This window comes from Streptomyces sp. NPDC028722 (assembly GCF_040637655.1).
Classification (GTDB): domain Bacteria; phylum Actinomycetota; class Actinomycetes; order Streptomycetales; family Streptomycetaceae; genus Streptomyces.
The window spans coordinates 1-55,855 of sequence record NZ_JBEZWU010000025.1 but is presented as its reverse complement, the minus strand read 5'-3'; the positions used below and the strand labels follow the sequence as shown (position 1 = coordinate 55,855).

Below are 55,855 nucleotides of genomic sequence, written 5' to 3'. Positions count from 1 at the left end.
TGTTCCGCGCGCTGTCCGGGGTACTGGCCGGACACCCGTACCTCAAGGTCGTCGTGGACCGTGCCGAGAACACCTGGCACCTGCTCGACACCCGGGTGCATCCCTTCCACGTCGACTACATCGCGACCCGTGTCCTCGGCATGTCGCTGGACGAACTCGACGCGGAACTCGACGCGTTCAACGCGTCGGTGTACATGGACCCCGAACGCCGGTTCCTGCTCGGGGTGGTGTCCCTGCACACCGAGGAGGAGGCCGACGGCTCGGAGCGGCCCTTCCTCGTGCTGGAGACGACCGAGGCGGACACGATGCCGGGGCCCTTGCTGGAGGAGTTCTACCACTACGTGCGCGGACGGGTGGACGGCCGTCTGCCGCTGCTGCTGAAGCCCGCCAACCACGGTCAGGAGCACGAGCTGGCCGCGGTCGGGGAGGCGCGCGTGCCGCGGGTCCTCAGTCACGAACTGTTCGGCAATCGCACCCGCACCTGCCTCAACCCGGGTGAGGCCGAGGGGCGGTTGCGCTACTTCCGCACCACGGCGGAGTACGAGAGCGCGGCCGGGGAGCTGGGCTGGTCGGACATCGTGGCGATGCCCCGGCTGCCCGACGACGTGCCCCGGACCGCAGGCTTCATCAACACGGTCCCCACGACGCCGCTGTCGCACACCAACGTCCTCGCGGCGGGCTGGGGGATCCCGAACGCGATCGTCCGCGACCTGGACGCCGTCGTCCGGCAGGACGGCCTCGACGGCGCCTGGGTGCGCTACCGCGTGCGTGAGGACGCCGTCACGCTGGAGCGGCTGTCCCACGCACCGGCCCTGGAGCGGCCCGCCTGGCACCAGCAGCGCATCCGCATCGAGACACCGCTGCTGGAGGAGGCGCCGATCCTGGAGCTGCACCGGCTGCGGTGCGCCGACCGGGACAGTTACGGCACCAAGGCGGCCAACCTCGGGGAAGTGCATCACGTCCTGGACAGCCGCACGGCGGACCTGACGACGTTCTACGCGCGCCCGCGCCCGCCACGGCCCGATCTGCTCGGCCACCTCGCCGCCCGGCTGGGCGAGCCGGGAGCGTCGCCGCGGCGGCTGCGCGCCGCGGCGGCCGAACGCGTGGCGGGGACGGTCCGCGCCCCCCGGGGCGTGGCGCTGCCGTTCCGGCTGCACCATCTGTTCCTCACCTCCTCCCCCGCCCTGCAGCAGGGCATCGGCAAGCTGAAGATGGCGCTCGAACTCGAGGCCCTCGACGTGATCGACCCGCTGTCACTTCACCTTCAGCACCTGACGTGCAGTACGCCGATGCCCGAGGAAGTGACGCGGGCGATCACCTCCTCCGTGGCGGCGCTCACGGCCGACGGGCGCCGTCTGGTCGTGCGCTCCTCCTCCAACGCCGAGGACCTGCCCGGTTTCTCGGCCGCCGGGATCTACGACTCGGTGACCACCGTGCACGGCACGGACCAGCTCATGGACGCCGTACGGCAGGTGTGGGCGTCGCTGCTGTCGCCGCGCAGCGTGCGCCTGCGGCACCAGGTCGGCATCCCCCTGGACGACACCTACATGGGGGTGATCGTCCAGGAGTACGTGCCCGCCGGCCTGGGGGGCGTGCTCGTGACCTGCGATCCCACCCGCCCCGAGGACTTCCGCAACGTCTACCTGAACTGCACGCCCGGCTCGCCGGAGCAGGTGGTCGACGGGACGGTGCTGCCGCAGCAGTACCTCTACAACACCGTCGAGGGCGGCGGGCGTACGGTCGACATCGGCTCGTCGGGCGCGGACCTTCCGGCGGCGACACGCGCCTCACTGGCCGAACTCGCCCTCGCGGGGCGCCTGTTGCAGTCCCACTTCAGCGAGGACGATCCCGACGGCGCCCTGGACATCGAGTGGCTCATGACCGCGGAGGGGGCCTTCCACCTGGTCCAGGTCCGCCCCTACGCCCGGTGAGGCGCCGTATGTCCCTCCTGCGGTCCTCGCCACCCGTACCGGCGCCGCCCCCGGCCGCGCGCCGCGTCATCCGCCTCAACAACGGGTTCCAGCTGCTGTTCAACCTGCTGTGGTGGATGCCCGTGTTCTACGCCTACCAGCGGGACGCGGGCCTGTCCGACGGGCAGATCTTCGGCATCCAGAGCATCTACTACATCGCCTTCTGCCTGTTCGAGATACCGACCGGGATCGTCGCCGACCGCATCGGCGCCCGCAACTGCCTGCGCGCCGGAGCGGTGGTCATGACGGCGGCGAACCTGGCGCCGGTGCTGGCCCCGACCTACACCGGTTTCCTCGCGCACTTCCTCGCCATCGCGGCCGGACGTTCCCTGGCGTCGGGCGCGGCGAGCGCCTATCTGTACGACGGACTGCGCGCCGAGCGGGCGGAGGGCCACTATCTCAAGGCGGAGGGCACGGCGCGTGCCCTCGGGCTCGCCGCCAAGGTCGTGTGCTGGCCGCTCGTCGGGCCGCTGATGACCCTGGCCCCGCAGACACCGTACGTGCTCAGCGCGGTGTGCGCGGCCGGTTCCCTCGGCTGCGCCCTCGCCCTGCCGCGGCTCGCCACGCCCGGCACGGACACCCGCCGGCGCGACCGGGCGCGGCGCGGCGGCGGACCGCTGCGTGACACGGGCGCCGCTCTGCGTGTCCTGTGGTCGTCACCGTGGCTGGCGCTGCTCATGGTGCAGGGCGTCGCCGTGTTCACGTTGTCGCGGATCTGCCAGGTCAACCTGTTCCAGCCGGTGCTGCTGGAGCACGGCATCGGGGAGAGCACGCACGGCAGTGTGCTCGCGGCGATGACGGTCGCCGAGGCGGTGGCGTCGGCCCGTCCCCAGTGGCTGAGCCGCCGGCTGCCGCCGGCCGGCTGGGTGTCCCTGCTGAGCGTGGCCCTGGCCCTCGTGCTGGCGGGCACCGCCGTGGGCGGCCCCTGGACCGTGGTCGCGCTGTTGTGCGCGTTCGCCGCGATCACCGGGTTCGTCTATCCCGTGCAGCGCAAGCTCGTCAACGACGCCATCCCGGTGGACGCGCCGCGGGCCACGCTGCTGTCGGTGGAGAGCATCGTGGACCGCGGTGTGTGCGCGGCGGCCGCGGTGGCCGCGGGCGCCTGTCTGGCGGCGGGCCGGCTGGACGCGCTGCTCTGGTACAGCGCCGCGATCACCTGCGCCCTGATGCCGGCGCTCCACCTGGCCCTGCGCCGCACCGGCCCCCGTGGTGCCCCGGCCGGGAAGGACCACGCCGGGCCCGACACCGGCGGGCCGGACACCCCGGCACCGGACGAGCCCGTCTCCCTGCCCGTCGACGAGGGAGCGGCGCCACGCGCGTGAGCGGAGCGCCGCCGGGCTACGCGGTCGCGTGCCGAGGGGGTCCTTCTCGGACACCGAGGAGGACCCTCCCCCGCCGGTCCGGTCCGGGGCCGGAGCCCGGACGGCTCGCCCGGACCAAGCGGGCTTCCCTGAGCGGCGGGCTCCCCGAACCGCGGGTTCTCCCCGGGCCGGGGGGCTCCCCGCGTCCGGGTGGCTTCCCCCGGCCGGCGGCCTCTTCCCAGGCCGGGGGGCTTCCCTGGCCCAGCGGCCTCCCTGGAACCGGCGGCTTCCCCCCTGGCCAGGCCGGATCGCGCCTGATGGGGCGAACGTTCACCGGATCTGACCAACTGGGCGAAGGTCAGACCGGCCGGACGGGCTTCGAAGAGCACGAAACTCGGCGTCGGCATGTCGCCGGCCGCGGGTGATCCGCGCTCCCAAGCGCGAGGCAGCGACGCTCCCCCCGAACCGGCGGGGCTCCTCCCGGCCAGCGGCCTCCGCCGAAACCGGCGGGGCTCCCCCAGGCCGGCGGGTTCCTCCCTACCCAGCGGCCTCTCCCCGAACCAGCGGGCTCCTCCGCACCGGCGCGGCTCCCCCGGGCCGGCGGGGCTTCGTCCGCCGGTGGCCGCGGGGGGCCGGAGCGGCGGTGCGGCACCATGGGTGAATGCGGACACAACCTGTACTGGTCTACGACGGCGACTGCGGCTTCTGCACGGCCTCTCTTGCCTTCGCCCAGAAGTGGATCAAGCCTCGCTGCGAGGTGGTGGCCCAGCAGCGCGCACCGCTGGACGAACTGGGCGTCACCCCTGGACGAGCCGCTTACGAGGCACTGTGGGTCGCCCCGGACGGGACGGTGTACGGGGGCGCCCAGGCAGTCGCCCGGCTGCTGTCGAACGCGGGTGGCGCCTGGCGCGTTCTCGGCGCCCTGCTGCGGCTCCCCCCGGTCCGCTGGATCGCCCACGGCGTGTACCGCCTCGTCGCCCACAACCGGCACCGGCTGCCCGGTGGTACGGCGGCCTGCGCCTTGCCGACCGGCCCCGGCCGCAGGTAGCCGGTAGCCGGTAGCCGGTAGCCGGAACAAATCGGCCGGAGCCGACACCGACGCCGACGCCGGTGGTCGTCCAGGTGGCCCGGTGACGGGACGGCCGCCGGTGCCCCCGGGGCCCCGGGGCCGGCCGGTCACCGCAGCGGGACGGTGACCTCGCCCGTGCCCTCGCCCTGTGCGCCGCCGGCGACGCGCACGGTGAAGGGCCGGCCGGAACCCTCCGCGGTGACGCGCAGGAGGTCGCCCTCGCGCCGGACGCGGAACCGCGCGGCCGGCGCGCCGGTCAGGTCGGGGACGCTGACCTGGTGGGTGTACTCGGCGGTGGCCTGCGGGTGGACCAGCAGCGTGGGGTTGTCCAGCCAGTCGCCGTCGGGCCGCTGGTCGTCGGTGGCCAGCGGCAGGACGGCGCCCTCGCGGACGTACAGCGGAAGACTGTCGTAGCCGTGCCGTTCGGTGCGCCACACCGGGCCGGTGACCCGTTCGCCGCTGAGCAGGTGGGTCCAGGTGCCCTCGGGGAGATAGACCTCGACCCGGCCGTCCTCGGCGAACACCGGGGCGACCAGGAGGTCCGCGCCGAGCATGTACTGGCGGTCGAGCGGGCGGCACGCCGGGTCGTGCGGGAACTCCAGGACCATGGGCCGCATCACGGGTACGCCGGTGTGGTGGGCCTCGGCGGCAGCACCGTACAGGTAGGGCATGAGGCGGTGCTTGAGCAGCGTGAACCGCCGGGCGACGTCGACGGCTTCGGCGCCGAACTCCCACGGCACCCGGTACGACGACGAGCCGTGCAGGCGGCTGTGGGAGGACAGCAGCCCGAAGGCCAGCCAGCGTTTGAAGACCGCCGGGTCGGGGGTGCCCTCGAAGCCTCCGATGTCGTGGCTCCAGAAACCGAAGCCGCTCAGGGAGAGGGACAGACCGCCTCTGAGTGACTCGGCCATGGCCTCGAAGGACGCCCAGCAGTCGCCGCCCCAGTGCACGGGATACTGCTGGCCGCCGGCGGTCGCGGAGCGGGCGAAGAGCACGGCGTCGCCCTGTCCGCGCTCCTTCTCGAGGAGTTCGAACACGGTCCGGTTGTACAGGTGGGTGTAGTAGTTGTGCATCCGCTCCGGATCGGAGCCGTCGTGCCAGACCACGTCGGTCGGAACGCGCTCGCCGAAGTCGGTCTTGAAACAGTCCACGCCCTGGTCCAGCAGCGGCTTCAGCTTCGACCGGAACCAGGCGCGGGCGTCGGGGCTGGTGAAGTCGACCAGTGCCATGCCGGCCTGCCACAGGTCCCACTGCCACACGTCGCCGCCGGGCCGGCGTACCAGGTGGCCGAGCGCGGCGGCCTCCTCGAACAGGGGGGACTTCTGGGCGATGTACGGGTTGATCCAGGCGCTGACCCGCAGCCCCCTGGCCTTCAGCCGGGCGAGCATTCCCTCCGGGTCCGGGAAGACCTCGGGGTCCCACGCGAAGTCGCACCACTGGTACTCGCGCATCCAGAAGCAGTCGAAGTGGAAGACGGACAGCGGGATGCCGCGCTCGGCCATGCCGTCGACGAACGACATCACCGTCGGCTCGTCGTAGTCCGTGGTGAAGGAGGTGGTCAGCCACAGGCCGAAGGACCAGGCGGGCGGCAGGGCCGGGCGGCCCGTGAGGGCGGTATAGCGGGTGAGGACGTCCTTCGGGGTGGGACCGGCCACGATGTGGTACTCCACCGTCTGGTCCTCGACGCTGAACTGCACCTGCCCCACGGATTCGGAGCCGACCTCGAAGGAGACCCTGCCGGGGTGGTTGACGAAGACGCCGTAGCCGCGTGAGGACAGGTAGAACGGGATGTTCTTGTAGGCCTGCTCGCTGCTGGTGCCGCCGTCGGCCTGCCAGATGTCCACACTCTGGCCGTTCTTGACGAACGGGGTGAATCGCTCGCCGAGGCCGTAGACCTGCTCGCCGACGCCGAGCGCGAGCTGGGCGAGGACGTGGTGGGAGCCGTCGTCGGTGGTGGCGAACGCGGTGCCCTTGCGGCCGGCGCGGGTCAGCTCCCGTCCGTCCGCGTCGTGGAAGGTCAGGGCCCAGGGGGCGGCCCGGTCCAGGCGCAGGGTCAGCGGGCCGCTGGTCAGCTCGGTGACGGTGCCGTCCTGCCGGACCTCGCCCGGGTCCGTGCCGCCGGGGCCGGCCGCGAGGTCGAAGTCGGGGCCCGGGCGCGTCCGGCCGGCGTGGTGGGTGACGCGCACCCCGATGACACCCTCGGCGGGCGAGAAGCAGTCGACGGTGAGGAGCGGCGCGTTGAGCGTGTCCCCCCTGCGCGTCACCTTCTGCGTGGCGGCGTAGGCGGTGAAGCGCTTCGATGCGACGCGCACGTCGCGTGCCTCGGTGGCGTAGGCGATCTGAACGCCATCGCGGACGCGCCAGAACCCGTTGGTGAACTTCATGGTCTTCCTCGGGGGAGCAGGGCTGTTCGGCGGGGACTGCGGAGGCTGTCGCCCCGGCGTGGGGATCGTACACAGGGCGGACGGACGCTGTCGGCGTGCGACACCTCGCACACCCGGCGTGAACTGGTCTTATGCGGACTTGCCCGGGAGGCGTCGCCGCGGGGGCCAGGAAAAGGGATCCGTGCACGGGGCTAGCGGGACGGCCGGGTTCTGACGTATTAGTCATCGCAGCAAACAAAATCACCGGCGAGGACGCCGACGACACGACAGCAAGGGCCGCGACATGTCGAAGCGCTTCACCAGAGTCCGTCGTCACCCGTGCGGCGCCCGCTGACACCGGTCCTCCTTCTTCCACGCAAGGGCACCCACCGTGACAGCACCCACTCCGGCTGCCGCGCGCCGCGGACGCTCCCGCAGGGCGGTGACACCACTCGCCGCCGTCTGCGTCCTGGTCGCCGGGGCGGCCCTGACCGGATGCGGCTCGCAGCGCGACAGCGACGTCTACACCGTGATGAACTCCTCGACCGACGAGTCCTACCACCGCTGGGACGCCCAGGCGATGGCCCGCTGCGGCCGTCGGCTGGGCGTCAGCCTCGAACAGCAGAGCGTCCCGGCCGCGCAGGTGATGACGAAGGCGCTGCGCATGGCGTCCGCCAGGTCGCTGCCCGACATCGTCCAGTTCGACGCCTCCGAGATGCCGACGTTCGCCGAGGCCGGCGGGCTGACCGACCTCAGGACCCTGGGCCTGCGCACCGACGGCGTCCCCCGGGGTATCGTCGACTTCGGCTCCTACCGAGGCACGTACTACGGCGCGGCCCGCTCGGTGAACACGCTCGCGCTGTTCTACGACAAGGACGCCCTCGCCAGGGCAGGCCTGAAGGTCCCGGGTACCTGGGCCGAGCTGCGTGCGACGGCGAAGAAGCTGACCCACGGCAGGCGGTACGGCTTGGCCCTCAGCGCGGGGGGCGCCGAGGACGGCGTCTTCCAGTTCACGCCGTTCATGTGGTCCAACGGCGGTGACGAGAGACACCTCGACGGGCCGCGGGTCGTGGAGGCGCTGGACTTCTGGAAAGACCTACTGAACGACGGTTCGCTGTCGAGGTCGACGGTCGGCTGGACGCAGGCGGACGTCAACGACCAGTTCATGGCGGGCAACGCGGCTATGATGATCAACGGCCCGTGGCAGGTGGAGACGCTGAACACCGACAAGTCGCTGCACTGGGGCATCGCGCGGATCCCCGTGCCGAAGACCGGGGAGAGGTCGGTGGGACCCCTCGGCGGTGCGGTTCTCACGGTCCCGAACACCGGGGACGGGGCGAGGGAGAGGATGGCCGGGCGGATCGTGGCCTGTCTGTCCGGCGAGAAGGAGCAGCTGACGTACGCGCTCAACAGCAGGATGGTGCCGGCCGCCGAGAAGGCCGCCGCCGTGTGGCGCGGGCGGGTGCCCGAGCTGGACGCCCTCGCCGACCAGGTGGCCACGGCCCGTTCCCGCACGGCCCGGCTGGGCGCCGGCTGGCCGGGCGTGTCGCTCGCCCTCCAGAGCGCCTTCCAGTCCGCACTGACCGGCGAGTCCAGCAAGGCCGCCCTGACACGCGCCCAGCAGCGGGCCACGAGCGGGAACTGAGGTACGCGCACATGACCACGTCCACCGTCACCGTCCCGGCGCCCTCCACGGCGAGCCGGGCGGCCGGCGCCCCCGATCCGGGACGGCTGCGCCTGCGCCGCCGCCTGGCCCAGTGGGGGTTCGTCGCCCCCGCGGTCGTCTTCATGCTGCTGTTCTTCGGCTACCCGCTGGTCCGCAACGTCGTGATGAGCTTCCAGCACTACACGCCGCAGACGTTCTTCACCGGCAAGGCTCCCTTCAACGGCGTGGACAACTGGTCGCACGTCCTGCGGGACGCCCTCTTCGGCGAGGCACTGTGGCACACGCTCCTGTTCACCGCCGGATCGTTGCTCGGGCAGTTCTGCGCCGGTCTCGCGCTCGCGGTGTTCTTCAGCCGCAGGTTCCCGCTCAACGGCGTCCTGCGGTCGCTGATCCTGCTGCCCTGGCTGGTGCCCATGGTGGTGTCCGGCATCGTGTGGCGGCGGATCCTCGACCAGGACACGGGCGTACTGAACTCGTTCCTGGACACGCTCGGCCTCGGCGGCCACACCCCGTGGCTGACCAGCCCCCACCTGGCCCTGCTGTCGGTGATCCTGGTCAACATCTGGATCGGCGTCCCGTTCAACATGGTCATCCTCTACGGCGGGCTCCAGGAGATCCCCGCGGAGCTGTACGAGGCGGCCTCGCTGGACGGCGCCTCGGCCTGGCGGACGTTCCGTTCCGTCACCCTGCCGATGCTCAGGCCGGTGATCACCGTCGTCCTGGTCCTGGGCTTCATGTCGACGGTGAAGATCCTGGACCTGATCCTCGCGCTCACCGACGGCGGACCGGCCGACGCCACCCAGACCCTGGGCACGCTGACCTACCAGAGCTCGTTCGTGCAACTCGACTTCGGGGCGGGCGCGGTCGTCGGCAACGTCCTCATACTCGTCTCCGCGGTGTTCGCGGTGATCTACCTGCGGGCCGGCCGCAGCGAGGGGAAGTGACGTCCATGGCCACTCGTACGCCCACGACATCCGGGCGCCGCTGGGGTTCCACCCTCGCCGGAGTGCTCATCCTGTGCGTGATGCTCTTCCCGTTGTACTGGATGCTCGACACCGCCCTCCAGCCCGCCTCGGGACTGCTCCGGGTCGATCCGGTGCCGAGCCGTCCGGACCTGTCCGGCTTCTCCAAGGCCCTCGGTGACCAGGGCGGGCACCTGCTGACCTCCCTGGCGGTCTCGCTCGGCGCGGTCGTCCTCTGCCTGGCCGTCTCCGCGCCGGCGGCGTACGGGCTGGCCCGGTTCGGGCTGCGGGGCACACGGACGATCGTGTTCGGCACGCTGATCACACAGATGGTCCCGGGCATCGTCATCGCCAACGCGCTGTACGACTCGTACGTCGAGCTGGGTCTGGTCAACTCCTACTTCGGGCTGATGCTGGCGGACTCCTCGCTCGGCATCCCGTTCTCCATCGTGCTGATGCGGTCCTTCATGCTGTCGATCCCGGGCGAGGTGATCGAGGCGGCGCAGATCGACGGTGCCGGGCCGGTGCGGACGTTCGTGCGGGTGGTGCTGCCGATGAGCCGAAACGCGCTCATCACTTCCGGCCTGTTCGCGTTCCTGTTCGCGTGGAGCGACTTCATGTTCGCCCTGACCCTGAACACCACCGACGACGTCAAGCCGGTCACGCTCGGCATCTACCAGTACATCGGCGCGCACGTCGGCGACTGGGGCTCGGTGATGGCCGCGTCCGTCCTGTCCGCGGTGCCGGCGGCGCTCCTCCTCGTCCTCGCCCAGAAGTACATCGCCGCCGGCATCACCGGCGGTTCCGTCAAGTGACGCGTGTCGTGCCGGACGGCAGCGGCCCGGTGAACACCGAGGGGCTGCGCTTCTGCTCCCGGCTGGTCGACGAGCTGCTCGCGGCCGGCATCGAACCGGCCGCCACCCTCTACCACCGGGACCTGCCGCAGGCGCTGGAGGACCGGGGCGGCCGGCGGGTACGGGAGAGTGCGGAGCGGTTCGCCGAGTACACGGCAGTGGTCGCCGAGCACCTCGGGGACCGCGTGCCGCGCCGGATCACCCCTCCCCGACACCCTCACCGACCTGCTGGTGCGGCTCAGGGCCCGGCACCGGGACACACTGCCGCCCGTGCACCTCACGGAGAACGGTTCGGCGGAGGACGACGAGGTGAGCCCCGACGGAGCGGTGCACGACACCGCCGGGTGGCCTACCTGCGCGACCACCTCACCGCGCTGCGGGACGCGATGGACGCCGGCGTGGGCGTCCGGGGCTGCTACGTACGGTCACTGCTGGACAACTTGGAGTGGGCTTCCGGCTACGGCAGGCGGTTCGGGATCGTCCGGGTCGACTACGCCACCCAGGAGCGCACCCCGAAGGACAGCTACCGCTGGTACCGGGCGGTGACCGTCGCCCAGCCCGGCTGACGGGACCGGTGCCCCCGGGCGACCGCCGCGGTGCCTGTCAGCCGTGGGGGGCCGGCGGCTGGCTCAGGGCGTAGAAGTGCACCGGCGAATTCGGCCGGAAGCCGATGCGGGGGTACACGGGAGCCCCGGCCGCGGTCGCGTGCAGGGTGGCGCGGGTCAGGCCGGTGGCGCGGGCACCCTCGTACAGGGCCTTTCGCGTCACCGCTTCGCCGTAGCCCCTGCGCTCCCACTCCGGGGCCGTGGCGACGAGCGCGACGAAGAGCCGGCCGTCCGCCTCCACCGTTCCCGCGCACGTCACCGGGACTCCGTCCCGTAGCCCCAGGTAGGCATGCACCTGGTTCTTCCACGCCGTGGAGCCGTGCAGCCCGTCGCGGCCGTCCTCCAGCGGGAAGCCGTAGGCGCGTGAGTTCAGGTCCGCGTACGCCCGGAGCTGTTCGTCCGTGCTCACGCGGACGAACGTGAGATCGGGGTGGGACGGTTCGGGGACGGGGAGGAAGTCGCCGGCCATGCCGGTGCCGGAGAAGGCGTACGCGAGGCCCGCCCGCCCGGCCGCCGTCCGCACCTGCTCGCGCGCCGCGTCGCCGAGGAGGTCCTCGAAGAGCCACAGGAAGCCGGGACGCTTCTTGGCGCGCATGATGTCCGCGGCCCGGCCCAGGCGGCGCCCGAGGAGCGCGGTGTCCGCGTCGACGTCCGTCAGTGTGACGCAGTTCCAGAAGGGGAACCGGCAGTCGGCCCAGCGGACGGCGATACCAGGAAGGTCCCGCACATCGGCGTCCGCGTCGCGGTCGAGCACGAAGGCCCGCCAGACCACGGCGAGTTGCTCCCTCGATTCGACCGCTTCCGTACGATCCCTCATCGGTCCCCCGGCTGCTGGAGTCGCTGCCCACTTCCTTCCCGGCCACGCTACGTCAACGGGCGGACGGCTCCTTCCGCTCCGCCGGGACACGTTCCGGGACACCGCCGGCGAAGACGCCGTACAGCGGGAGTGTCTCCAGGTGGACGTCGGTTGCTACTGCTGGGGGCCGGGGCGCGGGTGGGCGGCCGAGGAGTACGCGTCCCAGTCGGCGCGGCCTCCGGCGCCCAGGACTCCCACGTCGTCCGTGAGTTCCGTGCCGGAGAGGGCCCGGAGTTCACGTCGGGCGAGCCGGGCGACGAGGGCGGGGAAGAGCGGTCTCAGGGGCTGGCACCAGCGCAGCCACGGCGGGGCGTAGATGTGGTGGGCGCGGTGCAGGACGCCGGTGGTGAGCCAGTCGGCCACCTGCGCCGGGGTGTGGACGCGGCGTGCGAACCAGGGCTGGTTCTGGCGCAAGGCTCGCAGGACGGGGTGGTCGTCGATACCGCTGATCATGTCGGTGCCGGTCCAGTGCAGGTAGGCGATGCCGACGGAGACGCCGTCGGGTTCGACTTCGCCGCGCAGGGCCTGGGCGAAGGATTCCACGCCTGCCTTGGAGGCGCAGTACGCGCTCATCATGGGTGCGGAACCGAAGGCCGCGGTGGAGGCGATCTGGAGGAAGTAGCCTCGGGTGCGGGTGAGTTGGGGCAGGAAGGCCCTGGCGGTGTTGGCGGCGCCGATCAGGTTGACGTCGATGACCCGTTGCCAGAGGCCGGCTTCCGTGCGGCTGAACGGGCCGCCGACGGCGATGCCCGCGTTGGCCACGAGCACGCTGGCCGGGCCGAGCTGTTCGGCGACCTGCCGGGCGGCACGGTCGAGCGCGGCACGGTCGGTGACGTCCGCTTCGACGCAGATGCTCGGCGAGGGCAGGGTGGCGGCGGCCTGCCGCAGGGTTTCCGCTTCGCGGCCCAGCAGCGCCACCTTCATCCCGGTGCCGGACAGGCGTCGGGCGAGCGCTTCGCCGACTCCGCGGGCGGCTCCGGTGACGACGGCGACGCGCCCCCGCAAAGGTGTGCCGTGGCCGGGGGCCTGCCCGCCGGTGCCCGCGTTGTCGCGCATCCAATCCTCGTGTTCGTCGGCCACCGGCGGTGGCGTTCTCTACCGCATTACCCGGAACGGACGGATCTGGTTGTCCGCCATGCGGAGTGACCGGGAGGTCCGGCGGGTGGCATCGGCTGCGGGCGGGCGTCACCGGGGGCCGGAAATGACGAAAGGCAAGGAGGATTCTGACTCCTTGCCACTCTCAACTTATAGCGCACCCAGGGGCTTGCGGCAAGGCCCCGGCGTTCCCGCAGAATGGCCGGCCAAGGCCCGGACCTGCGGAAACGGGACACCGCTCGCCAAGGGGCACGCGCGTGTCCCGAGGTCGGTGAGGGACCGGCCGACGCAATCCACTCTCATCGAATGGTGTTCTGATGACGGACGTGATCGTGGTCGGTGGCGGACCGACCGGCCTGATGCTGGCCTGCGAACTGCGGCTGCACGGTGTGCACGTGGTCGTGCTGGAGAAGCTGACCGAGCCGACCAGGCAGTCCCGCGGTCGGGGCCTGCACACCCGAAGCGTCGAGCTGACGGACCAGCGCGGCCTGCTTCACCGGTTCCTCGCGGTCAGTGAGAAGTTCAAGGTCGGCGGCCTCTTCGGCGGCATCGTCACACCGTGGCCGGACCGGCTGGACACGGCTCACCCGTACGGCCTCGCCATCCCGCAGCGCGCCACCGAACAGCTGCTCGAGGAGCGCGCCCACGAACTCGGTGCCGAGATCCGGCGTGGCCGTGAGGTGGCCGGGCTGACCCAGGACGAGGACGGCGTGACCGTCGAGCTGGCCGACGGCACCCGTCTGCGTTCGCGCTACCTCGTCGGGTGCGACGGAGGCCGCAGTGTGGTGCGCAAGCGACTCGGTGTCGCCTTTCCCGGCGAGCCGGCCACGGTCGAGACGCTGCTCGGGGACATGGAGGTGTCCGAGGACCCGGCGACGATCGCCGCCGTCGTCACCCGGGTGCGCAGGACCCAGCTGCGGTTCGGCGCCACCCCCGACGTGGACGGCAACAAGGGGGTGTACCGCATCGGCGTACCCGCCGAGGGGGTGGCCGAGGACCGCACGGCCGCGCCGACCCTCGACGACTTCAGGAAGCAGCTGCGGGCCTACGCGGGCACCGACTTCGGCGTGCACTCGCCGCGCTGGCTGTCCCGGTTCGGCGACGCCACCCGGCAGGCCGAGCGCTACCGGGTCGGCCGGGTCCTGCTGGCCGGCGACGCTGCGCACATCCACCCGCCGGCCGGCGGGCAGGGGCTCAACCTCGGCGTCCAGGACGCGTTCAACCTCGGCTGGAAGCTGGCCGCCACGGTCAACGGCTGGGCGCCGGAGGGGCTGCTGGACAGCTACCACACCGAACGGCATCCGGTGGGTGCCCGCGTCCTGGCCGGCACGCGCGCGCAGATGACACTGCTGGGGAGCGATCCGGGGGCGACGGCGCTGCGTGAACTGTTCACGAAGCTGATGGACTTCGAGGAGGTGAACCGGTACGTGACGGGGATGATCACCGCGGTCGATGTCCGTTACGACTTCGGGGAGGGACACGAGCTGCTGGGCCGGCGGCTGCGTGATGTGCGGCTGAAGCGGGGGCGCCTGTACGAGCTGATGCACGACGGGCGCGGCCTCCTGCTCGACCGGACCGGCCGCCTCTCCGTGGCGGGCTGGGCGGGCCGGGTCGACCACGTCGTGGACGTCAGCGAGGAGCTGGACGTGCCCGGGGTGCTGCTGCGGCCGGACGGACACGTCGCGTGGGCCGGAGAGGACCAGCAGGATCTGCTCGGCCGGCTGGCCAGGTGGTTCGGCGCTCCCGTCGGCTGAACCCCCCCGCACGGTCGGTCAGGCGATCCAGGTGGCCGTGAGGCTCTGGACCGCGGAGCCGTCGACGTCGGCCAGCTTGGTGCCTACGAGGGTGCGGGCCCAGCCGGAGGTCTGGCTCCGGAAGGCGGGCCGGGCGGCGTGGCGGCCCTCGGTGACCGCCTCCGCCGAGGTCTGGGCATTGCCGGCCCGGAACTGCTCGGTGGTGCGGTCGATGTAGCGGCGCAGGGCGTCGGAGCAGGGGCCGACCGCCGGGCCGGCGGCGAGGTCGGCACCATCGAAGCCCTCGGCACGGTGTGGCGCAAGCTCAAGGTGCGGAAGGACGAGCTCGGGCAGGAACCGGCCGGCCCGCCCGGCCACGCCGCTGACCCACCGGGGAGGTTGCTACCCGCGCGACGGCAGCTTTCGCGCGCTCTGCGGCCTTTGTGTCGGTCGGGCGTTGCACGGTGTGCGTCTGCCGGTCACAGAGTGGTTGAGAGGTGGTCGAGACCTCTTGTGGGTGTGTTCATGGGGTCCTTAGCCTCCCAGGTGTTGTGCAGAGCGAAACCATCATTGCACATGTTGCAACACTGCACCGGAGGCACTCCATGAAGCTGTCCGTCCGTCTTGCCGGGTTCACCGCGCTCGCCGTCACCCTGGTCAGCGCCTGCGCACCCGGGACCGTCGGCAACTCCTCCGCCGGCAAGGACGAGAAGACCGGCACCCTGCGCGTCTGGCTCTTCCAGGAGGTCGACAACCGGCCCAAACAGCGCGTCGTCGACGCGGTCCTCGCCGGCTTCGAGAAGGCACACAAGGATGCCCGGGTCACCGTCGAGTACATCCCCGTGGAGACCCGCGCCCAGCGCATCAAGGCCGCCTTCAACGACCCGAAGTCCGCGCCCGACGTGATCGAGTACGGCAACACCGACACGGCCGGCTATGTACGGGACGGCGGACTCGCCGACGTCACCCGGGACTTCAACGCCTGGAGCGAGGCCAAGGACACCGATCCGACCGCCCGGCAGTCGGTCACCGTGGACGGCAAGGTCTACGGGGCGCCGTACTTCGTCGGTGTCCGGGCCCTGTACTACCGGACCGACATACTCGGCGAACTCGGCCTCGGCGTACCGAGGTCGCAGGCCGAACTGATCTCCACCGCGAAACGGGTCCGGGCGGCCCGGCCCGGCCTGTACGGTCTCGCCGTCGGCGGCGCCTACACGTACGGCGCGATGCCGTTCATCTGGGCCCGCGGCGGTGAACTGGCCACCGGCAAGGGCGGTTCGTACGCCTCCGTCATCGACAGCCCCGCCGCCCGGAGGGGCATCGCGGCGTACACCTCGCTCTTCGGTGACGACAACTGTCCCGCCGCCAAGTGCGCGGGCATGGGCGGGAACGACACGGTGACCGCCTTCGCCTCCGGCAAGGCGGCCATGGCGATCGGCGGCGACTTCAGCCACGCCGCGGTGGAGGCCGGGAAGGTCAGGGGGAAGTACGCGGTGGTGCCGCTGCCGGGAGTGAAGCCCGGCTCGATCGCGCCGGCGTTCGCGGGCGGCAACAACATCGGCGTCCTGAAGAGCACGTCGCACCGCACCCTCGCCGTGGACCTGATGAAGCGGCTGGCGTCGAAACGGACGCAGGGCAGGCTCTTCGACGCCATGGGCTTTCTGCCGACCTTCGCGGACGTACGGCAACAGGCCGCGGCCAAGCAGCCCTTCGTGAAGCCGTTCGTACGGACCCTCGCCGCCGGCACCGAGTTCGTGCCGGCCTCGCCCGCGTGGGCACAGATCGACTCCTCGCTGGTGCTGCCGACCATGTTCCAGGAGATCGTCAGCGGCAAGAAGGACGTGGCCGCCGCCGCCGCCGAGGCGGCGAAGAAGATGAACGACGCGTTCGGGTCCGTGGGATGACGAGGCCGACCGACGCCGCTCCGCCGCCGGAGCGGAGCGGACCGACGACCACCGCCGGACGGCCGGAGGCGGCCGGGCCGGACGGGACGGCGGTCGCCGGTCCCACCCCCCGCAGGGTGGCCCGGCCGGCCGCCGCGACGCCCGTGCGGCCCCGCCGCAGGCCACGTCCGCGCGGGGGCTGGACCCCGTGGCTCTACCTCGCGCCCGCCCTCGCCGTCCTCGGCGCGCTGCTGGTCTACCCCGTCTACCAGCTCGGTCTGATGTCCGTGCTCCAGTACACCCAGGCCCAGGTCAGCGGTGGTGCACCGACCAGTTTCCGGGGCCTGGCCAACTACACCGAGCTGTTCGCCGACGACCAGTTCTGGCAGGTGCTGCTGGCGACGATCGGCTTCGCCGCGGCCTGTGTGTCTTCCACGCTGGCGGTGGGCTGCGCGCTCGCCGTCCTGCTCACCCGTGTCCGTGCCGTCCCGCGGCTCGCGCTGATGCTGGCCGCGCTGGGGGCATGGGCGACACCGACGGTCACCGGCTCGACGGTCTGGCTGTTCCTCTTCGACCCCGACTTCGGCCCGGTCGACCGGCTGCTCGGGCTCGGCGACTTCTCGTGGACCTACGGCCGTTACAGCGCCTTCCTGCTGGTCCTGCTGGAAGTGGTGTGGTGCTCCTTCCCGTTCGTGATGGTCACCGTCTACGCCGGCATCCGCGCCGTGCCGGGCGAGGTCCTGGAGGCCGCCGCCCTGGACGGCGCCTCGCAGTGGCGGATCTGGCGCTCGGTGCTGGCGCCGGTCCTCAGGCCCATCCTGGTCATCGTCACCGTGCAGTCGGTGATCTGGGACTTCAAGGTCTTCACCCAGATCTACGTGATGACCGACGGCGGCGGCATCGCCGGCCAGAACCTGGTGCTGAACGTCTACGCCTACCAGAAGGCGTTCGCGTCCTCGCAGTACAGCCTGGGTGCGGCGATCGGCGTGGTGACCCTGCTGATCCTGCTCGCCGTGACGCTCGGCTATCTGCGGCTGCTGCGCCGCCAGGGGGAGGAACTGTGAGCAGGGGCGGGACTCTCGGCGGAGGAGGAACTGTGCGTTCTGTACGGGGTCTTGTGCGGCGCCCCTGGCGGCTGGCGGCCGAGGCGACCGCGCTGCTGACCGCTGTGGTCGTCGCCTTCCCCCTGTACTGGATGGTGCTCAGCGCGTTCCGGCCGGCCGGGGAGATCGAGTCCACCCGGCCGCGGCCCTGGACGTCGTCCCCTTCTCTGGACTCCTTCCGGCGCGTGTTCCAACAGCACGAGTTCGGCCGGTACTTCGTCAACAGCCTCGTCGTCGCGGTGAGTGTCGTCGTCGCCTCCGCGCTGATCGCCTTCCTGGCCGCCACCGCCGTGACCCGCTTCCGGTTCCGCTTCCGCACCACCCTGCTGATCATGTTCCTGGTGGCACAGATGGTGCCGGTGGAGGCGCTCACCATCCCCCTGTTCTTCCTCATGCGCGACTTCGGCCAGCTGAACACGCTGGGTTCGCTGATCCTGCCGCACATCGCCTTCTCACTGCCGTTCGCCATCTGGATGCTGCGGGGGTTTGTGAAGGCCGTGCCGGAGTCGCTGGAGGAGGCCGCGTACCTGGACGGGGCGAGCCGCGCGCGGTTCCTGTGGCAGATCCTTCTTCCGCTCGTCCTGCCGGGCCTGGTGGCCACGAGCGTGTTCTCCTTCATCTCCGCCTGGAACGACTTCCTGTTCGCCAAGTCGTTCATCATCAGCGACACTTCCCAGTCGACCCTGCCGATGGCGCTGCTCGTCTTCTACAAGCCCGACGAGCCGGACTGGGGCGGCGTCATGGCGGCGTCCACGGTGATGACCGTGCCGGTGCTGGTGTTCTTCGTACTCGTGCAGCGGCGCCTGGTCTCCGGCCTGGGCGGAGCCGTGAAGGACTGACGGACGGAGGCGTCCGGGCGGGAAGGCAGTGGCGGGGCCGGCAGGTGTACTCCCCTGGTCCGGCCCCTGGCCCTTCCTCTTACAGGCCGAGCCAGACGATGACGACCTGGGCGAGTACAGCCCCTGCCGCATTGGCCATGACCTGGGTTGCCACGTCCAGGACGCGGGACCACCGAGAATTCTTCTCCTTGGCACTGCTCAAAGGAAGTTCCTCTCTCAAACCGGCCGGCCCCCGGCAGAACCGGGGACCGCTGAAGCTTGAGGAAGGGCCTGACGCAGACCTTAGCCGCTGAAGGGACGGGCGGTCACCTTGTCGCAACGGCCAAGCGGTCAGGCGACCTTGAAATCGATGCTGGTGAAGGGGCCCGGGCTGCCGTAGCGGTCCAGGGCGCGTGATTCGAAGACGTAGAAGCCTGGCCGGAGCGGCGTCAGGTGACCGTCGGCCCGCTGACGGTCCGGTAGCCGTTGCCGTCGTTCATGAACCGGTGGGTGTAGCCGCTGACCAGCCGGTCGTGCGTTGCCGTAGAGGTTGTACGGATCTTCCGCCGGCCTCCGCCGGCCCGGTTCAGCGGACGGCGACCAGGGCGTCGTACATGGGCGACGCGCCCTCGCTGACGAAAGCGCGGATGGCGGAGAGGTACTCGTCGCGGTCGACGCGTCCGTCGCCGTCGGCGTCCAGGGCGTCGAACGCCTCGCCCGCGTTGCCGGCGCTGTTGCCCAGGACCTCCCGCAACCGGGTGAACTCCTCGCGGTCCAGCATGCCGTCGGCGTCGGTGTCGGCGAGGTCGAACAGGGACCCCAGAGCCTGCCGGCAGACGTCGTCGAAGGTGTGGGCGCCGGCCCAGGCCGCGTACTCCTGGAAGGTCACCCTGCCGTCTCCGTCCGCGTCCATGGAGTCGTAGACGCGTTCGTGCCGGCTGCGGGCGACGGCGACGAGGGGGTCGTTGACGCCGCGCCCCAGCCGCGCCGCCGCCCGGTCGGGGCGGGTCAGGTACTCGTCCCGGGTGATCACGCCGTCGCCGTCCGCATCCAGCGTGCGGAAGACGCGGTCCCTCGCGGCCATGACGTCCATACGACTCCCTTTTCACAGACTACGGAGACGATCCAGACAGTCACTATAAGCATGCATATGAACGCGAAGTGTGATGGCAGGCTGCGGCGGCCTGGAGAGGCGGGCGGGCGGAGGTGCCGGTGATCCCTCTCGAGCGTGGCGGCGAGGTGGGTTACGCTCGTGCACTAAACCGGTTTTGTTCAGCCAATCAGATAGGCGCCGCGTTGGGGTGAATCTTCGACGTGGACTGAACCACAACTAAACTTAACCGGTTTGGTTCGGACGGTTGTCTCCGTGACAGTCTCGTTCTAGCCTCTCTCCCAGCCGTCGACGCAAGGGATTTCGAGCCACCCATTTCCTGGCGAGGTCTCGTGGGTGTCCCTCTTCGGCGGTCTGCCGTCCCGCTGCCCGGTGAGCCGCGAACCAATGCCCGGGCAGCGGGATCCGACCGGCTCGCTCCTCGCGTTTCCGGACCGCCGGAACACCGCCGGACCGGACGGACGAGCCACCATCCTGGGAGCAGTCATGAGAAAGTCACTGGCCACCGCGGCGGGAGCGTTGCTGGCCCTCGCCGCCTCGGTACTGGCCGCGCCGGCCCCCGCGCAGGCGGACACGCAGGCCGCGCCGGGCTTCCACGTCGCCGACGGGCGGCTGCTGGACGTGACCGGCAAGGACTTCGTCCTGCGGGGTGTGAACCACGCCCACGCCTGGTATCCCACCAGGACGGCGCAGGCCCTGAAGGACATCAAGGCGCTGCGCGCCAACTCGGTGCGCGTCGTGCTCGCCACCGGTGACCGCTGGGCGAAGAACGACACCGCCGACGTCGCGTCCGTCGTCGCGCAGTGCAAGGCGAACCGGCTCGTCTGCGTCCTGGAGGCGCACGACACCACCGGCTACGGCGAACAGGACGGAGCCGTGTCCCTCTCCCGCGCCGTCGACTACTGGACCAGCGTCAAGGCCGCGGTGCAGGGCCAGGAGAAGTACGTCGTCCTGAACATCGGGAACGAGCCCTACGGCAACACCGGGTACGCGTCGTGGACGTCCGACACCGAGAACGCCGTGGCCCGCATGCGGGCCGCCGGGTTCCGTCACACGCTCATGGTCGACGCCCCCAACTGGGGCCAGGACTGGTCGTTCACGATGCGCGACCACGCCGCGGAGGTGTTCGCGGCGGACCCCGACCGCAACACGGTGTTCTCGATCCACATGTACGGCGTGTTCAACACCGCCGACAAGGTCAAGAGCTACCTCCAGCGGTTCACCTCCCAGCATCTCCCCATAGTCGTCGGCGAGTTCGGCAACATGCACTCCGACGGTGACCCCGACGAGGACGCCATCATGTCCACCGCGCGGCAACTCGGTGTGGGCTACCTCGGCTGGTCCTGGAGCGGCAACGGCGGTGGCGTCGAGTACCTGGACATGGCCACCGGGTTCGACGCCTCCCGGCTCACCGCCTGGGGACAGCGGATCTTCTCCGGCGCCGACGGCATCAAGCAGACCGCCAAGGAAGCCGGCGTGTTCACCGACAGCGGTCCGGCCACCGGAAGCTGCGCGGTCAGCTACAGCCTCAGCGACTGGGGCAACTGGTTCAACGCGGACGTCACCATCCGCAACACCGGTACGACGGCCGTCCAGGGCTGGCAGCTCGCCTTCGCCTTCCCGGGCGCCCAGAAGCTGAGCTCGGTGTGGAACGCCAAGGCCGTTCAGCAGGGCAGCGAGGTCCGGGCGAGCAACGAGTCCTGGACGGAGACGATCCCGGCCGGCTCCACGGTGAGTTTCGGGTTCAACGGCTCCTCCACCGGTAGCAACGGCGTCCCGGCCGCCTTCACCCTCAACGGCGGCACCTGCACCAAGAGCTGACACCGCTCCCCCGGTGTGCCGGAGGGCCGCGTCCGCACCGGACACGGCCCTCCGGCATCGTCACGCGGCCGTTCCGGGCGCCGGTGCGGTGGAGCCGCGCGGGGTCAGGGACGGCGTCGGCACCTGATGGCCGCCGGTGCGCGTGCCGTTGACCACGTCGAAGAGCACCCGCGCCACCTCGGCGCCGAAGTGGTGCACGTCGTGACTCATGGCCGTCATCGCCGGGTGGGTGATCCGGCACAGCTGCGAGTCGTCCCACGCCACGAGCGACAGATCGTCGGGGACGGTGAACCCCATCTCCGCCGCGACGCCCGCCCCCGCGACCGCCATGATGTCGTTGTCGTAGACGATCGCGGTGGGCCGGTCGGCGGCGAGCAGCAGGCTGCGGGTGGCGCGGGCGCCCTCCTTCTCGTCGAAGCCGGTGGCGATCTGCCGGCCCTCCTCCAGGCCCAGTTCCCGGATCGTGGCGGCGAAGGCGCGGGCCCGGATGGCGCTGTGCCCGAGGTCGGCCGGGCCGCCGACGCGGGCGACGCGCCGGTGGCCCAGGGCCGCCAGGTAGCGGACGGCCTCGGCGACCGCGGACGCGTCGTCCGTCCACACCGCGGGGAAGGAGCCCGTGAGGGAGGGGTGGCCGACCGCGACCGCGGGCAGGCCGAGGCCCTGGAGGGAGGGCACCCGGGGGTCGTCCTCGCGGAAGTCCACCAGGATCGCGCCGGCGATCATCCGGCCGCGCCACCATTCCCGGTAGACCGCGATCTCCTCGTCGAGGTCGCGCACCAGGCGCAGCAGCAGCGAGCAGGACCGTTCCGCCAGGACGCTCTCGATGCCCGAGATGAAGTCCATGTAGAACGGTTCCAGACCGAGCAGCCGGGCGGGCCGGCACAGGGCCAGCCCGACGATGTCGACGCGTCGGCTGGACAGGCTGCGGGCGGTGGCGCTGGGCGCCCAGCCCAGTTCCTGGGCCGCCGCGAAGATCCGCTCGCGGGTGGCCTGTGAGACACCGGGCTTGTGGTTGAACGCGAGCGACACCGCCCCTTTGGACACCCCGGCCCGGGCCGCGACGTCCTTGATGGTGACGCGCTGGGGGGAGGCGCTCACACCACGTCCACGCAGAACAGGGCGGCCATGACGGCGTCTGCGGTGACGGGGCCGCAGCCCTGGACCCGGATACGCGTCCGCTCGCCGGGCAGCAGGGTCTGCCGGCCCCGGTCGCAGACGGCGGCCGGGCCGAGCCGGTCGGGCTGGAGCAGGAGGTCTCTGACGATAGTACGGGCGCTCACCACGACGTCGACTCTATCTCCCTGGCCGGGCACGGGCTCCAGCGTGACGTCGTAGCGCGGCCGGGGGTAGGCGAAGTCCTTGTCGGGGACGGGGAAGTGCAGGGCACGCAGCCCATCCCCGCTCCCGGCCCCCTCTTCCGCGTCGGCGACCAGGAACTCCTTGGCGGACTGCTCGTCCGGTACCAGGGCCGCGGGCACCGCGGTCCGGGCGACGGAACGGGGGGCCACGGTGAGGTCGTGGAGGGTCTCGGTGACCACGGTGCCGTCCGCCTCCACCCGCCGCAGCGTCACCGTCGTACGCCAGGGTCCGTCGGACTGGTTGACCGCGGCGAGCACGAGGCCGCCGGGGTCCGGCTGGAGGGTGAGGAGCCGGTCGGCGTAGACGCGGCGCAGCTCGTGGTAGAGCGGCTTGGGGCGTCCGTCGCCGTCGATGGCGGCCCAGGACGTGACCGGCCAGCAGTCGTTGAGCTGCCAGACGATCGTTCCCGCGCACACCGGCCAGTGGGCGCGCCAGTGCTCGATGCCCGCGGCGACCGCGCGGGCCTGGACGAGCTGGGTCAGATAGTGCCACCGGTCGAAGTCGCCCTCGGGCAGCGGGAAGTGGCGGGCGACGCCACGGTTCAGCTTGCCGTTGCCGTCCTCGGCCTTCTGGTGGTGGAGCATGCCCGGGGAGTCGGGGGCGAGTTCCTCACCGGGCAGGGCACGGCGCAGGGTGGTCAGCGCGGGCGGCGCCTGCCAGCCGAACTCCGCGACGAAGCGGGGCACGTTCGCCCGGTACTCGGCGTAGTCCTGGCGGTTCCACACCTCCCACGAGTGGTGGGTGCCGTGGGCGGGGTCGTTGGGGTGATGGTCCCAGGAGCCGGACCAGGGACTGCCGGCGGTGTAGGGGCGGGTCGGGTCGAGTTCGGCGACGATGCGCGGCAGCAGCCCGAGGTAGTAGCCCTCGCCCCAGGAGTCGCCGGCCAGCGGTTCCTCCCAGTCCCAGTCGCGGAAGCCCCAGAGGTTCTCGTTGTTGCCGTTCCACAGCACCAGCGAGGCATGTGGCATGAGCCGGACAACGTTGTCGCGAGCCTCGGCCTCGATCTCCCCGCGCAGCGGCTGCTCCTCCGGGTAGGCGGCGCAGGCGAAGAGGAAGTCCTGCCAGACCATGAGGCCCAGTTCGTCGCAGGCGTCGTAGAAGGCGTCGTCCTCGTAGATGCCGCCGCCCCACACGCGCACCAGGTCGACGTTGGCGTCGGCGGCCTGGGTGAGGCGGGTGCGGTAGCGCTCGGGGGTGATCCTGGACGGGAAGGCGTCGTCGGGGATCCAGTTGACGCCGCGGGCGAAGATCCGTACGCCGTTGACGACGAGGGTGAAGCCGGTGCCGTGCTCGTCGGCCGAGTGGTCGACCTCGACGGTGCGGAAGCCGATCCGGCGGTGCCAGGTGTCGAGCGGGCCGCCCTCGTCGCCGAGGGTGATGTCGAGGTCGTACAGGGGCTGTTCGCCGTAGCCGCGGGGCCACCACAGGCGCGGGTCGGGGACGTCGAGGCGCAGCACCGCCGTGTCGCCGGTGACGTCGGTCTCGGCGCGGAGGCCGGCCACCCGGGCCTCGGCGCGCAGCGCGCGTCCCCGCCCCTGCGGGGTGCGCTCCAGTTCCAGCCGCACCTCCACCCGGCCGGTGCCGCCGTCGACGGTGACCAGGGGGCGCACCCGGGCGATGCGCGCGGTGGACCAGTGCTCCAGCCGGACCGGCCGCCAGATGCCCGCGGTCACCAGGGTCGGGCCCCAGTCCCAGCCGAAGTTGCACGCCATCTTCCGGATGTACTGCGAGGGCTCGGGATACACGTTGGGCCGCTCCCCCGTGACCGCGCGGACGGCCGCGGCCTCGTCGTAGGCGGAGGCGAAGCGGACCTCCAGCTCACCGGTGCGGCCCGTGACGTCGAACCGGTAACCGCGGTGCATGTTGCGCGTCGTGCCGACGGGGCGGCCGCCCAGGGTGATGGACGCGGCCGTGTCGAGACCCTCGAAGACGATATCGGTGCGCTCGTGGACGCTGTCGTGGCCGAGGTGGCGGACATAGGTCCAGGCGCGGCGCCCCACCCAGGCGACGTCGCCCTCGTTGCGGTCGAGGAAAGGATCCGGGATGGCCCGGGCCGCCAGCAGGTCGGTGTGGACGCAGCCGGGCACCCGGGCCTCCAGCAGGTCCTCCCCGTGACGCAGGCTCCAGCCCCCGGTGAGCGGGGTGACGTCCTTCATGGTGCGGCTCCAATCGCCTGACTCAGGCCGTGCGAGGGACAACGGCGGACAACCTAACGCGCTGATCTGCGCACTGTCCATAAACCGGTCTAGTTGCTTCCCCGAGCAAACTTGCGCGCGGTAGTGCCACGTCATGGGTGGCACGGCCCACCGGTCGGTAACAATTGCGCATCGTGCGCGAAATTTCAGCTTTACCGGTTCACCAGGGGCTGACATAGTGCCGACATCCCACTCACAGAGCTGAGCCGCAAACCTGAAGGAGCTGGGCACATGGGGAACAAGAAGGCACTCACCGGGGCACTTCTGGCGACCGCGATACTGACCGTCGCGGGCTGCGGTGGCGGGGGCCCGGCCTCCACCGAGACCGCTGAGGCGCCTGCCGACCCGGCCGACGCGGCGGGCACGATCAAGGTGCTGACGGCCCGTACCGACCTCGTCCAGAACGGGACGATGGCCAGGTATGCCGGCGAGTTCAACAAGACCTATCCCAAGGTCAAGGTGAAGTTCGAGGCCCTCACCGACTACGAGGGCGAGGTCAAGATCCGGATGAACACCGAGGACTACGGCGACGTCCTCATGATCCCGGCCGCCGTGGCCAAGGACGACTACCCGAAGTTCTTCGCCCCGCTGGGCACCACGGCCGACCTGAGCGCCAGGTACCGGTTCAGCGACAAGACCGATGTCGGGGGCAAGGTCTACGGCATCGCCCAGTTCGGCACGGCCAACGGCTTCCTCTACAACAAGGCCGTCTGGAAGAAGGCCGGCATCACCAAGTGGCCGGCCACGCCGCAGGAGTTCCTCACCGACCTGAAGGCCGTCAGGGCGAAGACGGACGCCCTGCCGTACTACACGAACTTCAAGGACGGCTGGCCGCTGACCGCCTGGACCAACAACGTCGGCTCCGTCACCTGCGACGCCCGGGCCGGCGACAAGCTCGCCGGCGCCGTCTCCCCGTGGAAGCGGGGCGGTGAACTGAACACGATCGATTCCCTGCTGTACGACATCGTCAAGGGCGGCCTGTCCGAGAAGGACCCCAGCACGACCAACTGGGAGGCGTCCAAGGGGCTGATCGCCCAGGGCGAGGTCGCCACCATGCAGCTCGGCTCGTGGGCCATCACGCAGATGCGGGACGCGGCGAAGAAGGCCGGCACCGACCCCGCCGACATCGGCTTCATGCCCTTCCCCGTGCAGAAGGGCGGCAAGTACTGCGCCGTCCTCGCCAGCGACTACCAGCAGGCGGTGAACATCCACTCCTCGCACAAGGCCGCCGCCCGGGCCTGGATCGACTGGTTCACCGAGAAGTCGGGCTACTCGGCGAAGGAGGGCGCCGTGCCGGCCCTGAAGTCCGCTCCCATGCCCGGCACCCTGAAGGACTTCGTTGACAACGATGTCACCTTCCTGGAGCGTTCCGAGGCGAAGACCGGTGAGGTCAACACGATCGACAACGCCGCCGAGATCGGCCTGAACAAGCCGGACTACCGACAGAAGCTGGTCGACCTCGCCCGCGGCGCGCAGCACGGCAGTCTCGACGGCTACTTCGCGGACCTCGACAAGCGGTGGAACGAGGCGGCCGGGACGGCCGGTTCCTGAGCGGCGCCCGTACTCCCGGCCCGGCCGGACGCCGGTACCGGCCCCGTCCGCGCCGGACGGGGCCACCGCCCGTCGCCCACCCGCCAAGACGAAAGGCCCGACATGACCGAGACGACCCGCACGGCGCCCGCGAAGGTGCCGGGCACCGCCCCGCCGCCCCGCGGGACACCCGCCGGTGGCGGGGGACGCCGGGGCGGGCGCGTCCTGCGCCGGCTCACCCCGTGGCTCTTCCTGGCCGTACCCCTCGTCCTGCTGGTCACGTTCACCTACGTGCCCGTGGGCAACATGATCTACTACAGCTTCACCGACTGGGACGGCGTCAGCCCCGACCGCCGATTCACCGGCGTCGACAACTACGAGCAGATCTTCACCCGTCCCGAGCTGTTCCGGGTGTTCTTCGTCAGCTTCTACTACCTGGCCGCGTCGGCCGTGCAGATCGTGATCGCCCTGTACTTCGCGACCGTGCTCAGCTTCGACCTGCGGTTCCGGAACCTGTTCAAGGGGATCCTGTTCTTCCCCTACCTGATCAACGGCGTGGCCATCGGCTTCGTCTTCCTGTACTTCTTCCAGGACGGCGGCACGCTCGACTCGGTGCTGTCCTGGTTCGGCGCCGGCTCCGGGCACGCCTGGCTCGGTGACCCCTCCTCGGCGAACACCTCCCTGGCGGGCGTGTCCGTCTGGCGCTTCAGCGGGCTGAACTTCGTCCTGTTCCTCGGCGCGATCCAGTCGATCCCCGGCGAGCTGTACGAGGCGGCCCAGCTGGACGGGGCCACGCGCTGGCAGCAGTTCCGGCACATCATCGCCCCGGGCATCCGGCCGGTGGTCAGCCTGAGCGTCATCCTGGCGGTCTCCGGATCCCTGTCCGTGTTCGAGATCCCTTACATCATGACCGGCGGCGCGACCGGCACGACGACCTTCGTCATCCAGACGGTCAAACTCGCCTTCCAGTTCAACAAGACCGGCCTGGCCTCGGCGGCCGCCGTCGTCCTGCTTCTGATCATCCTGGTGATCACCTGGATCCAGCGCCGCCTCGTGCCCGACGAGAAGGTGGACCTCGTATGACCACGCCCCTGCCCGCCCGCCGCCGGATCGCACCCGCACTGACCTACCTGTCGCTGGTCCTCGCCTCCCTGGTCGTGCTGATACCGCTCGTCGTCGTCTTCCTCACCTCCCTCAAGACCTCCGAGGAGGTCTCGGACGGCGGGGCGCTGTCGTTGCCGGGCGACTGGCTGAACCTCGGCAACTACGCGACGGCGTTCAGCGACGGCAAGATGCTGTCCGCCTTCGCCAACACCACCTTCATCCTGCTGTTCTCCATCACCGGCACGGTGATCATCGGCTCGATGACCGCGTACGCCATCGACCGCTTCGACTTCCGGGCGAAGAAGCCGATCATGGGACTGTTCCTGGTCGCCACCCTGGTACCCGGCGTCACCACACAGGTCGCGACCTTCCAGGTGGTCAACAGCTTCGGGCTGTTCAACAGCATCTGGGCGCCGATCCTGCTCTACATGGGGACGGACATCGTCTCGATCTACATCTTCCTCCAGTTCATCCGGGGCATCCCGGTCTCCCTCGACGAGGCCGCGCGCCTGGACGGGGCGAACACCTTCACCATCTACTGGAAGATCATCCTGCCGCTGCTGAAACCGGCGATCGCCACGGTCGTCATCATCAAGGGCATCACCGTCTACAACGACTTCTACATACCGTTCCTCTACATGCCGTCCGAGGACCTGGGCACCATCTCCACCGCGCTGTTCCGCTTCAAGGGGCCGTTCGGCGCGCACTGGGAGGACATCTCCGCCGGCGCGATCCTGGTGATCCTGCCGACCCTCCTCGTCTTCCTCTTCCTTCAGCGGTACATCTACAACGGCTTCGCCCAGGGCGCGACCAAGTGACCTCCGCGCCCCCGCGACCGGCGTCCTCGCCGCCCAGGAGCCCTGGCCTGCCTGCCGGGGCTCCGGCGGGCCGTGGTGGGGCTGCCGTCAGGAGGTGAGCCGTCCGCAGACCTCGGCGGCCAGTGCGTCCGCCGCGTCCAGTGCGGTGCGGAGGGTGTCCGGGGTCGTGCCGGGTGCGGCGAACAGCCCGTGCGCCCGCGCGGCGAAGCCGGGGACGGCGGCAGGGAGGTCTCCCGCGGCCCGGACCGCGCCCTCCTCGTTCAGCACCCAGGAGCGCGCGTGGGCGTGCAGGGCGTGCACGAGGAGGCCGACCGCGCGGAAGAGGCAGCCGGCGACGTAGAAGCTGCCACCGCGCGCCGCTCCCTTGCGGGCGGCCGCCAGGATGAACGGGGCCTCCCACCGCGCGTCGGCGATGAGCGCTTCGCGCAGCGGTTCCGGGTAACGGCGTGTCCGCTCTCGCAGGGCCCGGAGCTCGCCGCCGGGGTCGGCGAGGACGCGTCCGACGGTCACCTCGCCGACGTACGTGTGCGAGTAGACGCCCAGTGGATGGCCGGGCTGAGCGCCCACCTCGAAGCGTCCCTCCTGGCAGTCCGCCCAGATCCGGCGCACCCGGTCCAGGTCACGGTAGATCCGGTCGACGCGGTGGCCGTCGACGGTCAGCCAGGCCCCGCCGTCCACCCACGGTCCCCAGCCGCCGGGTTCGGTCACGTCGACCGACGTGCCGGTCGGTTCGGCCGCGAGGAGCCGCAGGGCGTCGGTGTCCAGGGGCGGCCGGTAGTACAGGCCCAGGTCGTGGTCGGAGTCGGGGTGGGCTGCCCCCGTCGCCCGGCTGCCGCCGAGGGCCACCGCCACGACACCCCTGACCTCGGCCAGCCGGCCGGCGATCTCCGTCAGACGGTCCACACGCGGAGGGTGCCGGACCGTGTCACCGTCCGCGACCGGATTTCGAGCGGCTCTGCCTGTGCCGGCCCGCTGGGTCCTCAGCCACCGGCTGTGTCAGCTGACGGGGAGCACCTTCCAGAAAGTCACGTCGGTGTGGCGACGACGTCTCCGCTGCGGACCGGCGCTCCCGTGGGCCGGCACGGCCCCGACACGATCTCCCAGGTCCCCGTGCCGGGCCCGCGGTTGGCGACGTTCGCGGTGGACACGCCGTATCTCGCGCCCCCTCCGCCCGCTCCGCCGTTGGTGGCCAGGTAACCACCGTCCCCCTGGTGGACACCCGCGTGCGGCTCGTTCGCCTCGCGTGATCGCGGGCAGCACCCGGCGCGTCGCCCGGGCCACGCCCCGCCGGTGACGGGTCGGACGCACACCTGCCCCAGCCGTTGCTGTCCCGATGACCGAAACACCTGCCGCGAGCGCCACGCCGGACGGTGAACCGCTTGTCCGTCTCCTTGACGCAGGCCGGACGGATCGTTCGCGGTCTTCGGTCAACCCGGGGGGCGTCGGCCGCTTGGCCGACTTGTGCGCCCCGGCATCGTGGCCGCGGGGTCACACTGATGCCCATGGAGAGCGAGACGTGGACATCCACCGGCGCGCGACTCTCGCCGGCGAGCGGCAGCAGCACGTCACAGGGATCAGGCAGCGCGCCCGCGCTCACGGTCGGTGTGGAGGAGGAGTATCTGCTGGTGGATCCGGTCTCCCGGGAGCTGAGCACGCGGGCGGACAAGGTCGTGGCGCAGGCCGCGGAGCGGCTCGGCGACCGGGTCACCACCGAACTCACCCGGTTCCAGATCGAGGTGCGCACCGATCCGCACGGCAGCCTGGCCGGTCTGGGGGCGGAGTTGAGCGGGACACGCCGGGCCGTGGCGGACGCCGCCGCCCGCCTCGGGCTGCGCATCATCTCCAGCGGCACGCCGGTCCTGGGGCGGCACGGTCCCCCGCCGCTGACCGCCGGGGCCCGCTATGCCCAGAGTCTGGCGACCTTCCGCGCCCTGGACCACGAGCAGACCGTCTGCGCATGCCACGTCCACGTCGGCATCCCCGACCTGGCCACCGCGCTCAAGGTCGGCAACCATCTGCGGCCCTGGCTGCCGGTGCTGATCGCGCTGAGCGCGAACTCGCCGTACTGGGAGGCGCAGGACACCGGTTACGACAGCTGGCGCACGCTCACCTGGGGGCGGTGGCCGGTGGCCGGCGCCCCGCCGTACTTCGAGTCCGTCTCCCACTTCGAGGACCTCGTCGGCCGGCTCATGGCCGGCGGGACGCTCCTGGACCGCGGAGGGCTGTACTGGGACATCCGTCCCTCCCATCACGTGCCCACCCTGGAGATCCGTGTCGCCGACGCCGCGCCCACGGTCGACGACACACTGCTCCTCGCCGGGGCCGTCAAGGGCCTGGCCGGCGCCGCCCTGTCGGCCGTACGGGACGGGCGGCCCGCCCCGCGCCCGCAGCCCGAGTTGCTGCGGGCCGCGTACTGGCGCGCCGCCCGCGACGGCATCCGGGGCCGGGCCGTCGACCAGCGGACCGGCCGGCTGGAACCCGCGGCCGTGCACCTCGACCGGCTCTGGCGCACCGCCCTGCCGGCCCTCGCCCCGGGGGAACGCCGCATGGTCCGTGCGGCACGGGAACGCCTCGCCACCGTGGGGAACGGTGCCGACCGCCAGCGCAGGGCCTACCGCCACCGGCACAGCCTCTCCGATGTGGTCGACCAGCTGATCCGGCAGACCACCGCCGGCCACGAGACGCCTTCCCCGCCGCCCCGCCCGGCCTGATCCCCGGCGGGCGGGGCGACGGCCGGTGCCGGGCCGGGCGGTCGGAGCCCGGAGATCGTGAGCAGGTAGGTCGCGGCGCCCGGGATGCGGGGAGGGGTGTCCGACGGTGCGCCGGGACGCGGGCGGGCCCGGTCCCCTGGGGGGCCGGGCCCGTCGGCGTGTGCGGTTGTCCGCTCAGCCCTGGCGGGCCTTGAAGCGGGGTTCCTTCTTGTTGAGCACGTAGGTCACTCCCCGCCGGCGCACCACCTGGGCGCCGGGCCGGGACTTCAGCGCGCGCAGGGACTTACGCACCTTCATCCGCGTCCTCTCCCTTCGTGACGGGTGCCGGCTCCTCAGCTGCGGGCCGGCGTGGTACGGCCGTAGCGGCGCTGGAAGCGCTCGACGCGGCCCTCGGTGTCCAGCACGCGGGACGTGCCGGTGTGGAACGGGTGGCTCGCCGAGGAGATCTCGACGTCGATCACCGGGTAGGTGACGCCGTCCTCCCACTCGACCGTCCGGTCCGAGCCGGCGGTGGAGCGGGTCAGGAACGCCACGTCCGCGGCACGGTCGCGGAAGACGACCGGGCGGGATACGGGATGAATTCCGGGCCTCATGGGGTTGTCCTTCCTCTCAGCGGTCCTGGGGCCGACGCGGGCCGGGGTCAGCGCGCCTCACGGAAGAGGACGTGCCGCCCGGCGACCGGGTCGTACTTGCGCAGGACCAGCCGGTCGGGGTCGTTGAGTCGGTTCTTGCGCGTCACATAGGTGACGCCCGTTCCGGCCTCCGAGGTCAGCCGGACGACGGGACGCGCGGTGCTGCGTGCCATGGGGCCCTCCTTTCGCGGACCGACATCACGTCGCCGACCGAATACGTTCTTGGTCCGTGCATGTCAGTCACATGGGTGTCAACGGAGCCGGCCGCCCGTACATTCCCGTCCGGCCCAGTCACCGTGCGGTGTCACCGGGCGATCTCCCGGACGAGGGTGTCGTGCCCTGTCCGGCCGCTACGGACCCGCCCGGGCCGGGAGGCGGGGCCCGGCGCGTACGGGCGTGCGAAGTGATCACTCGTCGGTGAGTTCCGCGGGCCTCGCGCCGGCCGTGTGGGCGACGCTGGCGGGGGTGGCGCGCGGACCGGCGGCGTCCCGTGGGGCGAGGGGAGAAGGCGTGGGTGGGGACGCCGGACGCCGAGGGGGTCTGGACGAACAGGCGGTGCTGCTCGCGGCGGGGCTCGCGGACCTGGCGGTGAGCACCCTGACGTCGGCCGCGGGAGCGGTGCGCGGGCTGTTGCGCCGGTCGGACACGGCGCACCTGGCGGCGCAGGCCGAGCAGGACCTGAGGGCGCGGGGACGGCTGGCCCTGGACCGGTACGCGGTGGTGCCGCCGGCGCATCTGGAGGTGCTCGCCCGGCATGTGCTGGCCCGGCGGGCCGGCGATGGCGGCTGACCGCTGGGACGGGCCCGCGTTCAGAGCCCGCGTCGACGAGGTGCTGCGCGGCTTCGTGGGCGCGGAGGCCGACCAGCTGGCAGCCATCGACCCCGCGCTGGATCCGGTCGCCGGGCAGCTGGAGGCCGCGGTGGCGCGGGGCAAGCGGCTGCGGGCCGCGTTCTGCTACTGGGGCTGGCGGGCGGCGGGGCAGCCGGACAGTGCCGCCATGGTGCGGGCCGCGGCCTCCATGGAGCTGGTGCACGCCGCGGCGGTCGTCCATGACGATCTGATCGACGACAGCCCGTTGCGGCACGGCCGGCCCACCGTGCATGTCGCGCTGCGGTCCGCCGTGGCCCACCGGCCCGGGGCCGCGCAGGCGGCGCAGGCGCTGGGGATGCTGGTGGGAGACCTGCTGATGTCACTGGCGGGGCAGCTGTTCGCGACCAGTGGTCTGCCGGCCGCCTACCTCGCCCGGGCCCGCCCGCTGTGGGGAACGCTGGCCCGGGAGCTGATCGCGGGCGAGTGCCTGGAGATCTTGCAGACCGCGGGCGTCCCGGACCTGCCGGCCTCGCTGAAGGTGATCCGCTACAAGACGGCCAAGTACACCGTCGAGCAGCCCCTGCTGATCGGCGGTGTCCTGGCCGGGGCCGGGGACAGGCTGTGCGGGGGCTACTCCTCCTACGGTGTGCCCCTGGGTGAGGCCTTCCAGTTGCGGGACGATCTGCTCGGGCTGTTCGGGGACGAGCGGGTCACCGGCAAGGCCGGCGGGGACGACGTGCGCGGCCACCGCCCGACCGCGCTGCTCGCGGAGACCTGGCGGCTGGCCGGTCCGGCCGAGCGGGAGCGGTTGCGTGCGCTGCTGGGGCGCCCGGACCCGGACGGGGAGGGCCTGCGCGCGGTACGGGACCTGATGGGCCGGCTCGAGGCCCCGGACCGCATCGAGGCCATGATCACCGAACGCGTCGACGAGGCCCTCGCCGCGCTGGACGGACTGCGCCTGCCCACGCCCGCGGACGACACCCTGCGCGCCCTGGCGCACTCGGCCACGGTCCGACCGTACTGACCGGCCGCCCGGCGGCCGGCCCCCAAGGAGCCCTGTCATGACCTACACCGAGGCGTCGCTGGACGCTCTGCGCCGGACCGGCGACGAACTGGCCGACGCCACCGTCGCCACGCTCTTCACACGCGGGGAGGTCGGCAAGTTCAACACGCTGATGCGCTACGTCTCCACCGCCGGCGCCCCGCTGCCCGACGGGCTGCCCGACGTCGCCCGGGAGTACCTCGCGGCCACGAGCGTCCCGCCGGCCTGGGTGGACTGGGGGGAGATGGAGCGGGCGCGGCTGTTCTTCATCGACAACAACGTGCACATCTCCACGGCACTGTCCTTCGCTTCCATGCCCGCCTGCTACGTCGTTCCCCACGTGGCGCGGCTGCTGTCGGCGACCCACTCCTTGCAGTACCCCTCCAAGCGGATGGCCGAGACCGGCCAGTTCACCGTCTACCTGATGCAGCCCGACGCCTTCGAGGCCGGCAGCCGGTTCGTCCCGGCCGCCCAGAAGGTCCGGCTGCTGCACGCGTCCATCCGCCACCACCTGGAGCGCGAGAACCGCTGGGACACGCAGGCGTGGGGGACGCCGATCTGCCAGGAGGACCTGATCGGCGGGCAGTTGTTCTTCTCCCTGCTGGTCCTGGACAGCCTGCACCGGCTCGGTGTCCACATGACCACCGAGGGCGCGGAGGCCTACTACTACGCGTGGCGGGTGGTCGGCGCGATGCTCGGCGTCGACCAGGACGCCGTGCCGAAGACCCTGGAGGACGCGCGGGTTTTCCTCGACCTGTACATGATCCGGCACATGGGTCCCTCCGAGGAGGGCGCGCGGCTGACCCGGCAGCTCATCGACCTGTACGAGGAGGTCGTACCCGGCACCTTCTTCGACCCGGTCGTCTCCGCGCTCATCCGCCATCTCGTCGGTGACACCTGCGCCGACTGGCTGCGGGTGCCCCGCACCCGCTGGGACGTCCTGGTCAAGGCCGTTCCGCATCTGCTGGGCGTGCTGGAGACCATCGAGGACCGCTCGCCGCTCGGTGCCTGGGCCCTGGACCGTCTCGGCCACCTGACCACGATCCTCGAACTGTCCTCCCTCACCCGCGGACGCGTCATGCACTACGCCATCCCCGAACACCTGCGCAAGGACTACGGCGTGGACGGCACGGTGCCCCGCACCCACCGGTGGATGCCGCCCGGCGCCACCGTCTCCCCGTGACCGGTCCGGCGGGCCCGCGGGCCGGCGAGGTCTTACGGAGCGGTGACGTGCCGGGCCGGTCGCCCGTTCCGGCGTGGTCCCGCACCTAGCGTGGCCGTATGCGTGTACTGGTCACCGGCGGTGCCGGGTTCATCGGGTCCCATGTCGTCGAGGCGCTGCGGGAGCGCGGGCACGAGCCCGTGGTGTACGACGTCCGGGACGATCCCGCCGCCGACGTACGCGATCCGGCGGCGGTGGCCCGGGCGCTGGCCGGTGTCGACGCCGTGTGCCATCAGGCGGCGATGGTGGGGCTCGGTACCGGGTTCGCCGACGCGGCGGAGTACGTCTCACGCAACGACCTGGGCACCGCGGTCCTGCTGGCCGCGATGGCCGAGGCAGGCGTACGGCGGCTGGTGCTGGCCGGATCGATGGTGGTGTACGGGGAGGGCCGGTACGAGTGCCGGGTGCACGGGGTGGTGCGGCCGGGGCCGCGAGCCGTCACCGACCTGGAGGCGGGCCGGTTCGAGCCGCTCTGCCCGGCGTGCGGGCAGGACCTCTCCCCCGGGCTGGTCGGCGAGGACGCGCCGGCCGATCCGCGCAACGTGTACGCCACGACCAAGCTGGCGCAGGAGCATCTTGCCGCCTCCTGGGCCCGGGTGACGGGCGGGTCGGCGGTGTCGCTGCGCTACCACAACGTGTACGGCCCGCGGATGCCCCGCGACACCCCGTACGCGGGCGTCGCCTCCTTCTTCCGTTCGGCGCTCGCCCGGGGCGAGGCCCCGCGGGTCTTCGAGGACGGGCGGCAGCGACGGGACTTCGTGCACGTCCGGGACGTCGCGGCGGCCAACGCGGTCGCGCTGGAGGCGGACGCGGCCGCGGGGGTGCTGCGGACGTACAACACGGGCAGCGGTGATCCGCACTCGGTCGGTGAGATGGCGCGGGCGCTGGCCGCGGCGCACGGCGGGCCCGAGCCCGTGGTCACCGGCGAGTACCGGCTGGGCGACGTCCGGCACATCACCGCGGACTCCTCACGGCTGCGGGACGAACTGGGGTGGCGGCCCACGGTGGGATTCGCGGACGGCATGCGGGAGTTCGCGCGGGCGGCTCCGGGCGGGCGGTGACCGCCGCTACGACGGCAGCGGCAGCGTCACCTCGAAGCGGCAGCCGCCGGGGATGTTGCGTACGGCGGTCCGCCCCCGGTGCGCCTCGACGATCCCCCGGACGATGGCCAGGCCCAGGCCCGCGCCGGCCGGGGGCGTGCGGGCGTCGGTGCCGCGCCAGCCGGTGTCGAAGACGCGGGGCAGGTCCTCCTCGGGGATGCCGCCGCAGCCGTCCGACACGGACACGACCACGCCGTCGGGCCCGCGTTCGGCGGCGACGGCCACCGTGCCGTCGGCGGGTGTCCGGCGGATCGCGTTGACCAGCAGGTTGCCCAGGACCCTGCTCATCTCCCGGCCGTCGATCTCCACCGGCACCGGCTCGACATGGGCGCCGACCAGCCGCACCCCGTGCTCGCGGGCGAGGGGGTCGGCGCCCGCCAGGGCGTCGCCGACCAGGTCGTACAGGGACATCCGGGAGAGGGACAGCGAGAGCGTGCCGGCGTGGATGCGGGAGAGTTCGAAGAGGTCGCCGACCATGGCGTCGAGGCGCTCGACCTCGGTGCGGATCTGCTTCAGATAGCGGTCCGGGTCGGCGGCGACCCCGTCCTCCAGGGCCTCGGCCATGGCGCGCAGCCCGGCGAGCGGGGTGCGCAGGTCGTGGGAGATCCAGGCGACGAGTTCCCGCCGGGAGGTCTCCAACGCCCGCTCGCGTTGCCGGGACTCGGCCAGGCGGGCGCTGGTGGCCGCCAGTTCCCGGCTCAGCGCGTCCAGTTCGGCGGTGGCGGGTGCGGTGGGGGCACGGAAGGCGCCGGCGTCACCGAACGAGCGGGCGGCGACGGCCAGTTCGTGACTGCGGGCCACCACCCAGCGGCCCAGCAGCAGGGCGGTGGCCAGGGAGACCACGGCCGCCATGGCGACGACGGTCGTGACGACGGTCAGGTCGTGCGGGGAGAGGAACATCGCCCAGGCGACGGCGAGGGTGCCCGCGAGCATGGCCAGCACGCCGACCGCCGCCACCACGGCGAGCGAGGCGGTGAGGGAGCGGCGCCTGATGAGCCGCAGCGCAGCCGCTCCGGCGAGGCCGGCCGCCGCGGCGCCGGCGAAGGCGTACAGGGCGATGAGGAGGGTGTCGCGCATGGTCAGCTGGTCTCCCCGGCGTCGGTCCCGAAGCGGTAGCCCACGCCCCACACGGTCTGGATCAGGCGCGGCCGGGCCGGGTCGTCCTCGATCTTGCCGCGCAGCCGGCGGACGTGGACGGTGACGGTGGACAGGTCGCCGAAGTCCCAGCCCCACACCTCGCGCATCAGGTCCTCGCGGCTGAACGCCCGCCCGGGATGGCGCAGGAAGAAGGAGAGCAGGTCGAACTCGCGCAGGGTGAGGGCGAGTTCGGCGTCGTGTTTGGCGGCCCGCCGGGCGGCGGGGTCGAGTGTCAGTCCGGCCGCGCCGATCGGGCGGCCCGTCGAGGCGGTCTGCGGGCGGGTGCGGCGCAGCACCGACTCCACCCGCAGGACCAGTTCGCGGGGGCTGAAGGGCTTGGTGACGTAGTCGTCGGCGCCGACCTCCAGGCCGAGGATCCGGTCCTCCTCGTCGCCGCGGGCGGTGAGCATGACGACCGGGACCGGGCCGCGGGCGCGCAGCCGGCGGCACACCTCAAGGCCGTCCATGCCGGGCAGCATCAGGTCGAGCACCACCAGGTCGGGCCGGTGCGCGTCGGCGCGGGTGAGGGCCGTGGGGCCGTCGTCGGCGCGGTCGACGAGGTGGCCGGCGCGGTCCAGGTAGCCGGCGACGACCTCCGCGACGGTCGGATCGTCGTCCACGACCAGGATCCGGGCGGGCCGGCCGGATGTTCGGGCCTCGACGGGCTCGTACTGTTGTTGCATGACCCCAGCGTGGCACCGCCTCCCGCCCGGCGTCGCCCCCGACCGCCGCGCGGCCTCTCACGTCCTCGTTTCGTAAGGAGCGGGGATCCGAAATGCGCAGTTCGCGTCCGTAGGGTGAACGCCGTGACCATCTCACCGCCACCACACGATGTCGACGTCGTCCTGCCCTGTCTGAACGAGGCCGAGGCCCTGCCCTGGGTGCTCGCCCGCATCCCGGCCGGCTGGCGTGCCGTCGTCGTGGACAACGGGTCGTCCGACGGTTCCGCCGAAGTCGCCCGGTCGCTCGGCGCCACCGTGGTGCACGAGCCGCGCCGGGGTTTCGGCGCCGCCTGCCACGCCGGTCTGAGTGCCGCCACCGCCGGCACCGTCTGCTTCTGCGACTGTGACGCCTCCCTGGACCCCTCGCTGCTGGAGCCGTTCGTACGCGACGTACAGGCGGGCTTCGCCGACCTGGTGCTGGGCCGGCGCCGTCCGCAGGGCCGGGGCGCCTGGCCCGCGCACGCCCGCGCCGGGAATCTCGCGGTGACGCGGATGCTGCGCCGGCGCACCGGTCTGCGCCTGCACGACCTGGGCCCGCTGCGCGCCGCCCGCCGTGAGGCGCTGCTCTCCCTGGAGCTGACCGACCGCCGCAGCGGCTATCCGCTCCAGATGGTCGTGCGGGCCGCCGACGCCGGCTGGCGCGTCACCGAGCACGACGTGCCGTACCGGCCCCGCACGGGCGCGTCCAAGGTGACCGGGACGTGGCGCGGGACCTGGCAGGCGGTCCGGGACATGAGCCGGGTCCTGGCCGAGCGGCCTGCCGGTGTCCCGGACGGGGCGCCGGGAGCGGCTCGCGGCGGGCGGAGGGCCGTACGGTGACCACGCTGCTCGTCATCGCCAAGGAACCGCGGCCCGGACGGGTCAAGACCCGCCTCACCCCGGAGTTCACGCCCCGGGAAGCGGCCGCGCTGGCCGAGGCGTGCCTCGCGGACACCCTCGACGTGGTGGCGGCCACCCCGGCCGCCCGCCGCGTCCTCGTCCTGGACGGCGCTCCCGGGCCTTGGCTGCCGCCCGGCTTCGACGTCGTCCCGCAGTGCGCGGGCGGTCTCGACGCGCGGCTGGCGGACGCCTTCGCCGGCTGTGCGGGGCCGGCGCTCCTGATCGGCATGGACACCCCGCAGGTGACACCCGGGCTGCTGACCGTGGACTTCGCCGGCTGCGACGCGTACTTCGGGCCGTCGGCCGACGGCGGCTTCTGGGCCCTGGGGCTGGCGGAGCCCGACCCGAATCTGCTGCGCGGCGTACCGATGTCGACGCCGGTGACCGGAGAGCTGCAGCGCGAGCGGCTCGTGGACGCCGGGCTGCGGGTGCGTGACCTGCCCGTGCTGCGGGACGTCGACACGGCGGCCGACGCCCGTGCCGTCGCCGCACTGGTCCCGCACGGCCGGTTCGCCGCGCGGCTGGCCCGGTATGCGACGAGGGCGGCCCGATGAGCACCGCCGTGTCCGAGTGGGCCGCCGCGGACTCCTACACGGCGGCCCTGCGCTCCGGGCGCGGGCCGCTGTTCCTGCGCCGCGAGGACGGCTGGCTGCTGCCGCTGGAGGTGGAACGCTGGTGCGCCCGGCCCGACGCGGTCGACCTGGACGTCCTGGACCGGTGCGAGGGCACCGTGCTGGACGTGGGGTGCGGGCCGGGACGGCTGGTGGCGGAACTCGCCGCGCGGGGCCGGGCCGCCCTCGGCATCGACGTCAGCGAGGCCGCCGTCGGGCACGCCGTACGGCTCGGCGGCCAGGCCCTGCGGCGCTCGGTGTTCGAGCCGCTGCCCGGCGAGGGCCGCTGGGGCACCGTCCTGCTCATGGACGGCAACGTGGGCATCGGCGGCGACCCGCGCATCCTCCTGGACCGGGTGGCCGGGCTGCTCCGTCCCGGCGGCCTGCTGATCGCCGAGACCGCCCCGGTCGACGTCGACGAACGCGCCCACGTACGGGTCGTGGACGCCCCGGGCACCCGCGCGGCCGGCGCCCCCTTCCCGTGGGCACGGGTGGGGACGCCGGCGCTGCTGCGTCACGCGCGGGGCTGGGAGCGGGGGGGCCGGTGGTCGGCCGGCGGCCGGTCCTTCGTCGCCCTGCGCAGCCGCAGCGCCAGCAGCAGGGCGGAGCCGCCGAAGAGTACGGCGGTGATCAGCAGCCAGCGGGCGAGGAAACCGTCCGGGGACAGCCCCGTGGCGAGCCGGTAACGCCGGTCCACCATCCCGCTGATGAGCGGGAACCAGACGAGGAGGAGCAGCCCGGACAGGGCTGCCGGGACGCGTACGTACATCGTCCACTCCCGGCGGCCGGCCGCGCCGAGCCCCCGCACGACAGCCCGGTCCGCGACCGCGTACAAGGGCACCAGGACCAGGTCGTGCAGGAGGGCCAGGCCCACCCACCACAGCGCCACGTCGAACCAGTCGCCCGCGAACAGCCGCACCCCCGCGTAGGCGGCCAGCGCGAACGAGCAGGCCAGCACGAGCAGGTGGAAGGGGCTGCCCAGCGGCAGGGGGCGCCTCATCGCAGGTCTCCGAACGTCAGCCGGGCCACCCACTTGGTGTTCAGCACACCGGGCGCGGCGGGGACGATCACGCGGGCCGGGTGGCCGTGGTCGGGGGACAGTTCCTCGCCGTTGACGTACAGCGCGAGCAGCGAACGCGGGTCGGCCACCTGGTTGGCGCGCAGGGCCGCCTTCCGGAAGGCCCCGTGCCGCTGGAGCGACTCGACGAACACGTCCGGCGGATCACCGTCGTACCCGGCCAGTCCCGCCAGGTCACGCAGCCGCACCCCGCGCCACCACTGGTCCGAGGTGGACCAGCCCTCCACGCAGGCGATGGGCAGGGCGGCGCTGTGCAAGGGCAGCCGCAGCAGGTCGGCCCGGCCGAGGCGGACGGTCCCGGCCCGGCCCGTGACGACGAGCCGCCACGCGTCCTCGTGCGTGTCCGCCGTCCGGATCCCGGCGTAGGCCGCCGTCTTGTTGATCTGGAAGCCGTTCGGGCCGGTGCCGGGGTCGGCGCCGCCGTGCGGCGCGAGCAGGGCGGTACGCCGCAGCCCGTCGAAGTCCTGTCCCACCGTCGTCGCGAACAGCAGCAGCGAGCCGCCGCCGGCGAACCGGAGCGCGCCGCGCCGGGAGACGGTCGGCGGATCCGGCAGCGGGGCGGCCAGTTCGCCGTCCTGTTCCCCCCGTCCGCGCAGGGCGCGGACGGCCGCGGGCGTCTTGAGGACGGCGTGGGCGACGAACGCGGCGAAGAACACCCACGCGCCGTAGAAGTGCAGCGGGTAGAAGGAGCCCGGGAAGACGTAGTCGAGCTGGACGTTGAGCACGCCGGTCACGAACTCGAACAGCGCGCCGCCGACGAGGAGCAGCAGGGAGACCCGCTCCAGCGCGTGGGTGAACGAGCGGGCCGGCGGCAGCGCGAACAGCCGGGGCACCACCGACCACAGCTTGGCGAGCAGGATCGGGATCAGGGTGATGCCGAGGGTGACGTGGACGCCCTGGTCGAAGCGGTACAGCCAGTGCGGATCGGTCGGCCAGGAGAACAGGTAGAAGCCCAGCACACCCTTGCCCGGCGTCTGGTCGTTCACGGGCGACAGGTCGGGGTTGTAGGCGGCGTACGACGCCAGGCCCGTCACGAACAGCACGGTGATGCCGACGAGGAGGACGACGCCGAGCACCGAGGTGAGCCGGGTGCCGCGCAGCGGGCTGCGCCAGAAGGCGGGTGAGCTGGGTGAGAGAGGGAGCCGCATGCCTCGACGGTAGGCCCGCGGATCAGCGGTACGGGGCGTGCCACTGATGACGAAACGCTGACGTCGGGACCGGACGGCGGTGCGGAACCGGCCGCGCGGCCTAGCGTTCCGGTGTGATCCGCTTCCGCCCTCGTGGCCGCACCGCCGACCTGTTCGCGGACCTGTACGCCGCCCTGGCCGCCGTCCTGCTCGTGCTGACGGCCGTGCTGGTCGGCCGCCGCGTCCAGGACGCCCACCACTCCCTCTTCGTCCACTGGCCGCCGCTGTTCGCCGACTGGGATCCGCACACGGGGCCGGGCACGCCGGCCGCCGTGCTGGTGGCGCTCGCCGCGGTGCTGTACGGACCGGCGGTGGCCCTGCGGCTGCCCTGGCGCCCGCTGTTGGCCGCGTCCTGGGCCGCGGCCCTGGCCTGGACGTGGTCGCTGGCCCTGGTCGACGGGTGGCAGCGGGGCGTTGCCGGGCGGCTCACCACCCGCAACGAGTACCTGACGGTCATCGGCCGCTTCCACGACATCCCGGCCGCCCTGCGGGACTTCACCCAGCACATCGTCTCGGGGCCGCCCGGCGCCTGGCCGGCCCACATCGCCGGGCATCCCCCGGCCGCCACGCTCACCTTCGTCCTGCTGGACCGGGCCGGTCTACGGGGCGGCGGCTGGGCGGGCGCCTGGTGCGTCACCGTGGGTGCGACGGCCTGCGTGGCCGCGCTGGTGACGATCCGGGCGCTGACCGACGAGCGGCTGGCCCGGCGGGCGGCGCCCTTCCTGGTGCTCGCCCCGGCGGCCGTCTGGGTGGGCGCCTCCGCCGATGGCTACTTCATGGCCGTCGCCGCGTGGTCCGTCGCCCTGCTGGCGCTCGCGGTCACCGGCCGGTCCGTGGGGTGGGCGGCCCTGTCCGGGCTGCTGTTCGGCCTGACCTGCTATCTGTCGTACGGCCTGACGCTGTTCGTGCTGATCGGGGCGGCAGTGCTGGTGCAGGGGCGGCACCGGGTCCGCGCACGCCCATCGATCCTGGTGCTGCTTGCCGCCGGGGCGGCCGTCGTCCCCGTGCTGTTCACGCTCGCCGGGTTCGACTGGTGGGAGGCGTACCGGTTGCTGGTCACCCGCTACTACCAGGGTGTCGGCGGGACCAGGCCGTACGCCTACTGGGTGTGGGCCAACCTGGCCTGCACGGTCCTGATCACCGGTGTGGCGACGGCGGCGGGCCTGCGCCGGACCGGTGCGCTGCTCGTCCGGCGCCGCCGCGACATCCTGTCCCTCCCCGGCCGTCCCGGGGCCGGGGCCCGCCTCGCGCTCCTGGTGTCCGCCGCCCTGCTCGCGCTGCTGTGCGCGGACCTGTCCGGCATGAGCAAGGCGGAGACGGAACGCATCTGGCTGCCCTTCGCGCTGTGGCTCCTGCCCTCCGGTGCGTTCCTCAGCCACCCCCGCGCCTGGCTCACCGCCCAGGCGATCCTCGCCCTTCTCCTCAACCACCTGCTACGCACCGGGTGGTGAGCCACGCCGCCCCGGCGCGGGTGCGGGTCGGGTCGGACGGCCGGCCCCGCCCGCCCGGCCACGCTGCCGGCGGGGTCCGACGAGCCGGGAGGGGGCGGTACCCGCTTGTCACCGGCGGGCGCGCAGCCTTTCGAAGAGCCGCTGGGCCTGGGCCCGGCGGCGTGGGTCGGAAGCGGTGCGGCGCGCCTGTTCGATCGTGCGCCGGCCCTGCGGGCTGCGCGCGAACTGCTTGATCCGTTCGACGACTGACGACACGACTCTCCTTCCGCCGGGGTACCGGGGTACCCCGCTGTCTTCAGGGTCCTGTGCCGTTCCGCCTACCCGGTGACCGGCGATCCAGCCCCCTCGTCCTGACGCACACTCAGCAGGCGACGCCGCGGAGGAACCGGTTCAGCGCCGGCCGGTGGTTTCCTTGTCGGCCGCGGGCGCGCGGCCGGGGTGCGCGATCCGCGCCAGGTCGGTCATGAGGGAGGCCAGCCAGGAGGCGGTCGCGTAGTACCGCCGGGGAGCACCGGGCGGCTCGGCGTGGAAGGCCGCCAACGCCGCCGCGCCGGGAGAGACCACCGGTACGGATGCCGGGGTGTCGCCCCCCGGGTCCAGTGCCGCGGAGACCAGCAGCATCCGCCCCGCCACCCGCTCCCCCAGCGCGGCGGCCGACGTGGCCGCCGCCGGGTTCAGCGCGGTGAGCGGTGGCTCCAGCAGCCGGTCCGAGCCCCACAGGGTGTGATGGCCGGCCATCAGCGTGGCCTGCCAGTCCAGGTCGGGCAGCTCCGCCCGGCGTCTGCTGAGCTGGAACGGCGTCGGTTCGCTCAGGAACTGCGCGTAGGCCGACTCGGCGAGGATGACGGCGCGTTGCAGTGACCGGTGACCGGGCACGCCCGTCCGCACGGCCGCCGCCGTGCCGTCGGGTCCGGCGACCGAGGCACTGGTCGCCACGACGATCTCCGCCGCCCTGCGCAGCAGTTCGGCCGCCGCGTACCGCAGCTCGTCGTGGGCGCCGCGGGGCCAGGCCAGCACGCCGAAGACGGCACCGATGGCGCTGCCGACCAGCACGTCCAGCAGCCGGACCTCCGCCAGCCGCCACGTCGGCGGCGCCAGCTGGGCGAAGACCAGGGCCACGAGGACGGTGAACAGGCCCTGCGCCCAGCCGACCCCCTTGACCGGCCCGACCGTGAAGCCGAACAGCATCCACACCGGCAGCACCGCGGCGTAGACGGCGGTGTCGGAGCCCACCGCCAGCAGTATCCCGGCGGTCAGCAGGGCCCCGGCCAGGGTGCCCGTCAGCGCCAGGCGGACGGTGCTCCAGGTCTGGTTCACGGTGGTGCGGGTGATGGTGAGCGTCGCCAGCATCGCCCAGAATCCGTGGGGCAGTGTGTCCAGCCCGGCCACGAGGCGGACCGCCGTCAGCGCCAGGGCGATCCGCACCGCGTTCTGGAAGAACACCGACCGGCGTCCGGCATGACCGCGCAGCCGGTGCCACCAGAGTGCCGGGGCCCGCAGGGAGGCGTACCAGAACCGCCCGAGCGGCACCTCCACCGTGGCGTGCCGGCCGCGCACCGCGAGGTCGGCCGCCGTGCCCATCGCCAGCGCCGCGTCGGCGATCTCCAGCAGGGCGGCGTGCCGGCGCAGTACGGCGGGCGGGAAGGCGGGCGCGGTCCCGTCGGGCGGCTCGGCGCCACCGGTCGTACCGGGAGGAGGGCCGGCGGACAGGGCGGACAGCTGGGCGCGTGCCGCGACCAGCTGCCTCACCTGTGCCGTGGGCGGCGGACCAGACCGCAGGCAGCCCGCGGTCGCCGTGGCCAGCCGGGCCACCGCGCGCAGCACGGCGGCCACGTCCGGACCCGGGTCCCGGCCGGGCGCGGACGGCAGCTGGACCAGTCTGCTGAGCACGGCTCGGGTGGCCAGGCCGGTGTGGGTGAGTGCGCGGTCCCGCACGCCCGGGCCCGCCGGGCGCTCCGCCTCCGGCACGGTGACGGCCCGCAGTGCCTGCCCGGCCTGCTGGGCGGCCTCGACGTCCGTGCCGGTCAGGGCGTAGGGGGGCGTGGCGAGCAGTGTCGCGCAGCGCCGGGCGGCCAGGGCGGCCCGGGCCGCCAGTTCCCGGTACGTCGTCGGGCCGGGTTCGGCGCACAGGAGCGCCTCGGCGGCGGCCAGCACGACGACGCCGGTGGTCGTTCCGGTCAGCCGGTCGCCGAGCGAGGCGAGATCGTACGGCGGGAACGACGGCAGGATGTAGAGGAGCTGGAGTCCCGGCGCGGCGCCCGCCGGACGCGGGCCGCCCACGGCGGCGAAGGCCAGCGCGAAGCCGACCACGAGCATGCCGGCCACCGCGCTCCATGTCCGCACCGACAGGCAGGTGCCGATGGTCACGAGCACCCAGCACACCGGGAGCAGGCGCAGGACCGTCACGGAGCGCCCGCGTCCGGTGCCGGGGATCCTGGACAGGCCGCCCAGTGCCACGGCGGCGAACAGTGCGTAGGTCGCCGCCACGGGGCGGCCCAGGCCGTAGCGGAAGAGGTAGAAGCCGGCCGCGGCAGCCAGCGTCACGGTCAGCGCATGGCGGGCGGAGACGGCGTAGGCCGTCGGCAGCCGACCGACCAGGGCACCCCACACCCCTACAGGATCACCCAGGGCTCCGGACCCGGCACCTCGCGCCCGCCACCCCTCCCGCCCTCACGAGGTGCGGGAGGCGCACGGGTCTGACAGCGTCGGACGGGGGCACTTGTGCTGACGCAGGAACTTCACCCCCATCGACACAGAGGTGAGCGATGACCACCCAGCCCAACGACCTGACCCCCAAGTACACCGTTCCGGGCATCGAGCGGGAGGCGGCCGGCCGGCTGATCGGTCTGTTGCGGCTGCGCCTGCACGCGCTCAACGACCTTCACCTGACGCTGAAGCACGTGCACTGGAACGTGGTCGGGCCGCACTTCATCGCCGTGCACGAGATGATCGACCCCCAGGTCGACCAGGTGCGCGAGATGGCCGACGACGTCGCGGAGCGCATCGCCGCCCTGGGCGGGATCGCCCAGGGCACACCGGGCGCGCTGGTGAAGGAGCGCACCTGGGACGACTACTCCATCGGGCGGGCCGACGCCATCGCGCACCTCGGCGCGCTCGACGTCGTCTACACCGGCTTGATCGAGGGTGTGCGGGCCGCGGTCAAGGAGGCGGGCGAGATCGACCCCGCCACCGAGGACCTCCTGATCGGCCAGCTGCGCGACCTGGAGCAGTTCCAGTGGTTCGTGCGGGCGCACCTGGAGAGCTCGCGCGGCACCCTCGCCACCGGCGAGGCGCACTCCGAGGAGGAGGCGGCGGCCAAGGGAGCCGAGCTCAGCTGAACCCACCGGGGGGCGAGCCCGCCCCACCGGCACCGGCGCGCCGCCGTCCCCGAGGACGGCGGCGCGCGGCCGGTTCCGGCGCCCCCCGCATCCCCGGCCCGACGAGCCCGCCGGCTGACGAGCGCGCCGGCGAACCCCCGTCGCTCCGGTGAGGCGGTCGGCCCGGTCACCCGGTCAGATGGCGTTCGAGCCAGTCGGCGGCGGAGCGGCGGAAGAGCCGCCGGTTGTCGGCGCGCAGGAAGTCGTGTCCCTCGTCGCGCAGCGTGAGCAGCTCGGCGGTGAGGCCGCGTTCGCGTGCGGCCCGTACGAACTGGTCCGACTCCCCCGGCGGCACATTGGTGTCGTGTTCCCCGTGCACGGCGAGCACCGGCGCGCGCAGCGCGTCGATGCGGCTCATCGGTGACAGCGAGTGCAGTAGTTCGCGGTCGTGTTCGGGATGGCCGTACTTGTGGGCCGCCGACTGGGCGATCCAGGGTTCCGTGCCCTCGAAGAACGTCGCGAAGTCCGACATGCCGCACACCGCCACCCCGGTACGGAAGAGGTCCGGGTGCCAGACCAGCGACGCGAAGGTGAGGTAGCCGCCGTACGAGCGGCCCATGACGGCCAGCCGGGACGGATCGGCCGGGCCGGCCAGTACCGCGTGGGCGGCACAGTCGGCCACGTCGTCCAGCGCGGCGAACCGTCCCCTGCCCAGGTCGGCGTCGACGAACGACCGGCCGTAACCGGAGGACCCGCGCACGTCGGGGGCGAAGATGTCCAGTCCCCGCCCCAGGATCTCGTGGTAGAGCGGGTTGAGGACGGGGCGTTCCTGTTCCTCCGGGCCACCGTGGAGATGGATCACGCAGGGTGCCGGTTCCGCCGAGCCGCGTCCTGGCGCACGGTAGTACCAGCCGTTCAGCGGCAGTCCGTCCCGCGCGGTCAGCCGCAGCTGGACCGGTCGTACGGGCGGACGGCCCGGGGGGACGGCGTCCTCGTCCCGGGACGACCAGCGGGTGCGGACCAGGGCCACGCCCTCCGGGAGCCACCACACGCCCGGCCGGCGCTGGGACCCGGACAGGGCCAGCACCAGCCGCCGCGTGCCGGCGCCCACGACGCGGGTGACCACTTCGTGGGGCAGGGGCACGGGCCGGGGCGGGCCCGTGCCGGCCCCGGCGGTGCCGGAGGGGTGGAGGTCGAGGATCTCCACGTCGCTCGCGCCCCGGACGTTCCAGGCCAGCACGGCGGCGCCGCCGTCCTGGGCGACCTGGAGCAGTTCCAGGTCGGTGTCCTCGCGCGCGGCGGCGACGGACCAGCCGCGGGGCTCACCTCGCGGGTCGAGGTCGGCGGCGAGCAGCACCGCGAACTCCCGGTGGGCGTTGCTGCGCAGCCAGAGGGTGTCCGCGCGGGGCGAGAACCTGCCGATCCACGGGTCGCCGTCGGCCACCGGCACCACGCAGGTCGTCGCGAGGTCGGCGGTGCGCAGCACGACCGCCTCGCGCCGTCCGCGTGGTCCCCGGCGCAGCAGCGCCAGGGCGCCGTCCCGGCTGAGGTCGCACACGCGGAGCGTCGCCGCGTCCTTCTCACTGGCGAGCAGGACGGGGGCGGTCACGCCGTCGGGGTCGATCAGATAGGCCGACAGCCCGTCGCCGAAGCCCGCCGTGGGCGCGGCGTGCCGGTCGTGCGGGGCCCCGGCTGCCATGGCGGCGCCGGTCAGGGCGGGCAGGAACAGTCCGCGTGCCGTCCCGGTGTGGGGCGGCGCGCCGAGGAGCACGGCATCGCCGTCCCGGCCCGGCCAGCCGGCCGGCGGGTGGCCGGAAGGTGGTCCGGAGCCGGTCGCGGCGGACTCCGCCGCGATGTCCTGGGGTGCGGGCGGGCCGGTGGGGACGGCGACGGTGACGGCGACGGCCGATCCGTCGTGCGCCCAGCAGCCCAGGTGGGCGGAGCTGCCCGGCTCGGCTCCGGCCAGGATGTGGCGGTCGGTGCCGTCCGGGCGTACGCACAGCACCCGTGAGTGCTCACCGCCGCCGGGGGCCGTGGTGTAGGCGATCCAGCGGCCGTCGGGCGACCAGGACACCTCGCGGACGGGGTCAGGTTCGGAGTCCAGCAGCCGCACGTCGTCACCGTCGACCGACCCGGCCCAGAGCTGGGGCACACCGCCGCGGTCGCAGATGAAGGCCACCTGGGTGCCGGAGGGGTCGGCCGAGGGGTACCAGCAGCCGTGCGCGACGAGCCGGGTCGTGGCGTCGCGCGGTCCGGAGGCGTCCGGCAGCGGGACGCGGGCGGGGGCGGCGAAGGCGGGGGTACGGACGTCGGCACCACGGCCGTCGCGGGAACGGCCGTCGCGGGCCGGCGGAGCCGGGCTCGCGTCCCGTGCCCGGTGGGCGACGGTGGGCTGCCCGGCTGCGGCGGTGACCGTGCCGGCCGTACCGTCCGCGGCGCGCCGCTCGGTCAGATTCCGTGCGTCTGAAGCCATATCTCCAGCAAAGCCACTTGCCACAGCGCGTTCGCTCCGCGCTTGGTGCGGTGTCGGTCGGGGGCCGCCAGGAGTCCGGCGAGGTAGTCGTCCTTGAAGAGGCCGCGCCGCTTGGCCTCGGGGGCGTTGAGCGCCTCGCGGACCCGCTCCAGGACGGGCCCGGCCATGTGGGTGATCGCCGGGACCGGGAAGTAGCCCTTGGGGCGGTCGACCACCTCGTGGGGCAGCAGCTTGCGGCCGGCCTCCTTCAGGACGCCCTTGCCGCCGTCGGCCAGCTTCAGCTCCGGCGGGCAGGCGGCGGCCAGTTCCACCAGTTCGTGGTCCAGGAAGGGCACACGCGCCTCCAGGCCCCAGTCCATGGTCATGTTGTCGACCCGCTTGACCGGGTCGTCCACGAGCATGACATGGGTGTCGAGGCGCAGCGCGGCGTCGAGCGCCGTCTCGGCGCCCGGCGCGGCCATGTGCTCGTGCACGAACCGGCCGGAGACGTCCTCCCGAGGCAGCATGTGCGGCTGGAGCATCGCGGCGAGGTCGGCGTGCGTGCGGTCGAAGTACGTCTCGGCGTACCTGTCCGGTTCCTGTTCGCGGGCCACGGAGGCCAGGTCCGGGTACCAGTGGTAGCCGGCGAAGACCTCGTCGGCGCCCTGCCCGCTCTGGACGACCTTCACCTCCTTGGCGACCTGCTCGGACAGCAGGTGGAAGGCGACCACGTCATGGCTCATCATCGGCTCGCTCATCGCGGCGACGGCCCCGTCCAGGGCCGTCGACACGCGCTCCGAGGGGACCACCAGCTGATGGTGATCGGTGGCGAACTCCCGGGCGATGAGGTCGGAGTACGCGAACTCGTCCCCCTCGGCGCCGCCCTCCGACTCGAACCCCACGCTGAACGTGGCCAGGTCGCGCTGTCCCTCGTCGGCCAGCAGGGCCACGATCAGGCTGGAGTCCAGGCCACCGGAGAGCAGGACGCCGACGGGTACGTCCGCGACCATCCGCCGGCGTACGGCGGTGCGCAGGGCGTCGAGGACGGCGTCCCGCCACTCGCTCGCGCTCATGCCCGCGTGCTCGGGGCGGCGCGTGTACGACGGCTGCCAGTAGCGGTGGTCGCGGTGGGTGCCGTCCGGCTCGACGACCCGCACGGTGGCCGGGGGCAGCTTGCGCACCCCGTTCAGTATGGTGCGGGGCGCGGCCACGGTGGCGTGCCAGCTGAGGTACTGGTGGACGGCGGCCGGGTCCAGCGAGGTGTCGATGTCGCCGCCCGCGAGGAGCGCCGGGAGCGACGAGGCGAAGCGCAGCCGTCCGGCGGTCTGCGCCAGGTACAGGGGCTTGATGCCGAGCCGGTCGCGTCCCAGGACCAGGCGGCCGGTGCGGTGCTCGACGAGGGCGAAGGCGAACATGCCGTGGAAGCGGTCGACGCAGGCGGTGCCCCACTGCTGGTACGCCTTCAGGATGACCTCGGTGTCGGAGGTCGACCGGAACCGGTGGCCGAGGTCCATCAGCTGCGCGCGCAGCTCCTCGTAGTTGTAGATGCAGCCGTTGAAGACGCCGGTGATCTCCTGCTGGGCGTCGGTCATCGGCTGGGCCCCGAGATCCGACAGGTCGATGATCTTCAGCCGCCGGTGTCCCAGCGCCACGGCGCCCCGTGACCAGATCCCGTGGCCGTCGGGACCGCGGGCGGCGAGCCGGTCGCTCATGCGCTGCACGGCCGCGACGTCGGGCCGTCCGCCGTCGAAGCGCATCTCTCCGCTCAGACCGCACATCAGGCACCACCTCCCCGGTACGCGTCCGGGTCACGCGGTGGTGAGGTGTGCGCTGACCCGCCCGTCGGTATCTGGTCGGGGCTGGTTGACATGGTGGTGCATCTCCTTCGGGGAACGGGGGTGCGTACGGTGTGACCGGCCGTGGTGTCGGCGGGCTGCGTCCGCGTCAGCCGCCGGCGAGCGGCGCCGGGTGGGGACCGGGAACGCCGTCCTCGGCGGGCAGGCCGATGTGGGCGACGGGCCGGGCCGGGCCGGTGGCGGGGCGGCGGCGCAGACCGGCGGCGCCGCGGGTCTCGGCGATCGCCAGGTCGGTGCAGGCCAGCAGGTCCTGGTCGGCGGCCGTGCGGCGCAGGCGGTGCGCGGCGCTGCCGTCCGCGAGCGCCCGCTCCGCGAGTTCCCGGACGGTCTGCCAGTCGCCCGCGGCCTCGAGGGCCGGGCGGAGCCGGCGCAGCAGGCTCCGGACGACCTCGGCCGCGGGTGCTTCCTGCCGGGTGCCGGGGTCGACGAGGGCGCCTTCGAGGCCGGAGCGCGCGGCCCGCCAGGCGGCGGCGCGCAGCCACTCGTGGCGACCCTGGCAGGGCGGGACACCGGTCCGCTCCAGCCGCTCACGGGCCTCCGTGACGAGGGCCCGGAACAGGCCGGCGATCAGCACGACCGTCTCGGCGCGCGGGCAGGCGTCGCAGATGCGCAGCTCGATGGTCTTCTGGTGCGCGGAGGGCCGGATGTCGTGGTAGATCATCTTCGCGTCGCTGATGACGCCGGATCCGATGAGGTCCTGCACGGCCGTGTCGTACTCGGCGGCGTTCGCGTAGCAGCCCGCCGGTCCCGCGGTGGGCCAGCGCTGCCACAGCATCGTCCGCCAGCTGGCGTAGCCGGTGTCGGCGCCCAGCCAGAACGGGGAGCTGGCGGACAGGGCCAGCAGGACGTGCAGCCACGGCGCGACCTCGCACATGAGGCGCACGGTCAGGTCGCGGTCGGGGGCGTCGACGTGGACGTGGGCTCCGCAGATCAGCTGCTCGTCGGCGACCATCCGGTACTCGTCGACCATGTGGCGGTAGCGGTAGCCGGCGGTGGGGTGGATGTCCGCGGTCCGGGCCAGCGGCACGGTGCCCGCGGCCACGACGGCCAGTCCATGGGCGGTCGCGGCGGCGTCGAGCCGGCGCCGGGTGCTGATGACATCGCCGTACAGGTCGTCCAGGGACGTGTGCACGCCGCTGTTCGACTCCACGGTCGCCTGCTGCAACTCGGTCGTGAAGATCTGTCTGGGGAGATCCTCCAGCACCGTGTCGGCCCGTGGTACGAGCAGGCCCGTCTCCACCTCGACGATGTGGAACTCCTCTTCCACTCCGATGCGAACGGTCACGGTACTCCTTGAGGTGACGGGCGGGCGCTTGGCCGCCTCGCCCCGAAACCGACCCCGCCTGGCCGGCTGTGCGGGCGGCGGGCTGTGCACCTCCGACTTCCCAGCTGGCTCAGCAATAAGCAACAAAATGCTCCACGGAGACGGCAGCAACACAGATGAGCGGCCCGGTCGCGGTGATGAGCGGCACGCCCCGGGCCGGTGGAAGGCAGCGGCCCCGGGCCGGCGGCCACCTGCGCGTGCGGAGCGCGGCGCCCGCCCGCAAGGTGGTACTGCGAGACAACGGACCCCTCACGGCGGGAGTACGACCATGGCCAAGGCGAAGGACTCTTCCGGGAAGAACGAGCCGTCCAAGGGTGACAAGGTCGCCTGGCGCAGTCACGGCAGTGAGACCTCGGGCACCGTGGAGAAGAAGATCACGGAGCGGACCGAGGCGGCCGGCCGCACCGTGGACGCCTCAGCGGACGACCCGCAGTACGAGGTGCGCAGCGACAAGTCCGGCCGTACGGCCGTGCACAAGCCGTCGGCGCTCAAGAAGAAGAAGTAGCTCCGGCGTGGCGGGCGAGGACGAGCACCGCGAGACCCGGGACTCCTTCCGCGAGCTGGTGAACATGTCACCCTCCGCGCTGGAGAAGTGGCTGGCGAGCGAGGACTCGCAGGCGGCCGGCCAGCACAAGGACGGGGGCGAGTCCACCGGGCACGCCTCCGGCCGCGCCATCGTGGGCATCCTCCGCAAGAACAAGAGCGAGCTCTCGGACGCGGACTACGCGCACATGCGCAAGGTGACCGGCTACATCCGCCGCCACCTCGCGCAGCGCCCCTCCGGCGACGTGCGGGACACGCGCTGGCGCCACTCGCTGATGAACTGGGGCCACGATCCCCTCGACGACGGCTGAGACCGGCCGGCCACGGCCGCGCGCGGGCGGGCGGGCGGGAGCCGGGCGCACGCGGTACGCGGCCGACCACCGTCGTACATGGCGGGTGCCTACAGTGGAATGAGGCCGCCACCCCCCGACATCCCGAGCGGAGCGCACATGAACCACCCCTCCGTGCCGGAGGACGACTCGGACACCCTGTTCGGTCTCGACGCGCTGGACGCCCCGGCGACGCCGGGCGGGGACGGCACGGCGGAGTACGGCGGCAGGGCGCCGGGTGACCGGCCGCAGGACGGCCCCCTGTTCCGCGACTCCCCCGCGGCCCGCCGCCTCCTGCCCGTGCGGGCCGTCTACGCGGAGCCGGCCGCCGCCGCCTCCCCGCGCGGCCGTCAGATCCTCGCCCGTTTCCCCGCCGCCGAAGTGATCGAGGTGCGGTCCCACTGGCGGATCCCGGGCCTGCACGGCAACGAGGGCAACGTCGAGCGCTGGGTGCGGGTGAAGGGCGAGACGCTGGTCCTGGGCGAGAGGAAGACACTGACCACGCGGCCTAACGGCCGGTCGGCCGACTGGATCGCCCCCGGCCCGTCCAACGGGTGCGCGCTGGCCTGCGCGTACTGCTACGTGCCGCGCCGCAAGGGGTACGCCAACCCCATCACCGTGTTCACCAACATCGACGGCATCATCACCCACCTGGCCCGGCACATCGCCCGCCAGGGCCGCAAGCCGGAACCCAACCAGTGCGACGAGTCGGCCTGGGTCTACGACATCGGGGAGAACGGCGACTGTTCGGTGGATGCGCTGATCTGCGACAACACCGCGGATCTCGTGCGGTCCTTCCGGCAGTGGCCCACGGCCAAGGCGTCGTTCGCCACCAAGTTCGTCAACCCCGACCTGCTGGCGATGGACCCGCGCGGCCGGACCCGGATCCGTTTCTCGCTGATGCCCGCGGCGGACTCGCGGCTGCTGGACCTGCGGACCTCACCGGTGGCCGACCGGATCGCCGCCGCGGCGGACTTCCTGGACGCGGGCTACGAGGTCCACTTCAACCTCTCCCCGGTGGTCCTGCGCCCCGGCTGGCAGGACGCCTGGACCGAGGTGCTCCAGCAGCTGGACGACGTCCTGCCGGACCGGGTGAAGCGGCAGGCGGCCGCCGAAGTGATCATGCTGACGCACAACCGGGACCTGCACGAGGTCAACCTCGGCTGGCATCCCCGCGCCGAGGAACTGCTCTGGCAGCCCGCCCTGCAGCAGGGCAAACGCTCCGAGAACGGCGCGTCGAACGTCCGCTACACCAACCACGTCAAAGCGGAGGCCGTGCACACCCTGCGCGGTCTGGTGGCCGCCCACGCGCCCTGGCTGCGCATCCGGTACGCCTTCTGACCACCGCGATGGCGGCGGCCGACGGCGGCCTTGACATCACCGGCGGCATCGTGGGTACCCCCGCAGAGGAGGTTCTGATGTTCGAGGCATCCGATATCCGGGAATGGCGCGGCCACGACGTGGTCGACCCGGACGGCCACAAGATCGGCGTACTGGAGTCCGTCTACGTGGACACCGGCACCGACCAGCCCTTCTTCGCCACCGTGACCGTGGGCCTGCCCACCCGGCGCCGACTGGCGTTCGTCCCCCTCATCGGTGCGACGGTCGGCCCGGGATACCTGAAGGTCGCCCACAGCAAGGACACCGTCAGGAAGGCCCCGGCGATCGACACCGACGGTGAACTGTCCGCCGTCGAGGAACCGGGTGTCTTCGCCCACTACGAACTGCCCTACACACCGGGCGCCGGCGGCGAGCGGCGCCTGGCCCGCCGCTGACGCACCGAGCCGCCGGGAGACCCGATGACTGTGTTCCTGTTCCTGATCCTCGTGGCCGTCGTCCTGGGCCTCATCGGAGTCGCGGCGCACGGCCTGTTCTATCTCCTGATCATCGGCGTCGTCGTGCTCGTCGTCGATCTCGTCTATGCCGCGATCCGTTTCCGCCGGGGCGGCAGGAAGCACCGCATCCGCCGCTGAGGCGCGCCGGGGCCGGCCGGATCAGTCCGTGCGGGAGCGCGGCGGCGGCAGCATGGCCCAGCGGATGGTCCGGGTCAGCACGTGGCCCGTGGGGCGTACGGCGATGTCCTCCACGACGGGGAGCCTGGGCAGCCACAGCATGTTCCGGGCCCATGGCGGGAGCAGCGCGACGCCGTTCGCGGCCAGTCCCGCGTAGAACGGCCGGGCCGCCAGGGGCAGCGGGGGCCGCAGCAGCAGGAAGCGGGCGGCGGCGCGGGCGTCCGAGGCGGCCCGCAGCTCGGGCCGGTAGGCGGCGAGGCGCTCGGACAGGGCACGGCGGTCACGGGGCGGGTCGGTCACTCCCAGTGCCTCGGCGACGCGGGCGGTGTCGGCGACGTAGGCGTCGTATCCGGCGGCGTCGAGCGGGCGGGCCCCGTAGCGTGCGTGGGCGCGCAGGAAGCTGTACGTCTCGGCCGCGTGCACCCAGCCGAGCAGGTGCGGGTCGGCGGCGTGGTAGACGAGGCCGTCGGACGTCGTGCCGCGGATCCGTTCGTGGATGGCGCGGACATGGTCGACCGCGCGCTGGGCGTCCCCGGCGGTGCCGTACGTCGTCACGGCCAGGAAGGTGCTCGTACGCTGCAGCCGGCCCCAGGGGTCGCCGCGGTAACCGGAGTGGGCGGCGACGGCCGCCATGGCGCGCGGGTGCAGCGACTGGAGCAGCAGGGCGCTGATCCCGCCGATGAACATCGAGGCGTCGCCGTGCACGGTCCGGATCGGACGGTCGGGGCCGAACCAGCGCGGGCCCGGCGTCTGGTGGATCCGGGCGCGGGTGACCGACCCGTCGGGGCCCGCGACCCGATGGAACAGGGCCCGGCCCAGCTGCGCACGCGCGTCCGCAAGCATCCGCCACCTCCCGTGTCCTCTTCAGTGTCCGGCACGACAGCGTACGGCCGTGCCGGTCGGTCGCCGGGTATGTCCTCCCGGTCATGGCCGGCCCGGGAGCCCACCGCTGCCGTCGCCGGCTCGCCGGTCTCTTCCGCCGGGCGCCGGAAACACCGGGACACCGGGAATGCCGGGGGCGCTGGGGCCCCGGACGTGCCGGGGGTGTGGAGCCGCACGTGGCGGGGGCGCCGGGGCGCCGGTTCTCGTGAGGCCGCCGGTGACCGCTCACGAGGTGGAGCAGCCGGCCGGTGCCGCCCAGCGGGGCGGAGCGGCCCGGCCGGTGTCCGGCCGGGCTGCGGGCGGGTGACGGCGATGGCGTGCCGGCCCGTGGCCACAAGGAAA

50 protein-coding genes and 1 pseudogene (1 of these 51 cut by a window edge) are annotated in these 55,855 nt (G+C 72.7%); 30 read left to right on the top strand and 21 right to left on the bottom strand.

Annotation, left to right across the window (positions count from 1 at the left end; all coding sequences use genetic code 11):
* The 3 genes from AB0F03_RS29845 to AB0F03_RS29835 all read left to right on the top strand — a co-directional run.
* On the top strand, positions 1 to 1,931 hold the 3' portion of the coding sequence (locus AB0F03_RS29845; RefSeq protein WP_361997419.1) for a PEP/pyruvate-binding domain-containing protein. Its footprint begins 85 nt before the window's first position; 1,931 of the gene's 2,016 nt are visible here — the last part of the coding sequence; its start codon lies off the left edge, out of view; its stop codon occupies positions 1,929 to 1,931.
* An 8-nt stretch (positions 1,932 to 1,939) separates the two neighbouring features.
* Positions 1,940 to 3,292 (top strand): MFS transporter, encoded by a 1,353-nt coding sequence (locus AB0F03_RS29840; RefSeq protein WP_361997418.1) that lies wholly within the window; start codon positions 1,940 to 1,942, stop codon positions 3,290 to 3,292.
* A gap of 640 nt (positions 3,293 to 3,932) precedes the next feature.
* On the top strand, positions 3,933 to 4,319 hold the full coding sequence (locus AB0F03_RS29835; protein ID WP_361997416.1) for a DUF393 domain-containing protein: 387 nt from the start codon (positions 3,933 to 3,935) through the stop codon (positions 4,317 to 4,319).
* A gap of 128 nt (positions 4,320 to 4,447) precedes the next feature.
* On the opposite strand, the gene yicI is transcribed toward AB0F03_RS29835, so the two are convergent.
* Complete coding sequence (gene yicI, locus AB0F03_RS29830; protein ID WP_361997414.1) at positions 4,448 to 6,724, bottom strand: alpha-xylosidase; 2,277 nt, start codon at positions 6,722 to 6,724, stop codon at positions 4,448 to 4,450.
* A 370-nt stretch (positions 6,725 to 7,094) separates the two neighbouring features.
* Here yicI and AB0F03_RS29825 point away from each other — a divergent pair, with 370 nt between their 5' ends.
* The 4 genes and pseudogenes from AB0F03_RS29825 to AB0F03_RS29810 form a co-directional block, all read left to right on the top strand.
* Positions 7,095 to 8,348, top strand: a complete 1,254-nt coding sequence (locus tag AB0F03_RS29825; protein WP_361997412.1) for a sugar ABC transporter substrate-binding protein — start codon at positions 7,095 to 7,097, stop codon at positions 8,346 to 8,348.
* 11 nt (positions 8,349 to 8,359) lie between these two features.
* On the top strand, positions 8,360 to 9,313 hold the full coding sequence (locus tag AB0F03_RS29820) for a sugar ABC transporter permease (RefSeq protein ID WP_361997410.1): 954 nt from the start codon (positions 8,360 to 8,362) through the stop codon (positions 9,311 to 9,313).
* Positions 9,314 to 9,318: 5 nt separating this feature from the next.
* The gene (locus AB0F03_RS29815; protein WP_361997408.1) at positions 9,319 to 10,146 is read left to right on the top strand and encodes a carbohydrate ABC transporter permease; all 828 of its coding nucleotides are present in this window, start codon (positions 9,319 to 9,321) and stop codon (positions 10,144 to 10,146) included.
* Positions 10,147 to 10,148: 2 nt separating this feature from the next.
* Positions 10,149 to 10,751 (top strand): annotated as a pseudogene (locus AB0F03_RS29810) (family 1 glycosylhydrolase); the annotation flags it as partial.
* A 37-nt stretch (positions 10,752 to 10,788) separates the two neighbouring features.
* Here AB0F03_RS29810 and AB0F03_RS29805 read toward each other — a convergent pair.
* Both AB0F03_RS29805 and AB0F03_RS29800 read right to left on the bottom strand, forming a co-directional pair.
* Complete coding sequence (locus tag AB0F03_RS29805) at positions 10,789 to 11,607, bottom strand: GNAT family N-acetyltransferase (protein WP_361997406.1); 819 nt, start codon at positions 11,605 to 11,607, stop codon at positions 10,789 to 10,791.
* A gap of 153 nt (positions 11,608 to 11,760) precedes the next feature.
* Positions 11,761 to 12,702 (bottom strand): SDR family oxidoreductase, encoded by a 942-nt coding sequence (locus tag AB0F03_RS29800; RefSeq protein WP_361997405.1) that lies wholly within the window; start codon positions 12,700 to 12,702, stop codon positions 11,761 to 11,763.
* 356 nt (positions 12,703 to 13,058) lie between these two features.
* On the opposite strand from AB0F03_RS29800, the gene rox reads away from it, so the two are divergent.
* Positions 13,059 to 14,495 carry a rifampin monooxygenase gene (gene rox, locus AB0F03_RS29795; protein WP_361997403.1) on the top strand — a complete coding sequence of 479 codons (1,437 nt, stop codon included), beginning with the start codon at positions 13,059 to 13,061 and terminating at the stop codon, positions 14,493 to 14,495.
* 18 nt (positions 14,496 to 14,513) lie between these two features.
* On the opposite strand, the gene AB0F03_RS29790 is transcribed toward rox, so the two are convergent.
* Positions 14,514 to 14,852, bottom strand: coding sequence for a hypothetical protein (locus AB0F03_RS29790; RefSeq protein WP_361997401.1), 339 nt, complete (start codon positions 14,850 to 14,852; stop codon positions 14,514 to 14,516).
* A gap of 227 nt (positions 14,853 to 15,079) precedes the next feature.
* Here AB0F03_RS29790 and AB0F03_RS29785 point away from each other — a divergent pair, with 227 nt between their 5' ends.
* Genes AB0F03_RS29785 through AB0F03_RS29775 form a run of 3 tightly spaced genes read left to right on the top strand, consistent with a single transcriptional unit; the run spans position 15,080 to position 18,299 of the window.
* Entirely contained in the window at positions 15,080 to 16,378 is a 1,299-nt protein-coding gene (locus AB0F03_RS29785; protein WP_361997400.1) for an extracellular solute-binding protein, read from the top strand.
* Positions 16,375 to 17,421, top strand: coding sequence for a sugar ABC transporter permease (locus AB0F03_RS29780; RefSeq protein WP_361997398.1), 1,047 nt, complete (start codon positions 16,375 to 16,377; stop codon positions 17,419 to 17,421). The genes AB0F03_RS29785 and AB0F03_RS29780 overlap by 4 nt, the downstream gene beginning before the upstream one ends.
* Positions 17,422 to 17,453: 32 nt before the next feature.
* Positions 17,454 to 18,299, top strand: a complete 846-nt coding sequence (locus tag AB0F03_RS29775; protein ID WP_361997397.1) for a carbohydrate ABC transporter permease — start codon at positions 17,454 to 17,456, stop codon at positions 18,297 to 18,299.
* A gap of 79 nt (positions 18,300 to 18,378) precedes the next feature.
* Here the strand turns inward: AB0F03_RS29775 and AB0F03_RS29770 are convergent, their stop codons facing one another.
* Both AB0F03_RS29770 and AB0F03_RS29765 read right to left on the bottom strand, forming a co-directional pair.
* Entirely contained in the window at positions 18,379 to 18,501 is a 123-nt protein-coding gene (locus tag AB0F03_RS29770) for a hypothetical protein (protein WP_361997395.1), read from the bottom strand.
* Positions 18,502 to 18,864: 363 nt separating this feature from the next.
* Positions 18,865 to 19,371 carry an EF-hand domain-containing protein gene (locus AB0F03_RS29765; protein WP_361997393.1) on the bottom strand — a complete coding sequence of 169 codons (507 nt, stop codon included), beginning with the start codon at positions 19,369 to 19,371 and terminating at the stop codon, positions 18,865 to 18,867.
* A gap of 504 nt (positions 19,372 to 19,875) precedes the next feature.
* Here AB0F03_RS29765 and AB0F03_RS29760 point away from each other — a divergent pair.
* Positions 19,876 to 21,210 (top strand): cellulase family glycosylhydrolase, encoded by a 1,335-nt coding sequence (locus AB0F03_RS29760; RefSeq protein WP_361997392.1) that lies wholly within the window; start codon positions 19,876 to 19,878, stop codon positions 21,208 to 21,210.
* Positions 21,211 to 21,270: 60 nt separating this feature from the next.
* On the opposite strand, the gene AB0F03_RS29755 is transcribed toward AB0F03_RS29760, so the two are convergent.
* A complete protein-coding gene (locus AB0F03_RS29755; protein ID WP_361997390.1) occupies positions 21,271 to 22,308 on the bottom strand; it encodes a LacI family DNA-binding transcriptional regulator in 1,038 nt (345 codons plus the stop codon).
* Entirely contained in the window at positions 22,305 to 24,725 is a 2,421-nt protein-coding gene (locus tag AB0F03_RS29750) for a glycoside hydrolase family 2 protein (RefSeq protein ID WP_361997388.1), read from the bottom strand. Before AB0F03_RS29750 ends, AB0F03_RS29755 begins: the two co-directional genes overlap by 4 nt.
* Before the next feature lie 270 nt (positions 24,726 to 24,995).
* On the opposite strand from AB0F03_RS29750, the gene AB0F03_RS29745 reads away from it, so the two are divergent.
* The 3 genes from AB0F03_RS29745 (at position 24,996) to AB0F03_RS29735 (ending at position 28,216) form a co-directional block, all read left to right on the top strand.
* Complete coding sequence (locus tag AB0F03_RS29745; RefSeq protein WP_361997386.1) at positions 24,996 to 26,315, top strand: ABC transporter substrate-binding protein; 1,320 nt, start codon at positions 24,996 to 24,998, stop codon at positions 26,313 to 26,315.
* A gap of 102 nt (positions 26,316 to 26,417) precedes the next feature.
* Positions 26,418 to 27,377, top strand: coding sequence for a sugar ABC transporter permease (locus tag AB0F03_RS29740; RefSeq protein WP_361997384.1), 960 nt, complete (start codon positions 26,418 to 26,420; stop codon positions 27,375 to 27,377).
* Positions 27,374 to 28,216 carry a carbohydrate ABC transporter permease gene (locus tag AB0F03_RS29735; protein WP_361997382.1) on the top strand — a complete coding sequence of 281 codons (843 nt, stop codon included), beginning with the start codon at positions 27,374 to 27,376 and terminating at the stop codon, positions 28,214 to 28,216. Before AB0F03_RS29740 ends, AB0F03_RS29735 begins: the two co-directional genes overlap by 4 nt.
* 87 nt (positions 28,217 to 28,303) lie before the next feature.
* Here the strand turns inward: AB0F03_RS29735 and AB0F03_RS29730 are convergent, their stop codons facing one another.
* Positions 28,304 to 29,119, bottom strand: a complete 816-nt coding sequence (locus tag AB0F03_RS29730; protein ID WP_361997380.1) for a nucleotidyltransferase domain-containing protein — start codon at positions 29,117 to 29,119, stop codon at positions 28,304 to 28,306.
* 599 nt (positions 29,120 to 29,718) lie between these two features.
* Here AB0F03_RS29730 and AB0F03_RS29725 point away from each other — a divergent pair.
* A complete protein-coding gene (locus tag AB0F03_RS29725; RefSeq protein ID WP_361997378.1) occupies positions 29,719 to 30,927 on the top strand; it encodes a glutamate--cysteine ligase in 1,209 nt (402 codons plus the stop codon).
* A 174-nt stretch (positions 30,928 to 31,101) separates the two neighbouring features.
* Here the strand turns inward: AB0F03_RS29725 and ykgO are convergent, their stop codons facing one another.
* Genes ykgO through rpmG form a run of 3 tightly spaced genes read right to left on the bottom strand, consistent with a single transcriptional unit; the run spans position 31,102 to position 31,732 of the window.
* Positions 31,102 to 31,224, bottom strand: a complete 123-nt coding sequence (ykgO, locus tag AB0F03_RS29720) for a type B 50S ribosomal protein L36 (RefSeq protein ID WP_121785362.1) — start codon at positions 31,222 to 31,224, stop codon at positions 31,102 to 31,104.
* Positions 31,225 to 31,259: 35 nt separating this feature from the next.
* Positions 31,260 to 31,520, bottom strand: a complete 261-nt coding sequence (locus AB0F03_RS29715; RefSeq protein ID WP_361997376.1) for a type B 50S ribosomal protein L31 — start codon at positions 31,518 to 31,520, stop codon at positions 31,260 to 31,262.
* Positions 31,521 to 31,567: 47 nt separating this feature from the next.
* Entirely contained in the window at positions 31,568 to 31,732 is a 165-nt protein-coding gene (gene rpmG / locus AB0F03_RS29710; protein ID WP_361997374.1) for a 50S ribosomal protein L33, read from the bottom strand.
* Between the two features lie 337 nt (positions 31,733 to 32,069).
* Here rpmG and AB0F03_RS29705 point away from each other — a divergent pair, with 337 nt between their 5' ends.
* The 4 genes from AB0F03_RS29705 to AB0F03_RS29690 all read left to right on the top strand — a co-directional run bounded on the left by AB0F03_RS29705 (position 32,070) and on the right by AB0F03_RS29690 (position 35,694).
* Positions 32,070 to 32,348: a polyprenyl synthetase gene (locus AB0F03_RS29705; protein ID WP_361997372.1), complete on the top strand. Its 279-nt coding sequence runs from the start codon at positions 32,070 to 32,072 to the stop codon at positions 32,346 to 32,348.
* On the top strand, positions 32,338 to 33,393 hold the full coding sequence (locus tag AB0F03_RS29700; protein WP_361997527.1) for a polyprenyl synthetase family protein: 1,056 nt from the start codon (positions 32,338 to 32,340) through the stop codon (positions 33,391 to 33,393). Before AB0F03_RS29705 ends, AB0F03_RS29700 begins: the two co-directional genes overlap by 11 nt.
* 37 nt (positions 33,394 to 33,430) lie before the next feature.
* The gene (locus tag AB0F03_RS29695) at positions 33,431 to 34,594 is read left to right on the top strand and encodes an oxygenase MpaB family protein (protein ID WP_361997371.1); all 1,164 of its coding nucleotides are present in this window, start codon (positions 33,431 to 33,433) and stop codon (positions 34,592 to 34,594) included.
* A 98-nt stretch (positions 34,595 to 34,692) separates the two neighbouring features.
* Positions 34,693 to 35,694, top strand: a complete 1,002-nt coding sequence (locus AB0F03_RS29690; RefSeq protein ID WP_361997369.1) for an NAD-dependent epimerase/dehydratase family protein — start codon at positions 34,693 to 34,695, stop codon at positions 35,692 to 35,694.
* A gap of 6 nt (positions 35,695 to 35,700) precedes the next feature.
* Here AB0F03_RS29690 and AB0F03_RS29685 read toward each other — a convergent pair whose 3' ends face one another.
* Both AB0F03_RS29685 and AB0F03_RS29680 read right to left on the bottom strand, forming a co-directional pair.
* Positions 35,701 to 36,810: a HAMP domain-containing sensor histidine kinase gene (locus AB0F03_RS29685; protein WP_361997367.1), complete on the bottom strand. Its 1,110-nt coding sequence runs from the start codon at positions 36,808 to 36,810 to the stop codon at positions 35,701 to 35,703.
* A gap of 2 nt (positions 36,811 to 36,812) precedes the next feature.
* Entirely contained in the window at positions 36,813 to 37,553 is a 741-nt protein-coding gene (locus tag AB0F03_RS29680; RefSeq protein WP_361997365.1) for a response regulator transcription factor, read from the bottom strand.
* A gap of 114 nt (positions 37,554 to 37,667) precedes the next feature.
* On the opposite strand from AB0F03_RS29680, the gene AB0F03_RS29675 reads away from it, so the two are divergent.
* Genes AB0F03_RS29675 through AB0F03_RS29665 form a run of 3 tightly spaced genes read left to right on the top strand, consistent with a single transcriptional unit; the run spans position 37,668 to position 39,768 of the window.
* Positions 37,668 to 38,411: a glycosyltransferase family 2 protein gene (locus AB0F03_RS29675; protein ID WP_361997363.1), complete on the top strand. Its 744-nt coding sequence runs from the start codon at positions 37,668 to 37,670 to the stop codon at positions 38,409 to 38,411.
* On the top strand, positions 38,408 to 39,025 hold the full coding sequence (locus tag AB0F03_RS29670; protein ID WP_361997361.1) for a DUF2064 domain-containing protein: 618 nt from the start codon (positions 38,408 to 38,410) through the stop codon (positions 39,023 to 39,025). Before AB0F03_RS29675 ends, AB0F03_RS29670 begins: the two co-directional genes overlap by 4 nt.
* Entirely contained in the window at positions 39,022 to 39,768 is a 747-nt protein-coding gene (locus AB0F03_RS29665) for a class I SAM-dependent methyltransferase (protein WP_361997359.1), read from the top strand. Before AB0F03_RS29670 ends, AB0F03_RS29665 begins: the two co-directional genes overlap by 4 nt.
* A 310-nt stretch (positions 39,769 to 40,078) precedes the next feature.
* Here the strand turns inward: AB0F03_RS29665 and AB0F03_RS29660 are convergent, their stop codons facing one another.
* Complete coding sequence (locus tag AB0F03_RS29660; protein WP_361997358.1) at positions 40,079 to 41,308, bottom strand: molybdopterin-dependent oxidoreductase; 1,230 nt, start codon at positions 41,306 to 41,308, stop codon at positions 40,079 to 40,081.
* Positions 41,309 to 41,421: 113 nt separating this feature from the next.
* Here AB0F03_RS29660 and AB0F03_RS29655 point away from each other — a divergent pair, with 113 nt between their 5' ends.
* Positions 41,422 to 42,798, top strand: coding sequence for a hypothetical protein (locus AB0F03_RS29655; protein ID WP_361997356.1), 1,377 nt, complete (start codon positions 41,422 to 41,424; stop codon positions 42,796 to 42,798).
* A 108-nt stretch (positions 42,799 to 42,906) separates the two neighbouring features.
* Here the strand turns inward: AB0F03_RS29655 and AB0F03_RS29650 are convergent, their stop codons facing one another.
* Positions 42,907 to 43,053 (bottom strand): hypothetical protein, encoded by a 147-nt coding sequence (locus tag AB0F03_RS29650; protein ID WP_361997354.1) that lies wholly within the window; start codon positions 43,051 to 43,053, stop codon positions 42,907 to 42,909.
* A 135-nt stretch (positions 43,054 to 43,188) separates the two neighbouring features.
* Positions 43,189 to 45,408 carry an FUSC family protein gene (locus tag AB0F03_RS29645; RefSeq protein ID WP_361997352.1) on the bottom strand — a complete coding sequence of 740 codons (2,220 nt, stop codon included), beginning with the start codon at positions 45,406 to 45,408 and terminating at the stop codon, positions 43,189 to 43,191.
* 155 nt (positions 45,409 to 45,563) lie between these two features.
* Here AB0F03_RS29645 and AB0F03_RS29640 point away from each other — a divergent pair, with 155 nt between their 5' ends.
* Positions 45,564 to 46,136: a DNA starvation/stationary phase protection protein gene (locus tag AB0F03_RS29640; RefSeq protein ID WP_361997350.1), complete on the top strand. Its 573-nt coding sequence runs from the start codon at positions 45,564 to 45,566 to the stop codon at positions 46,134 to 46,136.
* A gap of 166 nt (positions 46,137 to 46,302) precedes the next feature.
* Here the strand turns inward: AB0F03_RS29640 and AB0F03_RS29635 are convergent, their stop codons facing one another.
* From AB0F03_RS29635 to AB0F03_RS29625, 3 genes are all read right to left on the bottom strand, one after another.
* Positions 46,303 to 48,588, bottom strand: coding sequence for a prolyl oligopeptidase family serine peptidase (locus tag AB0F03_RS29635; RefSeq protein ID WP_361997349.1), 2,286 nt, complete (start codon positions 48,586 to 48,588; stop codon positions 46,303 to 46,305).
* Positions 48,564 to 50,345, bottom strand: a complete 1,782-nt coding sequence (locus AB0F03_RS29630) for an N-acetylglutaminylglutamine amidotransferase (RefSeq protein WP_361997347.1) — start codon at positions 50,343 to 50,345, stop codon at positions 48,564 to 48,566. Before AB0F03_RS29630 ends, AB0F03_RS29635 begins: the two co-directional genes overlap by 25 nt.
* 166 nt (positions 50,346 to 50,511) lie before the next feature.
* The gene (locus AB0F03_RS29625) at positions 50,512 to 51,708 is read right to left on the bottom strand and encodes a glutamate--cysteine ligase (protein WP_361997345.1); all 1,197 of its coding nucleotides are present in this window, start codon (positions 51,706 to 51,708) and stop codon (positions 50,512 to 50,514) included.
* Between the two features lie 307 nt (positions 51,709 to 52,015).
* On the opposite strand from AB0F03_RS29625, the gene AB0F03_RS29620 reads away from it, so the two are divergent.
* The 5 genes from AB0F03_RS29620 (at position 52,016) to AB0F03_RS29600 (ending at position 54,592) form a co-directional block, all read left to right on the top strand.
* A complete protein-coding gene (locus AB0F03_RS29620) occupies positions 52,016 to 52,252 on the top strand; it encodes a DUF2945 domain-containing protein (protein WP_361997343.1) in 237 nt (78 codons plus the stop codon).
* Between the two features lie 7 nt (positions 52,253 to 52,259).
* Positions 52,260 to 52,601: a DUF3140 domain-containing protein gene (locus tag AB0F03_RS29615; protein WP_361997341.1), complete on the top strand. Its 342-nt coding sequence runs from the start codon at positions 52,260 to 52,262 to the stop codon at positions 52,599 to 52,601.
* Positions 52,602 to 52,739: 138 nt separating this feature from the next.
* Complete coding sequence (locus AB0F03_RS29610; RefSeq protein ID WP_361997339.1) at positions 52,740 to 53,960, top strand: spore photoproduct lyase family protein; 1,221 nt, start codon at positions 52,740 to 52,742, stop codon at positions 53,958 to 53,960.
* Positions 53,961 to 54,037: 77 nt separating this feature from the next.
* Complete coding sequence (locus tag AB0F03_RS29605; protein ID WP_361997337.1) at positions 54,038 to 54,394, top strand: PRC-barrel domain-containing protein; 357 nt, start codon at positions 54,038 to 54,040, stop codon at positions 54,392 to 54,394.
* Between the two features lie 24 nt (positions 54,395 to 54,418).
* Entirely contained in the window at positions 54,419 to 54,592 is a 174-nt protein-coding gene (locus AB0F03_RS29600) for a hypothetical protein (RefSeq protein ID WP_361997335.1), read from the top strand.
* A 21-nt stretch (positions 54,593 to 54,613) separates the two neighbouring features.
* On the opposite strand, the gene AB0F03_RS29595 is transcribed toward AB0F03_RS29600, so the two are convergent.
* Positions 54,614 to 55,474, bottom strand: a complete 861-nt coding sequence (locus tag AB0F03_RS29595; RefSeq protein ID WP_361997333.1) for an oxygenase MpaB family protein — start codon at positions 55,472 to 55,474, stop codon at positions 54,614 to 54,616.
* Positions 55,475 to 55,855 lie beyond the last annotated feature (381 nt).

What these genes read in the sequence shown, in the direction of transcription:
- AB0F03_RS29740 (WP_361997384.1), top strand. Translation starts at nt 26,418, where the DNA reads ATGACCGAGACGACCCGCACGGCGCCCGCGAAGGTGCCGGGCACCGCC.
- AB0F03_RS29780 (WP_361997398.1), top strand. Translation starts at nt 16,375, where the DNA reads ATGACGAGGCCGACCGACGCCGCTCCGCCGCCGGAGCGGAGCGGACCG.
- AB0F03_RS29635 (WP_361997349.1), bottom strand. Translation starts at nt 48,588, where the DNA reads ATGGCTTCAGACGCACGGAATCTGACCGAGCGGCGCGCCGCGGACGGT.
- AB0F03_RS29680 (WP_361997365.1), bottom strand. Translation starts at nt 37,553, where the DNA reads ATGCAACAACAGTACGAGCCCGTCGAGGCCCGAACATCCGGCCGGCCC.
- AB0F03_RS29800 (WP_361997405.1), bottom strand. Translation starts at nt 12,702, where the DNA reads ATGCGCGACAACGCGGGCACCGGCGGGCAGGCCCCCGGCCACGGCACA.
- AB0F03_RS29700 (WP_361997527.1), top strand. Translation starts at nt 32,338, where the DNA reads ATGGCGGCTGACCGCTGGGACGGGCCCGCGTTCAGAGCCCGCGTCGAC.
- AB0F03_RS29805 (WP_361997406.1), bottom strand. Translation starts at nt 11,607, where the DNA reads ATGAGGGATCGTACGGAAGCGGTCGAATCGAGGGAGCAACTCGCCGTG.
- AB0F03_RS29595 (WP_361997333.1), bottom strand. Translation starts at nt 55,474, where the DNA reads ATGCTTGCGGACGCGCGTGCGCAGCTGGGCCGGGCCCTGTTCCATCGG.
- AB0F03_RS29690 (WP_361997369.1), top strand. Translation starts at nt 34,693, where the DNA reads ATGCGTGTACTGGTCACCGGCGGTGCCGGGTTCATCGGGTCCCATGTC.
- AB0F03_RS29685 (WP_361997367.1), bottom strand. Translation starts at nt 36,810, where the DNA reads ATGCGCGACACCCTCCTCATCGCCCTGTACGCCTTCGCCGGCGCCGCG.
- AB0F03_RS29745 (WP_361997386.1), top strand. Translation starts at nt 24,996, where the DNA reads ATGGGGAACAAGAAGGCACTCACCGGGGCACTTCTGGCGACCGCGATA.
- AB0F03_RS29840 (WP_361997418.1), top strand. Translation starts at nt 1,940, where the DNA reads ATGTCCCTCCTGCGGTCCTCGCCACCCGTACCGGCGCCGCCCCCGGCC.
- AB0F03_RS29835 (WP_361997416.1), top strand. Translation starts at nt 3,933, where the DNA reads ATGCGGACACAACCTGTACTGGTCTACGACGGCGACTGCGGCTTCTGC.
- AB0F03_RS29785 (WP_361997400.1), top strand. Translation starts at nt 15,080, where the DNA reads ATGAAGCTGTCCGTCCGTCTTGCCGGGTTCACCGCGCTCGCCGTCACC.
- AB0F03_RS29735 (WP_361997382.1), top strand. Translation starts at nt 27,374, where the DNA reads ATGACCACGCCCCTGCCCGCCCGCCGCCGGATCGCACCCGCACTGACC.
- AB0F03_RS29600 (WP_361997335.1), top strand. Translation starts at nt 54,419, where the DNA reads ATGACTGTGTTCCTGTTCCTGATCCTCGTGGCCGTCGTCCTGGGCCTC.
- AB0F03_RS29815 (WP_361997408.1), top strand. Translation starts at nt 9,319, where the DNA reads ATGGCCACTCGTACGCCCACGACATCCGGGCGCCGCTGGGGTTCCACC.
- rox (WP_361997403.1), top strand. Translation starts at nt 13,059, where the DNA reads ATGACGGACGTGATCGTGGTCGGTGGCGGACCGACCGGCCTGATGCTG.
- AB0F03_RS29750 (WP_361997388.1), bottom strand. Translation starts at nt 24,725, where the DNA reads ATGAAGGACGTCACCCCGCTCACCGGGGGCTGGAGCCTGCGTCACGGG.
- yicI (WP_361997414.1), bottom strand. Translation starts at nt 6,724, where the DNA reads ATGAAGTTCACCAACGGGTTCTGGCGCGTCCGCGATGGCGTTCAGATC.
- AB0F03_RS29610 (WP_361997339.1), top strand. Translation starts at nt 52,740, where the DNA reads ATGAACCACCCCTCCGTGCCGGAGGACGACTCGGACACCCTGTTCGGT.
- AB0F03_RS29605 (WP_361997337.1), top strand. Translation starts at nt 54,038, where the DNA reads ATGTTCGAGGCATCCGATATCCGGGAATGGCGCGGCCACGACGTGGTC.
- AB0F03_RS29620 (WP_361997343.1), top strand. Translation starts at nt 52,016, where the DNA reads ATGGCCAAGGCGAAGGACTCTTCCGGGAAGAACGAGCCGTCCAAGGGT.
- AB0F03_RS29640 (WP_361997350.1), top strand. Translation starts at nt 45,564, where the DNA reads ATGACCACCCAGCCCAACGACCTGACCCCCAAGTACACCGTTCCGGGC.
- AB0F03_RS29820 (WP_361997410.1), top strand. Translation starts at nt 8,360, where the DNA reads ATGACCACGTCCACCGTCACCGTCCCGGCGCCCTCCACGGCGAGCCGG.
- AB0F03_RS29765 (WP_361997393.1), bottom strand. Translation starts at nt 19,371, where the DNA reads ATGGACGTCATGGCCGCGAGGGACCGCGTCTTCCGCACGCTGGATGCG.
- AB0F03_RS29725 (WP_361997378.1), top strand. Translation starts at nt 29,719, where the DNA reads ATGGAGAGCGAGACGTGGACATCCACCGGCGCGCGACTCTCGCCGGCG.
- AB0F03_RS29660 (WP_361997358.1), bottom strand. Translation starts at nt 41,308, where the DNA reads ATGCGGCTCCCTCTCTCACCCAGCTCACCCGCCTTCTGGCGCAGCCCG.
- AB0F03_RS29665 (WP_361997359.1), top strand. Translation starts at nt 39,022, where the DNA reads ATGAGCACCGCCGTGTCCGAGTGGGCCGCCGCGGACTCCTACACGGCG.
- AB0F03_RS29695 (WP_361997371.1), top strand. Translation starts at nt 33,431, where the DNA reads ATGACCTACACCGAGGCGTCGCTGGACGCTCTGCGCCGGACCGGCGAC.
- AB0F03_RS29715 (WP_361997376.1), bottom strand. Translation starts at nt 31,520, where the DNA reads ATGAGGCCCGGAATTCATCCCGTATCCCGCCCGGTCGTCTTCCGCGAC.
- rpmG (WP_361997374.1), bottom strand. Translation starts at nt 31,732, where the DNA reads ATGGCACGCAGCACCGCGCGTCCCGTCGTCCGGCTGACCTCGGAGGCC.
- AB0F03_RS29630 (WP_361997347.1), bottom strand. Translation starts at nt 50,345, where the DNA reads ATGTGCGGTCTGAGCGGAGAGATGCGCTTCGACGGCGGACGGCCCGAC.
- ykgO (WP_121785362.1), bottom strand. Translation starts at nt 31,224, where the DNA reads ATGAAGGTGCGTAAGTCCCTGCGCGCGCTGAAGTCCCGGCCCGGCGCC.
- AB0F03_RS29760 (WP_361997392.1), top strand. Translation starts at nt 19,876, where the DNA reads ATGAGAAAGTCACTGGCCACCGCGGCGGGAGCGTTGCTGGCCCTCGCC.